Origin of the sequence: Pseudomonas fildesensis (assembly GCF_001050345.1) — a bacterium.
In the GTDB taxonomy this organism is placed as follows: Bacteria; Pseudomonadota; Gammaproteobacteria; order Pseudomonadales; family Pseudomonadaceae; genus Aquipseudomonas; species Aquipseudomonas fildesensis.
In genome coordinates, this window is the sequence record NZ_LFMW01000014.1 from 1 (window position 1) to 49,222 (window position 49,222).

Annotated in this window: 59 protein-coding genes and 2 pseudogenes; 40 read left to right on the plus strand and 21 right to left on the minus strand. The window is 57.0% G+C overall.

Annotated features, from left to right (window positions below):
- Positions 1-231 precede the first annotated feature (231 nt).
- Complete coding sequence (gene tal / locus ACR52_RS21045) at positions 232-1,158, minus strand: transaldolase (protein WP_048729033.1); 927 nt, start codon at positions 1,156-1,158, stop codon at positions 232-234.
- 265 nt (positions 1,159-1,423) lie between these two features.
- Positions 1,424-2,443, minus strand: coding sequence for a tRNA dihydrouridine(20/20a) synthase DusA (gene dusA, locus ACR52_RS21050; protein WP_048729035.1), 1,020 nt, complete (start codon positions 2,441-2,443; stop codon positions 1,424-1,426).
- A gap of 102 nt (positions 2,444-2,545) precedes the next feature.
- Between dusA and ACR52_RS21055 the strand changes: the two genes are divergently transcribed.
- Both ACR52_RS21055 and ACR52_RS21060 read left to right on the plus strand, forming a co-directional pair.
- Complete coding sequence (locus tag ACR52_RS21055; RefSeq protein ID WP_048729038.1) at positions 2,546-3,640, plus strand: tyrosine-type recombinase/integrase; 1,095 nt, start codon at positions 2,546-2,548, stop codon at positions 3,638-3,640.
- A gap of 138 nt (positions 3,641-3,778) precedes the next feature.
- Complete coding sequence (locus ACR52_RS21060; RefSeq protein WP_048729041.1) at positions 3,779-5,275, plus strand: hypothetical protein; 1,497 nt, start codon at positions 3,779-3,781, stop codon at positions 5,273-5,275.
- Here the strand turns inward: ACR52_RS21060 and ACR52_RS21065 are convergent.
- The 12 genes and pseudogenes from ACR52_RS21065 to ACR52_RS21115 all read right to left on the minus strand — a co-directional run bounded on the left by ACR52_RS21065 (position 5,258) and on the right by ACR52_RS21115 (position 11,321).
- Complete coding sequence (locus tag ACR52_RS21065) at positions 5,258-6,145, minus strand: DNA adenine methylase (protein ID WP_048729043.1); 888 nt, start codon at positions 6,143-6,145, stop codon at positions 5,258-5,260. The genes ACR52_RS21060 and ACR52_RS21065 overlap by 18 nt on opposite strands.
- Before the next feature lie 106 nt (positions 6,146-6,251).
- Positions 6,252-6,512 (minus strand): pyocin activator PrtN family protein, encoded by a 261-nt coding sequence (locus tag ACR52_RS21070; protein ID WP_048729045.1) that lies wholly within the window; start codon positions 6,510-6,512, stop codon positions 6,252-6,254.
- Complete coding sequence (locus tag ACR52_RS21075) at positions 6,509-6,889, minus strand: DNA cytosine methyltransferase (protein WP_048729047.1); 381 nt, start codon at positions 6,887-6,889, stop codon at positions 6,509-6,511. The genes ACR52_RS21070 and ACR52_RS21075 overlap by 4 nt, the downstream gene beginning before the upstream one ends.
- Positions 6,886-7,350, minus strand: coding sequence for a hypothetical protein (locus ACR52_RS31360; RefSeq protein WP_236692172.1), 465 nt, complete (start codon positions 7,348-7,350; stop codon positions 6,886-6,888). The genes ACR52_RS21075 and ACR52_RS31360 overlap by 4 nt, the downstream gene beginning before the upstream one ends.
- Positions 7,347-7,889, minus strand: a complete 543-nt coding sequence (locus ACR52_RS21085) for a phosphohydrolase (RefSeq protein ID WP_048729048.1) — start codon at positions 7,887-7,889, stop codon at positions 7,347-7,349. The genes ACR52_RS31360 and ACR52_RS21085 overlap by 4 nt, the downstream gene beginning before the upstream one ends.
- Positions 7,886-8,107 (minus strand): hypothetical protein, encoded by a 222-nt coding sequence (locus tag ACR52_RS21090; protein ID WP_048729050.1) that lies wholly within the window; start codon positions 8,105-8,107, stop codon positions 7,886-7,888. Before ACR52_RS21090 ends, ACR52_RS21085 begins: the two co-directional genes overlap by 4 nt.
- 164 nt (positions 8,108-8,271) lie before the next feature.
- Positions 8,272-8,688 (minus strand): annotated as a pseudogene (locus tag ACR52_RS21095) (hypothetical protein); the annotation flags it as partial.
- A 255-nt stretch (positions 8,689-8,943) separates the two neighbouring features.
- Positions 8,944-9,264: a pyocin activator PrtN family protein gene (locus ACR52_RS21100; RefSeq protein ID WP_048729052.1), complete on the minus strand. Its 321-nt coding sequence runs from the start codon at positions 9,262-9,264 to the stop codon at positions 8,944-8,946.
- A 158-nt stretch (positions 9,265-9,422) separates the two neighbouring features.
- The gene (locus ACR52_RS21105; RefSeq protein WP_048729054.1) at positions 9,423-9,707 is read right to left on the minus strand and encodes a phage antirepressor KilAC domain-containing protein; all 285 of its coding nucleotides are present in this window, start codon (positions 9,705-9,707) and stop codon (positions 9,423-9,425) included.
- 10 nt (positions 9,708-9,717) lie between these two features.
- The gene (locus ACR52_RS21110; protein WP_048729057.1) at positions 9,718-10,302 is read right to left on the minus strand and encodes a hypothetical protein; all 585 of its coding nucleotides are present in this window, start codon (positions 10,300-10,302) and stop codon (positions 9,718-9,720) included.
- Positions 10,299-10,475: a hypothetical protein gene (locus tag ACR52_RS30980; protein WP_173439314.1), complete on the minus strand. Its 177-nt coding sequence runs from the start codon at positions 10,473-10,475 to the stop codon at positions 10,299-10,301. The genes ACR52_RS21110 and ACR52_RS30980 overlap by 4 nt, the downstream gene beginning before the upstream one ends.
- A 120-nt stretch (positions 10,476-10,595) precedes the next feature.
- A complete protein-coding gene (locus ACR52_RS21115; protein ID WP_048729059.1) occupies positions 10,596-11,321 on the minus strand; it encodes a LexA family protein in 726 nt (241 codons plus the stop codon).
- Between the two features lie 79 nt (positions 11,322-11,400).
- Here ACR52_RS21115 and ACR52_RS29640 point away from each other — a divergent pair, with 79 nt between their 5' ends.
- The 8 genes from ACR52_RS29640 to ACR52_RS21155 all read left to right on the plus strand — a co-directional run bounded on the left by ACR52_RS29640 (position 11,401) and on the right by ACR52_RS21155 (position 18,929).
- The gene (locus ACR52_RS29640) at positions 11,401-11,658 is read left to right on the plus strand and encodes a hypothetical protein (protein WP_082143196.1); all 258 of its coding nucleotides are present in this window, start codon (positions 11,401-11,403) and stop codon (positions 11,656-11,658) included.
- Between the two features lie 329 nt (positions 11,659-11,987).
- Entirely contained in the window at positions 11,988-12,506 is a 519-nt protein-coding gene (locus tag ACR52_RS21125; protein WP_048729063.1) for a phage regulatory CII family protein, read from the plus strand.
- Positions 12,499-12,726, plus strand: coding sequence for a TraR/DksA family transcriptional regulator (locus ACR52_RS21130; RefSeq protein WP_048729065.1), 228 nt, complete (start codon positions 12,499-12,501; stop codon positions 12,724-12,726). The genes ACR52_RS21125 and ACR52_RS21130 overlap by 8 nt, the downstream gene beginning before the upstream one ends.
- The gene (locus tag ACR52_RS21135) at positions 12,716-14,935 is read left to right on the plus strand and encodes a VapE domain-containing protein (protein WP_048729068.1); all 2,220 of its coding nucleotides are present in this window, start codon (positions 12,716-12,718) and stop codon (positions 14,933-14,935) included. The genes ACR52_RS21130 and ACR52_RS21135 overlap by 11 nt, the downstream gene beginning before the upstream one ends.
- The gene (locus ACR52_RS21140; protein WP_048729070.1) at positions 14,928-15,293 is read left to right on the plus strand and encodes a PA0613 family protein; all 366 of its coding nucleotides are present in this window, start codon (positions 14,928-14,930) and stop codon (positions 15,291-15,293) included. The genes ACR52_RS21135 and ACR52_RS21140 overlap by 8 nt, the downstream gene beginning before the upstream one ends.
- 526 nt (positions 15,294-15,819) lie before the next feature.
- Positions 15,820-16,164, plus strand: coding sequence for a phage holin family protein (locus ACR52_RS21145; protein ID WP_048729072.1), 345 nt, complete (start codon positions 15,820-15,822; stop codon positions 16,162-16,164).
- Positions 16,165-16,331: 167 nt separating this feature from the next.
- Positions 16,332-16,937 carry a hypothetical protein gene (locus tag ACR52_RS21150; RefSeq protein ID WP_048729074.1) on the plus strand — a complete coding sequence of 202 codons (606 nt, stop codon included), beginning with the start codon at positions 16,332-16,334 and terminating at the stop codon, positions 16,935-16,937.
- A 3-nt stretch (positions 16,938-16,940) separates the two neighbouring features.
- Positions 16,941-18,929 (plus strand): phage terminase large subunit family protein, encoded by a 1,989-nt coding sequence (locus ACR52_RS21155; protein ID WP_048729076.1) that lies wholly within the window; start codon positions 16,941-16,943, stop codon positions 18,927-18,929.
- On the opposite strand, the gene ACR52_RS21160 is transcribed toward ACR52_RS21155, so the two are convergent.
- A complete protein-coding gene (locus ACR52_RS21160) occupies positions 18,926-19,366 on the minus strand; it encodes a hypothetical protein (protein ID WP_048729079.1) in 441 nt (146 codons plus the stop codon). The two genes, ACR52_RS21155 and ACR52_RS21160, sit on opposite strands and share 4 nt — an antisense overlap.
- Positions 19,367-19,464: 98 nt before the next feature.
- Between ACR52_RS21160 and ACR52_RS21165 the strand changes: the two genes are divergently transcribed.
- From ACR52_RS21165 to ACR52_RS21285, 27 genes and pseudogenes are all read left to right on the plus strand, one after another.
- A complete protein-coding gene (locus ACR52_RS21165) occupies positions 19,465-19,671 on the plus strand; it encodes a phage head-tail joining protein (protein ID WP_048729082.1) in 207 nt (68 codons plus the stop codon).
- Positions 19,671-21,152: a phage portal protein gene (locus tag ACR52_RS21170; RefSeq protein ID WP_048729084.1), complete on the plus strand. Its 1,482-nt coding sequence runs from the start codon at positions 19,671-19,673 to the stop codon at positions 21,150-21,152. Before ACR52_RS21165 ends, ACR52_RS21170 begins: the two co-directional genes overlap by 1 nt.
- Positions 21,149-22,279, plus strand: coding sequence for a head maturation protease, ClpP-related (locus ACR52_RS21175; RefSeq protein WP_048729087.1), 1,131 nt, complete (start codon positions 21,149-21,151; stop codon positions 22,277-22,279). The genes ACR52_RS21170 and ACR52_RS21175 overlap by 4 nt, the downstream gene beginning before the upstream one ends.
- Positions 22,276-22,614, plus strand: coding sequence for a head decoration protein (locus ACR52_RS21180; RefSeq protein WP_048729089.1), 339 nt, complete (start codon positions 22,276-22,278; stop codon positions 22,612-22,614). Before ACR52_RS21175 ends, ACR52_RS21180 begins: the two co-directional genes overlap by 4 nt.
- A 64-nt stretch (positions 22,615-22,678) precedes the next feature.
- Complete coding sequence (locus ACR52_RS21185) at positions 22,679-23,674, plus strand: major capsid protein (protein ID WP_048729090.1); 996 nt, start codon at positions 22,679-22,681, stop codon at positions 23,672-23,674.
- A 2-nt stretch (positions 23,675-23,676) separates the two neighbouring features.
- Positions 23,677-23,997, plus strand: a complete 321-nt coding sequence (locus ACR52_RS21190; RefSeq protein ID WP_048729092.1) for a head-tail joining protein — start codon at positions 23,677-23,679, stop codon at positions 23,995-23,997.
- A complete protein-coding gene (locus ACR52_RS21195; protein WP_048729094.1) occupies positions 23,994-24,650 on the plus strand; it encodes a hypothetical protein in 657 nt (218 codons plus the stop codon). Before ACR52_RS21190 ends, ACR52_RS21195 begins: the two co-directional genes overlap by 4 nt.
- Entirely contained in the window at positions 24,643-25,161 is a 519-nt protein-coding gene (locus ACR52_RS21200) for a hypothetical protein (protein ID WP_048729097.1), read from the plus strand. Before ACR52_RS21195 ends, ACR52_RS21200 begins: the two co-directional genes overlap by 8 nt.
- The gene (locus ACR52_RS21205; protein ID WP_048729100.1) at positions 25,158-25,733 is read left to right on the plus strand and encodes a phage baseplate assembly protein V; all 576 of its coding nucleotides are present in this window, start codon (positions 25,158-25,160) and stop codon (positions 25,731-25,733) included. Before ACR52_RS21200 ends, ACR52_RS21205 begins: the two co-directional genes overlap by 4 nt.
- Positions 25,734-25,779: 46 nt before the next feature.
- Positions 25,780-25,977 (plus strand): hypothetical protein, encoded by a 198-nt coding sequence (locus tag ACR52_RS21210; RefSeq protein WP_048729102.1) that lies wholly within the window; start codon positions 25,780-25,782, stop codon positions 25,975-25,977.
- A 5-nt stretch (positions 25,978-25,982) separates the two neighbouring features.
- Positions 25,983-26,309, plus strand: coding sequence for a GPW/gp25 family protein (locus tag ACR52_RS21215; protein WP_048729104.1), 327 nt, complete (start codon positions 25,983-25,985; stop codon positions 26,307-26,309).
- Entirely contained in the window at positions 26,306-27,187 is an 882-nt protein-coding gene (locus tag ACR52_RS21220; RefSeq protein ID WP_048729106.1) for a baseplate assembly protein, read from the plus strand. Before ACR52_RS21215 ends, ACR52_RS21220 begins: the two co-directional genes overlap by 4 nt.
- A gap of 1 nt (position 27,188) precedes the next feature.
- Entirely contained in the window at positions 27,189-27,794 is a 606-nt protein-coding gene (locus ACR52_RS21225; RefSeq protein WP_048729108.1) for a phage tail protein I, read from the plus strand.
- Complete coding sequence (locus ACR52_RS31075) at positions 27,791-29,800, plus strand: phage tail protein (RefSeq protein WP_082143197.1); 2,010 nt, start codon at positions 27,791-27,793, stop codon at positions 29,798-29,800. Before ACR52_RS21225 ends, ACR52_RS31075 begins: the two co-directional genes overlap by 4 nt.
- Before the next feature lie 92 nt (positions 29,801-29,892).
- Positions 29,893-30,144 carry a hypothetical protein gene (locus ACR52_RS21235; protein WP_152687660.1) on the plus strand — a complete coding sequence of 84 codons (252 nt, stop codon included), beginning with the start codon at positions 29,893-29,895 and terminating at the stop codon, positions 30,142-30,144.
- A 64-nt stretch (positions 30,145-30,208) separates the two neighbouring features.
- A complete protein-coding gene (locus ACR52_RS21240) occupies positions 30,209-31,381 on the plus strand; it encodes a phage tail sheath subtilisin-like domain-containing protein (RefSeq protein WP_048729112.1) in 1,173 nt (390 codons plus the stop codon).
- A 13-nt stretch (positions 31,382-31,394) separates the two neighbouring features.
- Positions 31,395-31,898 carry a phage major tail tube protein gene (locus ACR52_RS21245; RefSeq protein WP_048729113.1) on the plus strand — a complete coding sequence of 168 codons (504 nt, stop codon included), beginning with the start codon at positions 31,395-31,397 and terminating at the stop codon, positions 31,896-31,898.
- Between the two features lie 14 nt (positions 31,899-31,912).
- Positions 31,913-32,185, plus strand: a pseudogene (locus ACR52_RS31840) (phage tail assembly protein); the annotation flags it as partial.
- 12 nt (positions 32,186-32,197) lie between these two features.
- Entirely contained in the window at positions 32,198-32,515 is a 318-nt protein-coding gene (locus ACR52_RS31845) for a phage tail assembly protein (protein ID WP_236692173.1), read from the plus strand.
- 140 nt (positions 32,516-32,655) lie between these two features.
- Positions 32,656-35,187: a phage tail tape measure protein gene (locus tag ACR52_RS21255; protein WP_048729117.1), complete on the plus strand. Its 2,532-nt coding sequence runs from the start codon at positions 32,656-32,658 to the stop codon at positions 35,185-35,187.
- 9 nt (positions 35,188-35,196) lie between these two features.
- Positions 35,197-36,042 carry a phage tail protein gene (locus ACR52_RS21260; protein ID WP_048729119.1) on the plus strand — a complete coding sequence of 282 codons (846 nt, stop codon included), beginning with the start codon at positions 35,197-35,199 and terminating at the stop codon, positions 36,040-36,042.
- On the plus strand, positions 36,017-36,223 hold the full coding sequence (locus tag ACR52_RS21265; protein WP_048729121.1) for a tail protein X: 207 nt from the start codon (positions 36,017-36,019) through the stop codon (positions 36,221-36,223). Before ACR52_RS21260 ends, ACR52_RS21265 begins: the two co-directional genes overlap by 26 nt.
- A 73-nt stretch (positions 36,224-36,296) precedes the next feature.
- Positions 36,297-36,815 (plus strand): hypothetical protein, encoded by a 519-nt coding sequence (locus ACR52_RS30510; RefSeq protein WP_152687661.1) that lies wholly within the window; start codon positions 36,297-36,299, stop codon positions 36,813-36,815.
- 58 nt (positions 36,816-36,873) lie between these two features.
- Positions 36,874-37,917 carry a phage late control D family protein gene (locus ACR52_RS21270; RefSeq protein WP_048729123.1) on the plus strand — a complete coding sequence of 348 codons (1,044 nt, stop codon included), beginning with the start codon at positions 36,874-36,876 and terminating at the stop codon, positions 37,915-37,917.
- 62 nt (positions 37,918-37,979) lie between these two features.
- Positions 37,980-38,543, plus strand: a complete 564-nt coding sequence (locus ACR52_RS21275; protein WP_048729125.1) for a glycoside hydrolase family 19 protein — start codon at positions 37,980-37,982, stop codon at positions 38,541-38,543.
- On the plus strand, positions 38,525-39,067 hold the full coding sequence (locus ACR52_RS21280; RefSeq protein ID WP_048729127.1) for a lysis system i-spanin subunit Rz: 543 nt from the start codon (positions 38,525-38,527) through the stop codon (positions 39,065-39,067). The genes ACR52_RS21275 and ACR52_RS21280 overlap by 19 nt, the downstream gene beginning before the upstream one ends.
- Before the next feature lie 149 nt (positions 39,068-39,216).
- Positions 39,217-40,011: a DNA adenine methylase gene (locus ACR52_RS21285; RefSeq protein WP_048729129.1), complete on the plus strand. Its 795-nt coding sequence runs from the start codon at positions 39,217-39,219 to the stop codon at positions 40,009-40,011.
- A 320-nt stretch (positions 40,012-40,331) separates the two neighbouring features.
- On the opposite strand, the gene ACR52_RS30515 is transcribed toward ACR52_RS21285, so the two are convergent.
- The 3 genes from ACR52_RS30515 to ACR52_RS21300 form a co-directional block, all read right to left on the minus strand.
- Complete coding sequence (locus ACR52_RS30515; protein ID WP_048729131.1) at positions 40,332-41,000, minus strand: HNH endonuclease; 669 nt, start codon at positions 40,998-41,000, stop codon at positions 40,332-40,334.
- Positions 40,993-42,234, minus strand: a complete 1,242-nt coding sequence (locus ACR52_RS21295; protein WP_048729133.1) for an AAA family ATPase — start codon at positions 42,232-42,234, stop codon at positions 40,993-40,995. The genes ACR52_RS30515 and ACR52_RS21295 overlap by 8 nt, the downstream gene beginning before the upstream one ends.
- Positions 42,235-42,828: 594 nt before the next feature.
- Complete coding sequence (locus tag ACR52_RS21300; protein ID WP_048729136.1) at positions 42,829-43,041, minus strand: hypothetical protein; 213 nt, start codon at positions 43,039-43,041, stop codon at positions 42,829-42,831.
- Positions 43,042-43,616: 575 nt separating this feature from the next.
- On the opposite strand from ACR52_RS21300, the gene ACR52_RS21305 reads away from it, so the two are divergent.
- The 3 genes from ACR52_RS21305 to ACR52_RS31375 all read left to right on the plus strand — a co-directional run bounded on the left by ACR52_RS21305 (position 43,617) and on the right by ACR52_RS31375 (position 46,872).
- Complete coding sequence (locus ACR52_RS21305; RefSeq protein WP_082143199.1) at positions 43,617-45,371, plus strand: multicopper oxidase family protein; 1,755 nt, start codon at positions 43,617-43,619, stop codon at positions 45,369-45,371.
- A 762-nt stretch (positions 45,372-46,133) separates the two neighbouring features.
- Positions 46,134-46,505 (plus strand): DUF6124 family protein, encoded by a 372-nt coding sequence (locus ACR52_RS21315; protein ID WP_048729142.1) that lies wholly within the window; start codon positions 46,134-46,136, stop codon positions 46,503-46,505.
- Between the two features lie 145 nt (positions 46,506-46,650).
- On the plus strand, positions 46,651-46,872 hold the full coding sequence (locus ACR52_RS31375; RefSeq protein ID WP_082143200.1) for a hypothetical protein: 222 nt from the start codon (positions 46,651-46,653) through the stop codon (positions 46,870-46,872).
- A gap of 152 nt (positions 46,873-47,024) precedes the next feature.
- On the opposite strand, the gene ACR52_RS21320 is transcribed toward ACR52_RS31375, so the two are convergent.
- From ACR52_RS21320 to ACR52_RS21330, 3 genes are all read right to left on the minus strand, one after another.
- Positions 47,025-47,462 (minus strand): hypothetical protein, encoded by a 438-nt coding sequence (locus ACR52_RS21320; protein ID WP_048729145.1) that lies wholly within the window; start codon positions 47,460-47,462, stop codon positions 47,025-47,027.
- Positions 47,463-47,522: 60 nt separating this feature from the next.
- Entirely contained in the window at positions 47,523-48,485 is a 963-nt protein-coding gene (locus tag ACR52_RS21325; protein ID WP_152687662.1) for a hypothetical protein, read from the minus strand.
- A gap of 127 nt (positions 48,486-48,612) precedes the next feature.
- Positions 48,613-48,948, minus strand: a complete 336-nt coding sequence (locus tag ACR52_RS21330; protein WP_053221253.1) for a helix-turn-helix domain-containing protein — start codon at positions 48,946-48,948, stop codon at positions 48,613-48,615.
- Positions 48,949-49,222: the final 274 nt, after the last annotated feature.

Sequence of the window (49,222 nt, forward strand, 5' to 3'; positions counted from 1 at the left end):
GAATGCCGTAGCGCTCTTGAGCCTCTTTATAACTCAACTCGCCTTTTTCGACCTGATCGACGACTGACAATTTAAAGGTCAGCGAGTAATCACGCTGACTGCGCCTTTTTCCTGAATTCATTACGCCCTCCTGAGATTGGGTCAGAAGGTGTAAACCTTATTCAGGACAAGACACTGACACAAAAAAGGGCGGCACCCTCACAGGTACCGCCCTTTTTGCCACCGCCGCCCTTACAACTTGGCGGAAAGCAGCGCCTCCAACTTCTCCTGGTCCCGAGCAAACTGACGAATACCCTCCGCCAGCTTCTCAGTCGCCATCGCATCCTCGTTGGACTCCCAACGGAACTGCGCCTCCGTCAAATGCACGCGCGCTTCGCCGGCATGCCCTGGCGCCAACTTACGCTCCAGCTTACCGTCGTCCGCCGCCAACTTCTCCAGCAAATCCGGGCTGATGGTCAAACGATCACACCCGGCCAATTCTTCAATCTGGTTCAGGTTACGGAAGCTCGCACCCATCACTACAGTCTTGTAGCCATTGGCCTTGTAGTAGTTGTAGATGCGCGTCACCGACTGCACGCCAGGATCATCCGAACCGGTGTAGTCGTTACCGTTGGCCTTCTTGTACCAGTCGTAGATACGGCCCACGAACGGCGAAATCAGGAACACCCCGGCCTCAGCACACGCCACAGCCTGGGCGAACGAAAACAGCAGCGTCAGGTTGGTCTGGATGCCTTCTTTTTCCAGCTTCTCCGCTGCGCGGATGCCTTCCCAGGTGGAAGCGATCTTGATCAGCACACGGTCACGGCCAACGCCGGCTTTGTCGTACAGGTCGATCAGACGGTGCGCACGCTTGAGTACGGCGTCAGTGTCGAACGACAGACGCGCATCCACCTCGGTGGAAATACGGCCGGGAACCACTTTCAGAATCTCTTGACCGACCGCCACCGCAAAACGGTCACTGGCCAGGCCTACGTCGCCGTTGCAGTCCTTCACGCACTCATCCAGCAGCTTGGCATAGCCCGGAATCGACGCGGCCTTGAGCAGCAGGGAAGGGTTGGTGGTGGCGTCTTGCGGCTTGAGCTTGGCGAGGGTAGAAAAATCGCCGGTATCGGCTACGACGGTGGTGAACTGCTTGAGTTGTTCCAGCTTGGAAGTCATGGGCGTGCTCTGTCCTATGGGTCTGATGACATTACCCGAGCGCCGACAGGCGCTCAAGGGCGCAAATGCGTTCGATCGTTTGCGAGGGCAACAACCTGAAAACAGCCGTTTGAATGACTGTCCTTACTGGTAAATAGGAGGGCAAAAGGCGGGACAGGTTCAACCCAATGACCACCGCAAATCCCGAAGAGGCCAAACCGCCCGCAGGTCGATCGTTCCCACGCTCCGCGTGGGAATGCAGCCCCGGACGCTCCGCGTCCCGCTCTCAACGCCCCTCCAACAACTCCCCCGCCTGATCCAACAAAGCCAACGGGTCCGCAGCCTTATGAATATCCACCGACAACAACTGCCTGAACCTGCGAGCCCCCGGAAACCCCGTACCCAACCCCAACACATGCCGCGTTATATGATGCATCGACCCACCCTCAGCCAAATGCTCAGCAATATAAGGCCGCAACTGCGCCAACGCCTCCGCCCGGCTGATCACCGGCCGCGCACTGCCAAACAACTGCTGATCCACCTCCGCCAGTACATACGGATTGTGATAAGCCTCGCGCCCCAACATCACCCCATCAAACGTCTGCAAATGCTCATGGCACTGATCCAACGTCTTGATCCCGCCGTTGAGCACAATCTCCAACTCGGCAAAATCCTGCTTCAACTGCGCCGCCACGTCATACCGCAACGGCGGAATGTCGCGATTCTCCTTCGGCGACAACCCCTCCAGAATCGCAATCCGCGCATGCACCGTAAAACTGGTGCACCCGGCATCCTTCACCGTCCCGACGAAATCACACAACTGGGCATAACTGTCCCGCCCATTGATCCCGATACGGTGCTTCACCGTCACCGGAATCGACACCGCATCGCGCATCGCCTTCACACAATCCGCCACCAACGCCGGGTGAGCCATCAGGATCGCGCCGATCATATTGTTCTGCACCCGGTCGCTGGGGCAGCCGACGTTCAGGTTCACTTCGTCATAACCGGCGGCCTCAGCCATACGAGCACAGGCTGCCAGGTCGGCGGGCACGCTGCCGCCCAACTGGAGGGCCAGAGGGTGCTCGGCTTCGTTGTGACGCAGGAAGCGGTCGTGATCGCCGTGGAGGATCGCGCCGGTGGTGACCATCTCGGTGTAGAGCAGGGCGTGCTTGGAGAGCAGGCGCAGGAAGAACCGGCAGTGGCGGTCGGTCCAATCCATCATCGGGGCGACGCTGAAGCGTCGAGACGGCTCAGAATGGGAAGGGCTAGTGATTACAGGCGCTTTAGGTTTTTCAAAATTCATCAGTACTGGTCTTTTATACAGCGGTTTTTACCCATTTTTCCTTGTTTTTTGAAGTCGGTTGCTACAATGTAGCAATCGAATTCAGCAATGTAGCAACTGGAAATGGGCACGATCACATCACGCAAGCGCAAGGACAACTCGACGGCCTACACGGCGCAGATACGGATCAATCGGGACGGTAAGACAGTTTATCAGGAAAGCCAAACCTTCGACCGTAAGCAGGTCGCCCAGGCCTGGATCAAGCGTCGGGAAACGGAGCTGGCGGAACCGGGTGGTATCGAGCGCGCGAACCGTAAAGGTGTGACGATCAAGAAGATGATCGAGCAGTACCTGGACGAGTACGAAAAGATCCGTCCGCTGGGCAAGACCAAGAACGCCACGCTAAAGGCGATCAAGGACACCTGGTTGGGTGAGCTCGACGATTCGGCGTTGACTAGCCAGAAGCTGGTCGAATTCGCACAGTGGCGGATGGGTAAAGAGGGTGGTGGCGTTCAGGCGCAGACGGTCGGCAACGATCTGTCTCACTTGGGTGCGGTGCTGTCCGTAGCGCGACCGGCATGGGGCTACGAGGTCGATCCCCTGGCCATGCCGGATGCGCGCAAGGTGTTGCGCAAGCTGGGCATGGTGAGCAAAAGCAAGGAGCGCAACCGCCGGCCGGCCCTGGAGGAGCTGGACAAGTTGATGAAGCACTTTTTCGAAATGCAGGCGCGCCGCAAAGCCCAGATCGACATGCCGAAGATGATTGCCTTCGCGATTTTCTCAACGCGCCGGCAGGAGGAGATCACACGGATCCGCTGGGAGGATCTCGATGAGCCCCGCCAGGCTGTCCTGGTGCGTGACATGAAGAATCCCGGGCAGAAGATCGGTAATGACGTGTGGTGCCATTTGCCAGATGAAGCTTGGGCGATCCTGCACACCATGCCTAAGGGGGAGAGGGAGATCTTCCCCTACAACGCCAAGTCGGTGTCAGCGTCCTTCACGCGGGCCTGTCCGTTATTGGGCATAGAGGATCTGCATTTCCATGATCTTCGGCATGAAGGGGTGAGTCGGTTGTTTGAGATGGATTGGGATATCCCTAGGGTGTCGAGTGTGTCGGGGCATCGCGATTGGAACTCGTTACGTCGCTATACACATCTGAGAGGAAGGGGGGATCCCTATAAGAGTTGGCAGTGGAAAGATACCCTTCTCAAGAAGTGACGAAATATTTCAGGTTCTTTTTGGTCTGGTGGGTCGTTGCTTGCGGTGAGCAAAATTAGTATGTTCTCAGTTCTGTGATGTTAAAAAGACATCTGACCTGTCCTTTTAACCAAAATTTGCCTATTGCTGAGATTCAAAATGAGAGCTGAGTTCAAGGAAAAGAAAGCGGTTTCTATTGATCTATTGACATTGGATGAGAAAAATCCCCGTCTCGGTTTCGCCAAAGATCAAGATTCTGTTTTAGCTCGAATGATTGCGTACGGGCAGCCTTTCTTTGCGCTGGCCAAGGATATTGCTGAAAGTGGGCTGTCCATTGAGCATGTCGTGGTGCAAAAAGATGGAAATAAATACAGAGTCAGAGATGGGAATCGTCGAATTTCAGCGCTGAAGCTATTAAATCGACCACACCTCTGTCCTGATAAGGCCACAAGGGAGCGATTTACGAAGCTTGCGAAAACGGCGGAGGAGAATGGCAATCTGCTCGGCAAGGTCGATTGCATGGTTGGATCCAGTGAAGAAGCGATTAACGCTTATATCTGGCGAGCCCATACCGGTGAAAATGGTGGGGTGGGCAGGTCAGGGTGGGAGTCTCTGCAACAAGAGTTTTATCAGATTTCAATTGGTGAAAAGGGAGGCTACTGGAGGGCCGCAAAGCTCATGCTTTGGGCTGATGAAAACGATTTGGAAGTTCCAGATAAGTTCAGCATTACTACTTTGGGGCGGTTTTTTAACGCGGCGAAAAATATCAAGTTGCTTGGTTTTGAGTTTGATGAGGATGACAATATTTTTCCAACGGTGCCGTTGTTTACGGCCGTTGTGATCGTCAAAAAAATCATTGCTGATATAGAGTCTGGATGCGTTCACGTGAAGCGTGGCGACACTCCCGGAACCCTCTCGCTGATGTTGGCAGAAAATCGTGATCTGTATATCGCTGCGATTCGACACGAGATGAAGTTGGACACTGTTGGCGCGGTTGACCCTGTGCCGGGCGGCAATGGCGCGGGTGCAAGACCCGCGTCTTCGCCGACCGGCGGCCAGCCTGGTGAAAATGGTAGTGGTCCTGACGTAGGCGGCGGCAAGCCTGGATCAGGTCCTGCGCAAGCAGATGCATCTGGGGCTGGGGGAGTGGATGTTAAGGGTGGGAAGAACGGTACGACACCCGCAACTCACAGCTCTCTGCGGAAAAAATATGTGACTAGGGCTTTGCATCCTCTGGAAATGCCGACAAGCGAACAAAAAGTTAGAGATATCTATAAGGAGCTTCAGACTGTCGAGAAATGCCCAATAGCGGGAATGATGCTGGTGCGAGCGTTTGTTGAAAGTACCTTCAGGAAATTTGTAAGGGTCAACGAGTTGATGGAGGAGGGGCGTATCGATGTTGCTTCAATTAAGGATATGCTTAAATTTATTCGGAAAAAATTGGTAGAGGGCGGTGTTTTAGTTGAGGGTAAAGGCTCGGATTTATTTCTTAAGGTTGAGTTGATGGAACAGAATTCGATCGTCACTATTCCGACAATGCAAAAATTTATTCATTCTGAGATGTTTAATCCCAAGGATGCGGACGTCATAAAAACTTGGGATGAGTTCTATCACTTTTTGAAATTGCTATGGCAGTTGCTAGCTGCTAAGGCTTAATTGTTTTGTGCTCGGCTCCTTAATTGGACTTATCTGTTTTGATGTGAACGGTAAGGGGTCGATGTTTATATTCTTGTAGATTAGGAGCTCCTTTGCGACGGGGCGTTCCAGATGGCTTGAGTAGATGATGTTGAATGTTAATGTGTTGTGGTCTTCGTAGATTTCCTGGATTTCTTCGCAGTTGTCATACGTCACAATAATTGGTGTTTTTATTGAGTGTACTAATTGCGCTATGCGTACGTGGTCGTCGTGCGTATAGAAGCTGGAGTAAAGTTGGTCAGCCTTCTTGTAGTACGGTGGGTCAAGGTTTATAAGTGAGTTGTTGTCGTGTGGGACTTTACTCATAAATTTTATCGCGTCATCGGACGAAATGGTGATGTTTGATCTCATTTCGCTGATATCTATGATGCGCTTTGCTAGGTTTTCTTTTGTATATCGAGCGTCAATTTTGTAGTTTCCGTCCTGATTCTTCCCTCCAATCACTCCCCCTTTAATAATGCCTGAGCGATTGGTTCTGTTAAGGAAGAAAGTGGCAAAGCCTAATTCGAGCTCGGTGTGTTTTAGAGGGTTGAAGTAGATCTCTCGCTGCTTTTCTCTTTCGTCGATGGTTACTTCAGTGTCAAGCAGAAGCTTGATGAAGCTGCGGCTATCATTTGTAATGGAGTTCCAGAAGCTATAAATTGCAGGATCAATGTCATTAATGAATATGTTTTTTACGTACTTGTTGCTCAGCAAATAAATTGCAGCGCCCGCGCCGCCGGCGTATGCCTCAATGTAGGAGCCATCTTGAATATTGTTGTTCCTTAGCAGGTGCGCAAGCCAAGCTCCAAGCTTGGCCTTGCCACCGGGATAACGTAACGGTGTAAGCATCTGACTATTCTCTAAAAAATCGCTTATGGTATTGGATTTTTCGAGGGATTACAAATGTTGATTAGTAATCCCTCTGTGGCAACAAAAAATATAGCTCTTATTTAAATTAACGCATAAGTTGTTTTTGTTCTTTAGTTGCTTTGTCTCGTTGCTTGTCAATGTAATCGGCTAAATCCCTTAGGTGAATGCCAAGTGCAGCTTTTTGGCTGTTGGCTCCAAGCCTTACAATTGGAATGTCTATCTCTCCTGACATGCATTTCAGTTTGAATTTTTCAACGGTTAGATGCATGTAATCAGTGCAAACACGACTGAGTGGGATGACGGCCTGTCCATCGTATTGGGCCATCAGCAAAAAAAGTGTATTCATGCCGCCACCTCCATCAAGTCGTCTTCGGTTTGATCTGTATTTGCATTAACTAACGCCATCATTGGCCAGGGTGATACCGGGTTGCCGACCATCAGCACTTGAGTTTTGTTGCTGAACTTGCGGCCGTCGTGCCCGTAGTCGATGACGTAGTTATCCGGGAAACCTTGGGCGCGATACGGCTCGTCGGGCATGAGCATGCGCATGTTTATATCGGCGATGACGTAGGGGGTGCCCTTGATCGTGACGGTGGCCATCTCTTTACCCATGGTGGAGTCTCGACCGCCAGCGAAGAGATCCACGCAAATCTCGCCGACGAAGTCGAGGCCGAACTTGGTTTTCACTGCTTCTGCAATCGGATGTGAGTTAAAGGACGTCATGCATCACCTCCTGCTAATTCAGCTCTGTCCAGCTCCAGCTCAAGCTCGGCAATACGCTTCTGAGCGGCTTCAAGCAGTAGCCAGACCTCGGTCATGCCAGCAAATTCGGCGACGTGCCTAGGAGACATGGCTACCCATTCCTCAGGGCGAACGTTGGTTAGGTCGGCAGGCCAATACCTCCGGCCTGCTTTCGATTCTGGCGCGGTATGCGTGACTTCCGAAACGTGTGTATACCCCACGACAGGCTGCGCGAGCGGGCGTTTCTGAGCGTTTAGCGTTGCATCAGTGAGCGCTGCCCCGCGCAGCTTTTCGTGGGGTATAAGTGCCTCGGCGGTGGCGCTGAGAGGGGCAATAATGCCTGCTGCTGCGCAGCAGAGACTGTTTGTTTCTAGCGTGTCGACACCGTTGGCAGTGCGGAGCAAAGCGGTCGATGCTTGGGTGGTATGCAGGTCCATCTTCATGCCGCTTTCCTCCGGTGTTCGATAGCGAGTTGGTCCATCAAGCGCTGGTGAAGCGTGAGCCGTGCTTCGGTGGCGGACCATGGGCGAATCGTTTCGGCCATGGGTTCGATGCCGATCAAGCAATCCCAGACGGCCGGATCTGCGGGCATGAGGTCGCGCCGTTCGGTCGCCAGGGCAACAAGGTCGGCATGGTGGACGGATGCTGGTAGCGCGAGGTCGAGGTTGAAGCGAGTACAGATGCGCTCCCAGATCCAATGCTCGACGTCTTGGTAGGCGTGCATCCATTCCTTCAGCGGTCGTACCATGTCGCCGACATAGGCCTCGGTACCGTCGTGTAGGAGTGCCGCCAACTTGTCCTCTTCGGGCACCAGGTCGGCGACCATGCAGCAGTGCTGGGCCACGCTGTAGAACTCGCGGGTGTGGCCATTGAAACGGCACAAATTCGATAGCGAGTGGGAGATATCGCGTGGGTCGATCAGGTCGGCATTCGGCTCATACAGGTCAAAGCGTTTGCCGGTTGCGGTGAGAATCTGAGTCATGCGGCCTCCTTGACCAGATCGGCAAGTAAAAGCGCGTTCTTGTTGTCCTTGTGGAGTTTGCGCAGGTTGTCATTGCCAATTAGCACGGCCAACTGCCGGTCGAACTCTTTGCGAAAGCGAGTCAGCTTCTGCAGCTCGGTGGTGGCTTTGGTGCATTGCTGCTGTAACTTGCCGGCAGCTTGGGGGGTGAGTCGCAGCATCGAGATAGGACGACTCATGCTTCACCTCCGACTGTTGTTTTTATTTGGGCACCGCGATCCAGCGGGGAAGTTCGAAAAAATTGAGCTGCTTTGTGGGCTTCGTTGGGGCACATTTTCTCGATTGGCTCTCGCTCTATAACCCATCGCCCATGTGGTTCAGTGGTTGAACTGTTCACTTCGGCCGCAGCCATTTTTGGTGCTGCTGGATCTAGCAAAGCTGCCATGGCAAGTGCTTGTTCGCGGAGCGTTAGCGAGTCACGTTCGAGTTTTTTTCCCGTTCGGAAGGCGCTGAACGTCTCAGCCGCGATTCGCAGCTTTTCTGCGATATCCAATAGGGTTTGACGTGCTGGCTCGCCCAGTTTCGAAGAAGCCAAAGCTCGCTCGTAGTGGGAGTACAGTTGCTTGTGGTGATCACGTGCCTGATCAAGCAAGAGCTTTAGGTTTTGGATCGTCTCTGAGTTGTCGGACTGCTGAATGTCTTTCCCTTCGTCGATTCCTTCAAGGCGGCCATCGATCAGGCCGCCTCGATACCCAGCCCAATAGGTGAGGCCGATGAGCAGAATGAGGACAATCAGTGCGCAAATTTGAATTGCAGTCATGTGGTGTGCTCCTAGTTGATTCGCTTGGCTGGTGGTGACAGCCGTTCGTTGGTTGTTTATTCGTCGTCAGGATCGGGTGGATCGGCCAACCCGCACATCAGCTTCGCCTGGTCGGACATGTGACCTTCCTCCCGTAAGTCGTCGTAACGGCGATAGTCGGCGGCCAGGTAACAGCACTCGTCGCACAGTCGACTGGATGTTTCTTCCGTTGTTAGTGGAGTCCGGCAATTCCTGCATTGATAATGAAGTGACATGTCACACCTCTGGCTTATCGGTCGCCGCCCGAGGCATGCTTTCATCTGCCTTGTAGGCCCTCATATCGATCAGCGCGGCAACGTGTTTGATATGGGCATACCTCAAAGCCTTCACGCTTTCATCGATGGTCGTCACCGGCAGTTGAATCCGCCCACTGTTGATCGCTTCCGAAAACGTCTTCTCGTTGAGGTTTCTGAAGTAACGCTCGCGCAACTCCTCAAGGGGGATAAGCACGTCGCCAAAAATTCGGTGAAGCATCTCGACGGTGGACGAATCCGGGGCTTGCTGCAGTCGCAGCGTTGGTTGGCTTGAGCTACTCATTGGCTTGTTGGGCCTCCTTGCTCTTTGATCTTGAGGGATGGTTCCAGGCGTTCAGGCAGTGGCGTTTGGTCAGTTCCCGCAGATGTTCGGGCACTTCGAGAAGCGCGGCGTTGCGCTCCTCTCGTGTCCGCATGGCGATGATCTGGCGGGCGTATTCCCTAGGCCACGTCACGGTGGTCTGCCGGGATGGCAGGAAGGTCGAGGCCCAGTTGCTCGGCCAGCCAAGGGATACCTGCCTGCCGCACCCGGGTTGACTGGCTGTACTGCATCCCCCATTCGTGGTGATACCAGCTACCGTCCTTAACGCGCAGGTACTCGCGGTCGCGAACTGGAAATGCAGGCAGGCGGCTTTCGGTGATAAGCCCTTTTTCACGCATCAGCTTGATCAGCACGGTACGAGTGATACCAAAGCACTTGGCGGTTTTTTCGAGGTTACGCTCCATATCGGCCTCCTTATGCTGCGTGCGCGGCGGGTGTCGCCTGCGCAGCCAGGTGGTTGATGGACTCGCAGACCTTTTCGTACATGTCCACGTCGGTGCCGCTTACGGTGAAGCATTTGGTGCGTGGGCTCTTGACACCGATGCTCATCACCACGGTGACGCCAGTACGTGTCCGAGTGCGGTGCACCGCTAGGCGGATGGGCAACTCGAAACCCAGATCCAGATCGAGAAAGCCGCCAATGCAAACCAGACCGAAAACCTGCTCGCGCTGCTGCGCGCTGAAAACGCCATATTGACGTTCGGCGTGCAGTTGTGGGGGCAGTTCGGTGTTCGGATCGATTGGCCCGTTGGCGATCTCCTCGATGAAGTCGGCCAGCTTCAGGTGGGTCTTCTTGTCGTTGAGCAGGGTCAGCGTGTGGCGCTCCGTGCCCATACTAATGGTGAAGGTGCTGTCCACCCGGCTACGCTCAACCTTCAGCCGGAACGGCATCGCCATGCGTTGTGGTGTTGAGCGCAGGGTGTGGTTGAAGGTTTCGCTCAGGTTCACCTGGGCGCATAGCAAGGTCAGGGTGCGGTTGTCGATCTTGAACTTGCTCATGCTGCCCGGCCTCCGTCGTTTGGATCGAACGGAGTCGGCGCGGTACGGGTTTGCGGCTTGGATTTGCTAGGGATGAACGTGCAGCCGCAATTGCGCGCGATGCGGCGAACTTCGAGGATGCGGAATGGTTCATCGGCAGTCGGGTGGACGTGCAGGGTTGCAGTGGTGTGCATGGTGTTGCCTCGCTCTGTGGTGGAAGAGTGAGGCGAATATCAACCATTGGTTAAATCATGTCAACAACCATTGGGTGAATTTTGGTTGTCGTTCTGTTCTGTCTGTCCAAGTGGCAGTGCTTACTCCGGCGTGAAAGTGCCAATGACTTTCCCGCAAATTTGCATCTCTTCAGTCAGTTCCATGATTGGATATTGCGGGTTTATAGGCTTTAGGTAGTGCTTGCCAGCGTCCTGCACCAAGACTTTGAAGGTCGCCTCGTTGGTACTAGGTAATGTTGCTATGACCCGGTCACCGTTGTTTACAACGAGTTCCGGGTCGACAAAGATTACGGAGCCTGCCGGATAACTTCTGCCTGGGCCGTAGTTGGTCATGGAGTCACCAACTACGCGTAAGGCATAGCCGGATTTGCTGATATTTACCGGGCAAGGGAGCCACAGCTCCGCATCGAAGGACTCAACACTAGCGTCCATTTCGCACCATGAACCGGCTTGAACCCACGAGATAAGCGGTACCTTGCCCATTTTGGTTTCGGTGGTCCGCACATTGTCTACATTGCTGGCCATTATCTTAGGTAGTGCTTGATCGGGGAAAACAGGCATTACGCCGTGTTCAAGCCACTCTCTGCGTACACCCAACCAATCAGATATTGCGGTGAGGCTATCGACTTCTGGCATAGCTGCGCCATTGAGCCATTTGCTGACCGCTTGGGGCGTCTTAATGACGCCTTTGGATTTGAGTTGTTTGAGGACATCAGCACCTCGCCCATGCTGGCGGACGCTCTTAGCGTCTAGGGCGGCGTGGAGCCTTTCGGCAAACATGTGGCGCAGCGTTTCTTTATCAATCATGAGTTGATGATCACATAGAAGTTGCTAATCCGTCAGTTGACCTTTACTATCAACCAACAGTTGAATAGAGGGCCAAAACTTGAACCCGTCAGACTTTCCAAATGCCATTGCGTTTGCTTTCGAAGCCGTAGGCGGAATCGGAGCTGCCGCCAAGGTGTGCAACCGGAGCTATCAGGCACTGAATAAATGGCGCCTGGCAGCCAGCCTGCCGCGAACCGATTACACCGGCGAAACACAGTACGCCATGCTTTTGGCGAATGCTGCGGAGCAAAAGGGTAATGCTTTTGATGCGGCTTGGTTGCTTCATGCGTCGACCCCACAGAAAGCTGCTGCTTAGACAGAAAAAAGGCGACCCAAGGGCCGCCCAGTTCCTCCCGGCACACACCACCACAGTGCTGTCGGGTCGCGTTGAAGGTAAAGCGGGCACACCACATGCTAACCGCTGAACTTCACCGCGTTTCCAAGGCACGGATGCCTTGGGTTGCTGCTCTTTCCACCACAGATTGAGCAGCTGTTGCGCCAGAGGTGAACGACGGATCGTTCGCCTCAGCACGGTGCCGGTGTCGATCCTGAGATCTCGCCGGCGTTTGGGCCTCTTCAAGCCACACGACAAATGTATCACCACTGCATGTCGTGAGGCACTGGCAACTTTCAAGGATTAATGCCATGAGCCGAATCGCTCTGAGTTGTGTAGAACGGGCGCAGCGGGAGATCCTGCCGCTCGATTTAGCGCTTTACCATGCTGCTAGGGACTATCCCGGCGGCGCCGCAGCAATTGCCGCCACAACCGGCAGAAACGCCACCACGCTGCAGCACAAGCTATCTCCCACGCATCCAAGCCACTCCGTGAACATTCAGGAGTTCGGCGAGATCCTGGAGCTGACTAAGGACCGCCGCATTCTGGATGCGGTGCACGCCTTGGTAGGTGATACGACTTGGCAGGAGTTGGCCGAGGCATACACCAACGACATGCCTGAAACCTTGACCACCGGAATTGCCGAGTATTTTCGGCAGGTCGCTGATTTGGCTGAGACATGGGCCAAGAGCATCGGTGACGGCGTGGTGACGGACCACGAACTGGCCGCGATTCGCCTGCAGGTGTTTCGCGGCATTCAAGGGCTGCTAGGGATGTTCAACCGCGCTACCTACGTGAATCAGACCACGCGGGGTGCCGACCATGGCTGACATCGCAGATTTTGCTAATGACCTGGTGCAGGAGCGGCTTGATCAGGCGCTGGCTGCACGGAACGCCGCCAAGCCCGCCTTGGCGGCGCATTCATTTCTGTTCTGCGAGGGGTGCGACGACGCCATTCCGGAGCCACGTCGGTTGGCCTTGCCGGGCTGTACCCAGTGCGTGAGATGCCAGTCGATCGACGAAGCGCGGGAGGCCCGTCATGCTCGATGAGGTATTGAATCAATTCGCAGACTACGGCCTTGAGCCTGAGCAGCCGCTGATCTTCGGTAAGCTCACCCGCTGCAAGACCGCCCAGGACAAGGGCAAAGAAAAAAACGGCTGGTACGTCGTCCACGAGCATCGCACGGAGAAGAACGAAACACTGATCTTCGGCAGCTTCGGTGATTGGCGTTCGGGCGAGTCGCAAAAGATCAAGGTGAAGGCCGGGCGCATGAGCCCGGAAGAGCGTGAAGTCATGCGCGCTCGGCAGGAAGACGCCAAGCGTAAGGCTGCTGAGGTAGCGGCCAACGCGGCACGGCGAGCAGCCAACCGTGCTGCCGGATTGTTCAAGCGCATGCCGGAAAAGGGCAAGAGCGCCTACCTGGATCGAAAACAGATCGTTGGGTTCAAGGTTCGCTATGCGCCACGTACCGGCGCATTTTTGGTGCCTATGTGCAATGTGCGTGATCAAATCGTCGGTCTGCAGGTGATCTTCCCGACAAAGCAAGAAGACACCGGCCGCGACAAAGCCTATTGGCCCTACGGCATGTCGAAAGAGGGAGCTTTCCATTTGATCGGCCCGCACCCTGAGCCGGGTGAGCCAGTACTCGTGTGTGAGGGGTACGCCACAGGCGCCAGTCTGCACATGGCGACCTCGCTGACGGTCGCAATTGCCTTTGATGCGGGCAACTTGCTACCTGTCTCTAAGGCCATGCGGGAGCGTTTTCCCGGTTGCCCACTAATCCTCTGCCGGGACGATGACTGGAAGACGAAGCGTCCGAATGGCGAGCCATGGAACCCTGGTGAGGAAAAGGCCAACAACGCCGCGCTGATCGTCGGCGGCCAGGTGGTAGCGCCGGTCTTCTCAGCCGAGCGCGAAATCAAGTGGACCGACTTCAACGACCTGCACATTGCCGAAGGATTAGAGGCTGTCCGCCGCCAGGTGTTGGCGGTCGTCAAACCTCCCGCAGCTGGTGGTTGGAAGGATCAACTGGCCCGCACCGAAAACGGCTCTTTGATCGCGCACATGCAAAACGTCGAGCTGATCCTGGGCAATGACGAACGCTGGGCGGGTGTGATCGGTTACAGCGTGTTCAGCTCCAAGATCGTCAAGCTGCGGTCCGCTCCCTTTGGTGGTGGTGCCGGCGATTGGGCCGACATCGATGACATGCGGGTGATGAAATGGCTCGCGCAGCAATACAACCTTCGGGTCAAAGCGTCCCATGTGATCGAGGCGGTCAGTGTGGTGGCCCATGACCATTCTTTTCACCCGGTACGTGAGTATCTGGAGAAGCTTGAATGGGACCGCGTCCCTCGGCTGGAAACCTGGCTGACTGACGTGCTCGGGGTACATGCAAACGAATACTCAGCCAAAGTCGGTAAGCGCTGGCCGATCTCGGCGGTGGCTCGGGTGATGCGCCCTGGTTGCAAGGCCGACTCGGTGATGATCCTTGAAGGCGGGCAGGGTGAAGGTAAGTCCACGGCCATGGGCATTCTCGGTGGTGAGTGGTTCATGGACACGCCCTTCGCCCTCGGCGATAAGGACAGTTTCCAAGCGATTCGTGGCAAGTGGATTGTCGAGCTGGGGGAACTGGACAGCTTTAACAAAGCTGAAAGCACCAAGGCCAAGCAGTTTTTCTCTGCGTCCACTGACACCTACCGCGAAAGCTACGGTCGCAGAACGAACGATGTGCCACGCCAGTGTGTTTTCGTGGGCACTACCAACCAAGAGGAATACCTCAAGGACGCCACTGGCAACCGCCGTTACTGGCCAGTGTTCTGCAACAAGGTCGACCTGGAAGCGTTGCGCGAGATTCGCGACCAGCTGTGGGCTGAAGCGGTGTTTTGCTTCGAGGCCGGCGATATCTGGTGGGTGACGAAGGACGAGTCCTGGATGTTCGCTGAGGCGCAGGACGAACGCTTTGTTGTGGACGAGTGGGAAGGCCCGATCCTGACCTGGATGGAGGAGTCGCAGATCGGCGAAACCGCCACCGGCAACGAGATTTTGACCCAGGCCCTCAAGTTGGATGTCGGCCATTGGGGCAAGCCGGAGCAGATGCGCGTCGGCGCGATCATGCATCGCTTGGGATGGCGTAAGAAGCGCATGCCGGCGTTGGCAAAGAGCGGCATCCGGCAGTGGGCCTATCAGAAGCCCGCAACGTGGGGGTATGCGGCAGCATTGCAGGCGCCACCGGTAGAGGAGCCTTGCTTCGGTGATTAAACGTATTGATGAGATGCTCAAGCTCTGGGCGCAGGATCTGCATTCTCCAATGAACCCCGACTTTGTCGGATCTGGTGGCGGCAACATGATTGCGATGTTGATGGAGTGCAAGGGCGAGTTGATACGCGGAACTCGCGGCAGCCGAGTGCTGCTGGATGAATCTGCGGATATCGAGCTGATCGTGAACAAGCATCTGCCGGCGCAGCTGTCGGTGGTGGTGTGGGAGCACTATTGCAATCACGAAAGCTTCCTCTCGCAGAAGTACACCCACTGCGGTTGCAGTCGCGATACCTATTACCAACGTCTGCACGAAGCGCACCTGCACATTGCTGGCATGTTGATGGGGAAGGCTGCGTGACCCCAGGTCTCACTCCGCGTGCCACTGTCCTACTGTCCGGCCTTGTCCGACTGCCATTTAGAGCAGTCGGACAAGTGCAGGCCGCGCCGTTACTGGGCTGTCCTACTGTCCAACCTTTGCCCGCCCCATGCACACGTAAGCATAGCGAGCACGTAGTCGCGCCCATGGCGCGCATGCGTGTTTTTAGTTTTCTCTCTATACACAAGAGAAAGTTAAATAAGGTAGGACAGTAGGGCAAAGCCCCGAATTTAGGCGCCTGTAGCTGTCCTACTTCGACTCTGCATAGTGGGACAGGTAGGACAGGGCACTAGAAGCGATAGCCGATTGAATGCGTTGTACCCCTGTTGTACCTGCGTCACACCCACGTTGCACCCGTATTGCGCCATGGCATTAAAACTCGCTTGCTGCCACCGGAATCCACCTGTAAAAAGTACCCATCTTCGATAGGTGCGACCGCAGAAAGCGGCAGGCACCACACACCAAACCCGGCCATTGCGCCGGGTTTTTGCGTTTATGGAGTAGGGCGATGACGAACGAGCAACAAGCGCTGGCAGAGATGCCAATCTGGTTAGTGATCGTCCTGGCCTTGGTCGGTGGCGTGTCGGGGGAGATGTGGCGCGCCGACAAGGACGGGGCTCGGGGCTGGGCGTTGTTACGCCGGCTCGCGCTTCGATCCGGTGCCTGCATTGTCTGCGGGGTGTCGGCGATGATGCTGATGATCGGCGCGGGCATGACGATCTGGACGGCCGGTAGCTTGGGTTGCCTGACCGCGATGGCCGGCGCTGATGTCGCCATCGGTCTTTACGAACGCTGGGCCGCCAAGCGGCTGGGCGTTACCGAAGTGCCACCTGCCAATGGTGAACAGGGGTGACGAATCGCGGCGGGGCGCCGAAAACCGCCGGGGACCCTGGGGTTATTCGGGGGGTACGGGGTCGGAAACCCGCGGGAAAGCTTTAGCGGATGGTCTGCCAGCTTACTGAAATTCAATCCATTGAAATTGAAAGGTTTCCATTGAAAAGCCGTTGAAAAGGAGGGCTTATGACGGATCCACTGTTCCTGTCTAAAAGCGCTTTCGCGGTTCGCATCGGCAGGACGCCGAGTTACATCACCTGGCTCAAAGGCAACAACCGCCTGGTGCTGTCGCCGGACGGCAAGAAGGTGGACGTGCTGGCAACCGAAGCACTGATCCTCGAAACCGCCGACCCCAGCAAGTCCGCCGTCGCGGCTCGCCACCAGCAGGATCGGCTCCAGCGTGACGTTTACAGCCAACTGTCCCCCCTGGTCGAGCCGACTAACACGGCTGCGCCGCCGCAGCCTGCTGGCGCGAAGAGCGGGCAACCGGACTTCCAGAAGGCCCGCGCACACCGCGAGTACTACCTGGCCCAGTTGGCTGAGGCCGAGTTCCACAAGGTGCAGGGCTCGCTGGTGGACATGAAGGCGGTCACCTCCGGGGCTTACAACGCCGGACGCATGCTGCGCGACCAACTGCTCAGCATGCCCCCGCAACTGGCCCCCGAACTGGCGGCCATGACCGACCCTTGGGAAATTGAACAGCACCTGACGAAGGCGCTGCGGCTGGCCCTGGAAGAGGCCGAGCGCATGTCCTCGGCCGACCTTGAACGCGATCTGATTACTACGAGTTAACCCATGCAGACGGAAAAACCTGACGGCGCTGAGGTGTACCGTGAGGCGTATTTCCGTGGGCTGCGTCCAGACCCTAGCCTATGGGTGGACGAGTGGGCCGACGAGTACATGCGTATCCCACGTGACACTGGCGCCGCCGAGCCAGGAAAATATCGCACCTTGCGAACGCCTTACGCTCGCGAGCCGATGCGTTGCCTGTCACCAGCGCACCCGTGCAAGCGCGTGGTCACCATGGTCGCCTCGCAGCTGATGAAAACCCAGATCGCCTTGAACTGGATCGGCGCGCTGATCCACATGGTGCCGTCGAACATTCTCACGCTGCTGCCCAGCCTGGGCCTGGCAAAGCGTGTGTCGTCGCGGATCGGCAAGACGATCAAGGCCACCCCGGTGCTGCGTGAACGTGTGGCGGCGAGTCGCTCGCGGGACTCGCGCAACACCATGGACACCAAGGAGTTTGAAGGCGGCTCGCTGTACGTCACCACCGCCGGTTCTGCTGCCAACTTGGCCGAGCTGTCGGCGCGCTACGTGTACGGCGATGAGATCGACCGCTGGGAGGTCGATGTAGGCGAAGAGGGCGACCCCATCGAGCTGGCGGAAACGCGGGGCAGTACCTTCGGCCGCAACGCCAAGTTCTACTTCTCCAGCTCGCCGACGATCAAGGGCGCCTCGCGCATCGACGATCTGTTCGAGGGCAGCGACCAGCGTTACTACTACGTGCCGTGTCCGACCTGCGGGCACATGCAGATCCTGGAGTGGGAACGGCTGCATTACCCCCAGGACTTCAACGTGGTGCACTACGAGTGCGCCGGGCCTGACTGTGACGTGCTGATCGAGGAACACCACAAGGGCGACATGCTCGCCCGTGGCGAGTGGCGCGCCCATGCCAAGGGCGACGGCGAGACGGTCGGCTTCCACCTCAACGCGCTGTATTCGCCCTTGGGTTGGACGGGCTGGAAGTCGCTGGCAAAGCAATTCGAGAAGGCGAAAAAGGCTCAGGCCAAGGGAGACCTTGAACCCATGCAGGTGTTCTACAACACCCGTTTGGCGAAGGTCTGGGACAGCGCGCAAGAGCAGACCAAGGCCTCTGTGCTGATCGAGCGGGCACGTCGGGAAGGGTTCTCCCTCGGTGCCATGCCCGCCGCTGTGATGATGATCACAGGCTCTGTGGACGTGCAGGCTGACCGCCTGGAGTTCATGGCAATGGGCTGGGGCGTCGGCATGGAGCGTTGGGTCATCGATCACCGGGTGATTGCGGGCGACCCATCGGACGAACGAACCTGGGCGGTTCTGGATGAGCTGTTGAAGGAACGCTACCGGCACCCTTGCGGCGTCGGCCTGGGCATTCTCGCAGTCGCGGTCGACTCGGGTGGTCATCACACGGACGAGGTCTACCAGTTCTGCCGTGTGCGGCGCTGGCGCAACATCTTTGCGATCAAGGGCGCGAGCAAACCCGGCAAACCAGTGATCGCTCAGCGGCCGTCCATGGTTGACGTGACCTGGAAGGGCCAGACCGAACGTGGCGGCGCTGAGCTGTGGTTTGTCGGCACCGACACGGCAAAGGACTGGATCTACAACCGCTACCCGTTCGAGTCCGGGCCAGGCGCGCTGCACTTTGCCAACGACCTGCCGGACGAGTTCTTCGCCCAGTGCGTGGCCGAGCGCAAGGTCGCCAAGTACGTGCGAGGCCACAAGCGTATCGAGTGGATCAAGGGCAAGGCTGAGCGCAACGAAGCGCTCGACCTGATGGTGTACTGCCTGGCGATGGCGCATTACCTCGGCATCAACCGTTACCAGGAGCACGACTGGGAGCGGGTGCGACAGTCGCTGGCGCAGTCGGGTCTGTTCGATGAAAAGACTGTTGTTGCCGAGCGTGTGAAAGCTGGTGAGCCGGCCCGGATAGCATCTCCGCCGTCGCAATCGGTAGAGGTAATCGTCCCGCGTCCGGCAGTGCAACGTCGCAGTTCGACAAGCGGTTACTTGAAAAGGCGTTAGGTTGAAGGCAAGCCAACGAGAGGGCTTATCAGGCGCGCGCCGAGTCCAAGCGCTTCAGTCACTAGTCCTCGGAAGAGTTCTTTGCCTTCTTCCTTACCTGCGGTCGAAAGCCTTTCACCAATTGAAGGTCCAGCATCAAGACTCGAAGGTGTTGCTTTCAATACTTCCAATCCTTTTGCGGTTAGGACAGCGTCTTCGATAGCTCCACTTGACTCTCGGTAGGTTAGATAACCAGCGTCTGATAGCCAACGTACCGTTGCATAGAACATGTTGATTTCCTGGCGCCGCACGGGATCTTGTGCATGAGGGTTATCGAAGATGTGTTCAGCAATGAAGTGTCGAGATTGCAGATGTATCCGAATGGGAAAGCTGGCGTACAAAGCCCCAAAGATCTTTCCAGTCAGTTCATCGAAACGTTCGATATTTGAGGCAGCCATGCCTTGAACTCCTTGTCATTCAGCCAGGTGTGGAAATGCGGTCAAGTCCGATTTTGGTTGCGTTTATAGCATATGGCTACCACCTCTAGAGAGCCCTAATGTCGTTTACCCCAAAGCACCTCGAAGCCATCGAGCGCGCCATCGCACGCGGTGAAAAGACCGTGCGCTACAGCGACCGCACGGTGGAGTACCGCTCGATTGACGAACTGCTCAAGGCCCGCGACGAGATCCGCACGTCGCTGACCAACGCCGCCGGGCCGCGCTCTCGCGTGGTTCGGCTTACCCACGGAGGCAAAGGACTCTAATGGCCCGACATTATCCGACGCTGACCCGTAACGGATTCTTGCTGCCGTCGAACATCAAGGCCAGTTACGAAGGCGCCGCGGAGGGCCGTCGTTCGGCCAGTTGGGAAGCCACCGACAACGGCATCAACAGCATCAACACCCCGGCGCTTCGCAACCTGCGGGCTCGTTCGCGGGCGGCGGTGCGCAATGACCCCTATGCGTTCAACGTCATCGACAAGCGCGTCAGCAACCTGATCGGCACTGGCATTACGCCGAGGCCGACTACGGACGATGCGGAGCTGCGCAAGTTGAAGCAGCAACTGTGGGACGACTGGGTGGATGAGGCGGACGCCGATGAGCTGACCGACTTCTACGGCATGCAGGCCTTGGTGGCGCGCACCGTTGAAACCGCTGGCGAGTGCTTTGTGCGGTTGCGGCCGCGCAGCCCAAGCGAAGGTTTGGCGGTGCCACTGCAGTTGCAGGCGCTGGCCCCTGAGTTTGTCCCGCACGACAAGTTTGAGACGGCGAAAAATGGCAACGTGATCCGCGCCGGTATCGAGTTCAACCCGGCCGGCAAACGTGTGGCGTACTGGATGTACCTGTCCCATCCACGCGACTCGTCGTCGTTGAACGCTGGCTACAACCAGTTGGTGCGTGTGCCGGCGGCTCAGGTGCTGCATATCTTCGAACCGATGGAGCCAGGGCAACTGCGCGGCGTACCGCGATTGGCTCCGGTGTTGAAGCGCCTGCGCAGCCTGGACAACTACGATGATGCGGTGCTGTTCCGCCAGGAAGTGGCAAACCTGTTCGCGGGCTTCATCAAGCGTCCGGCGCCGGACAGTGGGCAACAGCCACGCGATCCCGTTACGGGGCAGTTGTTGGTCACCGACCGCGACGGCTTCACGCCGATGGTTGCCCTGGAGCCCGGCACTATGCAGGAGCTGGGGCCCGGTGAAGAGGTGGAATTCTCCAAACCACCAGACGCCGGTAACAACTACCCGGACTTTATGCGGCAGCAGCTAATGGCTGCGGCGGCAGGTTCGGGCACGCCTTACGAGATCCTCACCGGTGACATGCGGGAGGTTAACGACCGGGCGCTGCGAGTGGTGCTCAACGAGTTCCGGCGGCGCCTAGAGCAATTGCAGTTCGGCGTTTATGTGCATCAGCTGTGTCGCCCGGTGCGGGCTGCATGGATGGACATGGCGGTGCTGTCCGGCGCCCTGGTGCTGCCGGACTACGCGCAACGTCGGCGTGAATACCTGCGCACACGTTGGGTGCCGCAAGGCTGGGCCTACATCCAGCCGGTGCAGGACGTTCAGGCGCGGCGAATGGAAGTTCAGGCGGGGTTCGGTTCGCGCAGTGAGATGTGTCTGCGCAACGGCTACGACGCCGAAACCATCGACGCTGAAAACGCTGCCGACCTCGCCAGGTCCACGGACCTCGGCCTCAACTACACCACGCTTGATGCCATCGAGCTGAACGATGACAAGGAACAACCATGAGCAAAAAAGCCAAGCCCCGCGTTTATGACAAGGCGGGCAAGCAGGTCAAGGTCGCCGACAAGAGCTGGTATACCTTCCAGGCCAGCGGCGAAGCCGAGCAGCGCAATATCGAGATCTTCGTGTATGGCGAGATCGGTGCGTGGGGCGTCACCGCCAATCAGTTCGTGCAGGATCTGCGCGCCATGGATGACGGCATGTCGCCGGTGATCGTTGCGTTCAACAGCATCGGCGGTGACCTGTTCGACGGCCTGGCGATCCACAACGCGCTGTCTCGCTTGGGCGAGCGCTGCACCGGGCGCATTGATGCGCTGGCGGCAAGCGCGGCCAGTGTTGCGGTGTGTGGCGCTCACCGGGTGGTGATCGCTGCCAACGCCATGTTGATGATCCACAACCCCTACACCTTCACCGGTGGCGATGCCGAAGACTTCCGCCGTGTCGCGGATGTGCTGGACCAGACTCTGGAAGCGATCATCGCGGCCTACAAAGCCAAGGCGCCGAACATCGACGAAGCCGAGCTGCGGCGGATGGTCAACGCTGAAACCTGGCTCACGGCCAATGAGGCGGTGGCGCTGGGCTTGGCCGATGAAGTGGGCGACGGCCTCAAGGTCAGTGCCTGTCTCGGCCAGGGCAGCGTGTTGCAACGTTTCCAACATGCCCCGGCCGAGCTGCTCGCCCAGTTGGATGAGGAGCCGGAAGCCGAGCCGCCGGAACCAGATCCGGCACCGGTGCTGGACGCTGCGAAACTGGCGCTGATGGTCACGCAAGGCTGTGCAGCAGCAGGCATCAGCAACCTGGTGGAACCGCTGCTGGCTGCCACCAAGCTTGAAAGCGAAGCGGTGATCCAGGCGGCACTGATCAAGGCAAAAGCTTTGCACGGTCTTTGTGTCGCCGCCCGACTGCCAGAGCTGACTGGCGAATTTATTACGGCCGGCTTGGACGAAGCTGCAGTTCGCGCGCGTCTCTTCGACAAACTGGTCGGCAGTGGCGGCGGCTTCGAAATCAACAACAGCCTGCCGCTGGACGATGACCCTGTACCCAAGGTCAAGGCCAAGCAGGTTGATACCCACTCGATCTGGACCACCCGTCAGGCGGCGCAGAACGGAACCTCGAAAGGAGCAAGAGCATGAAAATCGAATCGATGCACGCAGGTGAGTTCCTGCTGTCCGAGGGCGCAGGCAACATTTCCCGCGAGGCGATCAACGTCGCCGCCGGTGCAGCCCTGGAGCCGGGTCAGATCCTTGGTCTGGTCACCCTCACCAGTGAGTTCGCCCCGTACCAGCCGACCGCTGAGGATGGTACTGAAAACGCCATCGCGATCCTTTACGGGCCACTGGGCGAGTCGGATGTTGTGCGTCGTGGTCGTGCCATCGTGCGGCTGGCCGAGGTCAGCGAAGCGCATTTGACTGGCCTCGACCTCGCCGCCGAAAAAGCCCTGGCAACTCATTTCGTGATCGTCCGCTAAGACGCTCACCCCCGTTTATCCATCCCGCCGAGTGCGGGATTTTTCGTTTCTGGAGAGTACCCCCATGGCCGAGATCGCCATTTTTGAAGACGATGCGTTCAGCGTCTCCTCGTTGACCGCTGCAATCAATGACCAGGAATACCTGCCGGGCCGCATCAGCAGCCTTGGTCTGTTCCGCGAAGAGGGCATCAGCACTCTGACCGTGCAGATCGAGAAGGACGGCGACACCCTGGCCCTTGTGCCGGCGGGTGAGCGCGGTACGTCGGGCCTGGTGGTCGGCGGGACCAAGCGAACGCTAATCCCTTTCAACACCGTGCACCTGCCGGAACGCTTCACCATCAAGGCCGATGAGATCCAGGGCATCCGCGCATTTGGCACGCGCAGCGAGTTACAGGCGGTGCAGGATGTGGTCAACAAGCGCCTGGCGAAAGCTCGCCGTCAGTTGGATGCGACTCACGAATTCCAGCGCATGGGCGCCCTGAACGGGCAGATCCTGGACGCGGACGGCAAGACCTCGCTGCTCGACATCTACAAGGTGTTTGGCGTCACTCGCAAGAAGCTACCCATGGGCTTGGGCAATCCAGAAACCGAGCTGCGTGTCCGCGCCGGTGAAGCGCTCGACATGCAAGAGGAAGCGCTGGGCAGCATCACCAGCACCGGCTCCCGCGCCTTCTGCGGCAAGAACTTCTGGAACAAGCTGATCGTGCACCGCTCGGTTAAAGAGACGTATCTCAACACCATGCAAGCCGCGTCCCTGCGTGGCGATGCGCGTGAAAGCTTCGAGTTCGGCGGGATCGTCTGGGAGCGCTATCGCGGCAAGGTAGCGGGTGTTTCGTTCGTCCACGACGACAAGGCGCTGTTGATCCCCGAAGGCGTCCCGGACTTGTACATCTCGTCGTTCGCACCGGCCGACTACATGGAAACAGTCAACACGCAGGGCATTCCGTACTACAGCAAGATCGAGCCACTGCCGTTCAACAAGGGCGTGGCCGGTGAAGCTCAGTCCAACCCGTTGCACCTGTGCACGCGGCCCCTGGCGCAGATCCTGCTGGAACTCTGACCGTGGCCTTTCGCGAGCTGATCGACGACATCGACGATGTGGTGTTCGAAACCCTGGGCGACAGCGCCTTGATCGAAGGCCGCGCAGATCCGGTGTTGGGCATGTTCGCGGCGCCGTGGAAGCAACCGCAGTTCGGCAAGGTCCACACCGGATTAAGGGAGCCTCGCTTTGAGATCCGCGTGAAGGATTCTGACGGGCTGAGCAAGGGGCTGCGAGTCACCATCGACCTACCGTCACCGGACGGCGGTGGCGACTACGACCTGCTGCAACTGGAGCCCGGCGGCGACGGCCTGGTGGCCCTGATCTTGAGGAAGCGTCCATGAGCGTCGGTAGCTATGTGCAGCAAAACCGCGACAGCGGGATGATTAACATCCTGCCATCGGCGGTGCATTCCCAGGCCTTACGCGAGTTTGGCCAACTGGTACCCAAGGCAGCGGCAGCGGCTCAGCGTCGTGCAATCAACAAGACGCTGGGCTGGCTGCGCACCCACATTGCCCGTGCCGTGGGCAGGCAGGAACGCATCGCCATCGGCGCCGTCCGGCAGCGCCTGCGGGCTTACCCGGTCAGCGGCGGGGCGATGCGCGGCAAGTTGTGGTTCGGGGTCAACGCTATCGAGGCCAGCCGGATCGGGAAGGCCCGGCAAACTCGCGCCGGTGTATCGGTGGCAGGGCGGCGTTACCAAGGCGCGTTCTTCAAACAGGTGTATGGCAGTAGTCCCGACATCTGGATCCGCACGTCGAGCAAGCACTTCAACGCCACGGACTATCCCGGCAGTACGCAGGGCCGGCGCAGCTCCGGCTTCGTGGCGGAAAGCGACAACCGCTTCCCGCTGGCGAAAGCCAAGGTCTCGCTGGACCAGGTGCGACCGCACTTTGATAGCTGGGTCAAACGCGCTGACGAACGCTTGCTGGAGATCCTCAAGCAAGAACTCAACTTTGAACTGCAGAAGTACCTCAAGGGGACCGCCCGTGTCTGATCAACCCTTCAGCCTCGACCGTTTGTATGAGGCCATCGAGCAACACCTGCAGGAGCAGTTGCCGGGAATTCAGGGCGTGTCGTTCTGGCCGGATCTATCGGCAGAGACCAGCATCCCAACGCCCGTGGTGCTGCTGGAGATGGCCGAGATGGAGCCGGCGCAGGATATCGGTACGGGTGAAACCGCGCTGACCTGCAAGTTCGAGGCGCGGATCATCGTCGATTCGATTAGCGTGGATCCGCAGCGTCAGGCGGTGCAGTTGGCCTCTCAACTCGCCGTGCTTCTCCGTGCGCAGAGCTGGGGCCTGGAGGTCGACTGCGCTCAGTTTGTAAGGTCCACCCAGGACTGGACCAAACCCGAGCTGGACGGGTACTTCGTCTGGCTGGTGGAGTGGTATCAGACGGTTTACCTGGGCGCTGAGGAATGGCCGTGGCCGGATGAACCGCCGGGGACCTTGGTCATCGACCTGGGGCCGGGCGTTGGGCAGATCGAACCGGGGGATCTGCAATGAGTTATGCCACGGCGCAGCATGATCGGATGATCGCTTCCACGGTGATGCCCTGCGTTGTCGTGGCGGTGGACCTGTCGACCGCCACGGTGCGTGTGCAGTCGGGCGACTGGACCAGCGCTTGGGTGCGTTGGCACAGCCAAGCCGCTGGCAAGGCACGCCACTGGAGGGTGCCGAGCCTGGGCGAGCAGGGCGCGTTGATCAGTCCCAGCGGGGAGCCGGCTATGGGCACGTTCATCGCTGGCCTGTACGGCAATGCCGGTGCCCAGCCGGACAACCGTGATCACGTCGAGGTTTGGCGTTTCGATGACGGCGGCTCGTTGGTCTACGACTGGGCGGCACACAGCTACACCATCGACCTGCCGGCGGGCAACGTCACGATCAAGGTTGGCGACTCGGTGTTGGAGATGACGCCGAGCAGTACGCGGTTGGTATCGGGCGAGATCAATCTGGTGGGCACGGTCACCATCGACGGTGCGACCCAGATCAACAGCACGTTGAACACGACCGGCGACATCAACAGTGCCGGCAAAGTCATCGATGCCGGTGGCAACACGCCGAACCACAAACACTGACCCATACCCGCCCTGTGCGGGTTTTTCGTTTTAGGAGCATCCGTTCATGAGCAAGACCAAACCCGAAAGCCTGGAGCCCATCGGACCTGGCCGTATGTTCCGCGACACGCTCTTCACCTCGCGCACCCTGGTATTCCCCGATGGCAGCACGGCGCCGGTGAGCAAGGGGCGCGTAACGGCCAGCAGCGATGAGCAGTTCGCGCTCCTCAAGGCCCACCCGGATCTGGAACTGGTGCAGGAGTAATCCCGATGATCGGAATGGATCGCCGCACCGGCAAACCGCTGTCCGGGCTCGACCATCTCCGGCAGTCCATCGAGGACATTCTCGCCACGCCCGTGGGTAGTCGGCGGATGCGACCTGAGTACGGCAGCCAGATCCGGCGCTTCGTCGACCTGCCGGTCAACGGTGGTTGGAAAAGCGCCGTTCAGGCTGAGGTGGCCCGCTCGCTGGGTCGCTGGGAGCCGCGGCTAAAGCTGGAACAGGTGCAGGTCGTCGCCATCGTCGGTGGCCGCATCGACTTCAAGCTGACCGGCGAATATCAGGGCGAAAGCCTGCTGTTGGAGGTGTCGGCATGAGCACGGTGGATTTATCGGCGTTGCCGGCGCCGCAGGTGCTGGAGACCCTGGACTACGAAGCGCTGTACGACGAAGGGCTCGCGGCGTTTCGCGGGTTCATGGGCGACAACTGGTCGGCGGCGCTGGAGAGCGACCCGGTGGTCAAGCTGGTGGAGTTGGGCGCCTACGGCAAGATGCAGAACCGGGCGCGGGTCAATGATGCGGCCAAGGCCTTGCTGCTGGCCTACGCGGAAAAGGAAGATCTCGATCAGCTCGCGGGCAACGTCAAGCTGCAGCGCTTGGTCATTCAACCGGCCAACCTGTTGGCGGTGCCGCCGGTCGAAGAGGTTCGGGAATCGGACGATGCCCTGCGCGAGCGGATACAGCTGGTCTACGAAGGGCTGACCACGGCTGGCCCGCGCAACAGCTACATCTTCCACGCACGCAACGCCTCGGCGTTGGTGGCTGATGCCACGGCGGAAAGCCCGTCACCGGCTGTAGTGGTGGTGACCGTACTCAGCCTGATCGGCAGCGGCAAGGCTGAACAGCCTCTGCTTGATCAGGTGTACGTGAAGCTCAGCGACGACGACATCCGCCCGGTGGGCGACCGTCTCATAGTGCAGAGCGCCGAGATCCTGGAATACCGGATCGACGCCGTGCTGCACATGATCGGCGCCGGTCCGGAAAACGACGCGATCCTGACCGAAGCCATTAAACGCTTGGCTGCCTGGATCAACCCACGTAAACGCCTGGCGTTGGAAGTCGCCCGCTCCGGCGTCGACGCTCAGCTACACATCAGCGGTGTCGGACGGGTAGAGCTGAAAAACTGGGTTGACTTGAAACCGACCAAGTATCAGGCGGCGTATTGCACTGGGTTCAGCGTGGTTCTAGGAGGATGACATGAGCAGCTTGTTACCCCTGAACAGCACGCAGCTGGAACGTGCCATTGAAGCCGCGTTCGCCGAAAAGACAGAGATCCCGTTGCGCACCTTGTACAACCCGGACACCTGCCCGGTGCAGTTGCTACCTTGGTTGGCGTGGACTTGGTCGGTCGACCGCTGGGACAACAGGTGGTCGGAAGCTATCAAGCGTTCGGCCATCCGCTCGGCGTTCTACGTGCATGCGCACAAGGGCACCATCGGCGCCCTGCGGCGGGTGGTCGAGCCACTGGGCTACTTGATCGACGTCATCGAGTGGTTTCAGACCACGCCCAAAGGCGTCCCCGGCACCTTCGCTTTGAAGGTCGGGGTGCTAGACACCGGCATCACCGAAGAGATGTACCTGGAGCTGGAACGCCTGATCGACGACGCCAAGCCTGTCAGTCGCCCCTTGACCGGCCTGGCGATCAGCCTGGAAACCCAAGGCGCCATAAACATCGGTGTTGCCCTCTACGAAGGCGACGTAATCGACGTGTACCCACCCATGCAGCGTGACATTGAAGTCACTGGCTACATCAGCATGGCCGGTCGCGAACACAGCATAGACACTCTGGACGTTTACCCATGATTGATCGCAACTCGCAATTTATGGCGATCCTCACCAACGTGGGGGCCGCGAAGCTGGCTAACGCCAATGCCTTGGGCATTCCCTGGAACCTCACGGCGCTGGGCGTCGGGGATGCAAACGGAACCGACCCGGTCCCCAGTGCGACCCAGACTAAACTGATCAACGAGCAGCGCCGAGCGCCATTGAATCAGTTGCTCGTTGATCCGGTGAATGCGGCGGTAATCATCGCCGAGCAGGTGATCCCGGCAGACATCGGCGGCTGGTGGATCCGCGAGATCGGCTTGTACGACTCTGACGGCGATCTGGTCGCGGTTTCCAACTGCGCGCCGAGCTTCAAGCCAGCGCTGGATCAAGGTTCGGGCCGCACACAGATCGTACGGATGAACTTCATCGTTTCCAGCATCGCAAACATCGTGCTGAAGATTGACCCTTCGGTGGTGCTGGCAACGCGTGAGTATGTTGACCTAGCCCTCACCGAGGCGTTGAACAAGCTGGACTACAAACACTCGGTGCTTGTGGCTACCACGACCAATATCGTGCTGAGCGGCATCCAGACCATCGATGGGGAGCTGCTGGCAGCCGGCGCGCGGGTGCTGGTAAAAAGTCAGACCCAGGGCAAGGACAACGGCATCTATGTTGTACCAGCGTCCGGGGTATGGAAGCGCGCCCTGGATGCGGATACCAGCATTGAGGTGACACCGGGGCTGTTTGTCAGCGTGGAAAGGGGCACGGTAAACAGCGATAGCGTTTGGCAACTGGTGACGGATGCGCCGATTGTCCTGGGAACCACCGCGCTTTCCTTTGAGATGGTCGCAGGGCGCACGGGTATCAGCGCTGGGGCTTATGCACGGGTGACAGTGGACAAGTACGGTCGTGTTATCGGCGGTACGAATCCGACAACGCTTGACGGCTATGGAATTATTGACGGTTTCGCAAAGAGCCTTTCGGCAGCTGATTACGCCGAAGTTACCAAGACAGCGCTTTATTCGCTGGGTGGTGGATCTACAGGCGGTCGGCCACCTGGATTTTCAGGTTCGGGCGCGCTCAATCAGGTTATGGGTGACTACGGTTTCACCCTGGCCTGGAGCCTTGGCAGTAATGAAATGGCCTTTCGGCGCAAAGACCCGACGGGCGTTCTTGCCTGGTGCAGCTTATGGAATTCGTCGAACTTTGACCCGACGCTAAAGGCCAACCTGAAAAGTCCGGTCTTTACCGATACGCCGACCGCTCCCACGGCGTCACCGGGCACCACCAACACCCAGCTGTCGACCTGTGCATTTACGTGGACCGCCATCAACGCCTATGCCACTACGGTTTCCAGCGCTCTCGCAGGAAAGCAGGCCGCAAGCCCTGTTCTTTCGAGTCTTGCGGACAATGCTGGCTGGGGGATCGGTAATCAATTTGTATCCGATGTGGTTGACCTCAACGGTTATAAGACTGGCGGGAAGTTCGTCACCCCCAATGGCGTTTCCAACTTGCCATCAGGGTGGGGGCAGAGTCGGTGCGTAGTTGATGTTAGTGGTGGTGCCTCTTACTCGCTACAGCTGATCGCATCAGCAACTGAGCGTCGATTTGCTGCTCGTACCTCTGGCGGTGATACCTATTCGGTCTGGTGTGAGTTCTGGCACAACGCGAACTTGAGCGAGGCGACAGCTGCCGATATGGCGGCGGGCGTTTCTGGTTCGACATGGGTGAGCCCGCGACGTTTGGCGGCTTCGGCCCTCGGTATCGGTCAGGCCTGGCAGGACGTAACCGCCAGTCGAGCATGGGCTACGACTTATACCAACAACACCGGAAAACCAATTCAGGTAAATGTCGTCGCTCGTGATCCGGTAGCGGGGAACTTCTCTATATCGCTGTACGTTGGTGGCGTAAAAATCGCAGAGACCTACCTTAGTGCTAGCTCTCAGAATTGGGTGTCAGGAATCGTCCCTCCTGGTGCGACGTACAGGGCTGAGCGGCAGGACACTAACGATACGATTACCACTTGGGCGGAGTTGCGCTGATGAAATATTGCCGGCACAAAAAAACGGGGGAGGTGTTCGCTTTCGCGGCAGACGGTTCGGACGATGAGTGTATCGGTAAGGAACTTGTGCCCATGAGCGCTGCTGAAGTGTTCGATCACCTTAATCCGGCTTTGCTGCCCCCGACCATTGAGCAAATCGAGGCTTTGCGTCTGCGGGCGTACGCCGACCCTCTGATCGGGTCGGATCGTTATTTCTCAGAGGCAAGCCGCGAGGCGCTGTTGGGAAATACCGAGGCGTCGGAGGCGGCCAAGCAGCGTGGCCTGGATCGTTTCGCAGAGATTCAACGCGCCTTCCCGTGGCCGTATGTGAAAGACGCCGCCTAAGGCGCTGTCAGTTTTCTAATTGAAGCCCCCGCCTTGGGGGCTTTCTCGTTTCTGGAGTTCAAACATGAGTGCAAGTGGATTCTTTCACGGCGTCACCGTGACCAACGTCGACACCGGCACGCGGCCTATCGCGGTGCCCTCGTCATCGATCATCGGCCTCTGCGACACCTTCACCCCTGGTCCCGCTGTCAGTGCCTTACCCAATCAACTGATGCTAATCACCCGCGAAAGCGAAGCCATCGCTGCCTGGGGTGAAAATGCGGCAATCACCAAAGCGGTAAAGGCGATTTACGTTCGCTCCAAGGCGGTAATCGTCGCCTGCGGCGTGGAAAAACTGGCGGACGCCGCCGCGCAGACCTCGGCCATCATCGGCGGCGTCCTGGCGAACGGCACCCGTACCGGCATGCAGGCGCTGCTCGACGGCAAGAGCCGTTTCAACGCGCAGCCTCGATTGCTGGCTGCACCCAAGCACACCGCAACCTTGCCCGTCGCCACGGCGTTGGTGGCCTTAAGCGAAAAGCTGCGGGCCATGGCAATTATCGACGGCCCCAACACCACCGACGAAGCCGCGATGGAATACCGCGAAAACTTCGGCAGTAAGCGCGTGTTCTTCGTCGATCCAGGCGTGCAGTACTGGGACACCGCACTCAGTGCCACCGTCAATGCCCCGGGTTCCGCCTGGGTCGCCGGGCTTTTCGCCTGGACCGATTCGGAGTACGGCTTCTGGGCCTCGCCGTCGAACAAAGAGTTCGTTGGCATCACCGGCACCGGTCGCCCCATCGAGTTTCTGGACGGCGACGAAACCTGCCGGGCCAACCTGCTCAACAATGCGCAGATCACCACGATCATCCGCGATGACGGTTACCGCCTGTGGGGCAACCGCACCTGTTCCAGCGATCCGAAGTGGGCGTTCGTCACCCGAGTGCGGACCATGGACATCGTGATGGACGCGATCCTCTACGGCCACAAATGGGCGGTCGACCGCTCGATCACCAGGACCTATGTCAGTGACGTGACCGAAGGCCTCGCGGCGTTTATGCGCGACCTGAAAAACCAGGGTGCGGTGATCAACTTCGAGGTGTTCGCAGACCCCGCACTGAACACGGCCAGCCAGCTGGAGCAGGGCAAGGTGTACTGGAACATCCGTTTCACCGACGTGCCGCCGGCAGAAAACCCCAACTTCCGGGTCGAGGTCACCAACCAGTGGCTGACCGAAGTCCTCGACACCAACGCATAAAGGAGAGCCGCAGATGGTTCCGCAAACGCTCTACAACATGAACGCCCATATCGACGGCGTCGCCTTTAACGGGGAGATGACCAGTGTGACGCTCCCCAAACTCACCTTGAAAACCGAAGAGCATCGCGCTGGTGGCATGGATGCCCCGGTGGAGATGGACCAGGGCATGGAAAAGCTGGAAGCCAGTTTCGCCGGCAAAGGTGCGCGCCCTGAGGCCATGAAATTTTACGGCCTGGCCGACCAGACAGCATTCAACGCGGTGTTTCGTGGTTCCTTCAAAGGACAGAAAGGCGCGACCACGGCGGTGGTTGCCACCTTGCGCGGCATGCTCAAAGAGATTGATCCGGGCGACTGGAAAGCCGGGGAGGCGGGCGAGTTCAAGTACGCCGTCGCGGTTAGCTATTACAAACTCGAAGTAGGTGGTCGCCTGATGTTCGAGATTGATCCAATCAACTGCGTCCGGGTTATCAACGGTGTCGATCAACTCGCCAGCGTCCGTCGCGACCTAGGTATGTAAGGGAAATTGCTCTCATGAAAAAACTGAAAAAGCTGCCTTCCTGGCTCACCGTCGAGGCGGATACTGCGACGATCACGTTGACGCGCCCAAGCGATGTTAACGGCGTAAAGGTCGACCAACTGACCCTGCGCGCTCCGACCTTGCGTGAAGTCCGTGCCTCTGACGCGATTGGTGGTGGCGACGTCGTATTGTGCGAGGTGACGTTGTTCGCATCCCTGGCGGATGCGGGCACAGCAGACATCGACGGGCTCAAGCTGACGGACTACGCACGTGTGCAGTCCGGCTACTCGCGGCTGCTGATGGATGCCGGCTTTCCCGAAGACCGGGACGACACGCCGACCTGGTTGGTCGTCGGCCCTGATGGCGCAGTGGTCACGCTGTCCAAGGCTTATGACGTCAACGACATCAAGCTCGACCGCCTGGTGTTGCGCGCTCCCACCGTGCGCGACGTGCGTGCCGCAACCTCTGCTTCCAATGGTGACGACGATCAGCGCGACACAATCCTGCTTGCCAGCCTCTCTGAATCCAACACCAAGGATCTGGAGGGGCTCAAGCTGACGGACTACCAGCGGCTGCAAGCCGCCTACTTTCGCCTGGTGCAGGATGACGGGGTTTAGCGCCTCCCTGCAGCGACAGGTCGCGAAACGCTTGGCGACGCATTATTCATTTGCCGCCAATGAAATCGAGACCATGCCCTTTTCCACGATGATCTGGTGGCTCACGGACTGAGCCCCGCATCCCTGCCTGGAGTGTTCTCATGGCAAACAACCTGGCGCTCGGCCTGGTCATCGGCGGCGTCGTCAGCTCCACAGTCGGCGCCGCCTTCAAGGACGTTGAAGGCCGCATCAAGAAACTCGGCGAAACCGGCACCAAGGCCCGGGTGCTGCAAAGCACCATCGGCGACACGATCCGCCTGCGTGACGAATGGAAAAAAGCCCACGACACGGGCTCAGCTTCGGCCGATGGCCTACTGCGAAAGCTTGAGGGCAATCTCAAGACCCTGAAAGAGCAAGGCATTGAAGTCGGCAAACTGCGCAAGGAATACCAGGCCCTCGGCCAGGTAGCGCGTGGCGCCGAACTCAAGGCGCTGGGCCACACGCAGATCCAGCAGGGCAAAGAGGGCATGAAGAACTCCCTCGGCAAAGCAGCGGCACTCACGGCGTCGTTGGCGATCCCGACCAAGGTTTCCGGCGATTACCAGGCTCAAATCCGCCAGATGTCGTTGTGGGCTCACACTGCCGGTACCGGCGATGAGGCCGAGCTGGCAGCGAGCATCAGCAAGGTCGCGGCAGAGAAGGGAATGAGCCAGCAACTGTTGGCCCAGTCGGTCGGCGCCTTGATCGAAAAGGGTGTGGATTGGGACGTGGCCGCCGGTTACGCCGGGCAGATCGCCGACCTGATCGACGGCCAGGGCATGGAGCCCGAAACCATCGCCACCCTGATCAACTCCTTCAAGGAGGCCGGGGTCAAGCAGGGTGACATGGCCGCCATGCTGGGGCAGGTGGCGGCGGCCGGTGACATCGGCGCGTTCGGCCCCAAGGAGATGGCCAAGTACCTGCCGGCCATGCTCGGCAACATCAAGCGCCTGGGCATGGAAGGCCCCGAGGCGGTGCGTTTTCTCGGTGCCAGCCTGCAATCACAGTTCTCGCAAACCCAGGACGCGGCGGCTGCGGCTACCAACATGAACAACCTGCTCAACGCAGTGATCAGCAACACCAGCCAGGAACGGTTTGCCAAGGAAGGCTATGACCTGGCCGGCTCGATCAACGCGGCCACCAAAAGCGGCAAGTCGGCGAACCCGGTCGATGCGTTCATCATGCTCAGCGAGCAGTTGATCAGGAAGCAGGATCCCGCCAAGGCCAAGAAAATCGAGGCGCTGAAGGCCAAGATCAAAGGCTCGGTCGATGGCAGTGCAGAGGAAGCGCAGGCCATGATCGCGCTGACCGAGGCGGCGGGGTTGGCGAACATCGTCAGTGATCAGAGCGCCAGTGCGGGTTTGCTCGCGCAGATCAAATATGGCGACAAGATCAAGGCTGATATGGCGACCATCGAGAAGACGGATGGTAAGGCCAAGATCGAGGCTGATGCTGCAAAGGAGCGGGAGACGTCCAACCGGAAGTGGGCCACCGCGACTGCCGGCATTGAATCGTCGATGACAAGTATAGGAGATGCGTTGCGGCCGCTGACTGACTTGGCGGCAGACGGGTTAGCGAAACTGGCGTATGGGCTTGGCGAGCTAGCAGTGAAGTTTCCTCCGGTCATCAGTGGCGCGACGGTGCTGGCTGCGGGCATTGTAGCCTTGGGCACTGCAGCGAGTGCGTACAAGATGGGTAAAGGGATGCTCAATGTCGCCCGCGGCTCGTTGATGGGCAATCCCAATATTCCGCAGAAAGTGATCGTGACCAATATGCCCGTGGGTGGGCTGGATGGTGGTGGGCTTGATGGGCAAGGAAAAAAAGGCCGACGGGGCAAAGGCCGCAGGGGGCGAGGTGGCCGTGGAGCAATTGCTAGTGTCGCATCTGCCGCGCCGGTCGAAGCAGTTGCCAGCAGGTTTGCACCTAAGGCCATGATGGGTAAGGGGCTGGGGTTCGCCAAGGTCGGTGCACCCATGGCGCTGATCGAGGCGGGGTTGATCGCTGCTGACACCTATCAAAATGCAGAGACCCGCGACGAAAAAGCCGAAGGCTATGGCAACGCTGCTGGCACGTTGGCCGGGACATTGGCTGGTGCAGCAGCTGGGGCCGCGATTGGTTCGGTGGTGCCGGTCATCGGTACGGTTGTTGGCGGATTGATCGGCGGGTTCCTCGGTAGTTGGGGCGGCGGTGAACTGGGCAGCGTAGTTGGCAAGGCCGCATTCGGTGGACCGGACGCACCGGCCGAGCGCTTGGTGCTGCCGGTTCAGCCTTCGCCGTTGCGGTTGCCGCCACCTGGTGCGGCTCCAATGCCGCGCTTGGCACAGATGGCGCCGCCATTGTCGGCAGGTCCATTGATGCTCAGGGCGCCCGCTGCACCTGGGCCGGCCTTGGGCGACGTGTCGCGCTCGTTGGCGTCTGCTCCAACGGCGGCATTCGCACCTGCAGTGCTCAGCGCTGGAGTTGCCGCGAAGCCGGAACCCCCTCGGATTGATCAGCAGTGGCAATTCTCCCCGACCGTGGGTGTCACGGTTCAGGGGGACGTCAAGGATCCACGGCAGTTGGCGCAGGAAATGATGCCGCACATGCGTCAGCTGTTTGAAGAATTCAGCCGGGAGCAGGCACGACGCAACCTGTTCGACGCGCCACATGTTTAAGGGGGAGCGATGACTTATATGGAGCAGTTGCAGTCCGGCTTTAAATCTTTGGTCAAGGCCGGGGAGGCTGGCCGGCACAGCATTGACGACATGATCGGCCCGGTGAATGGTGCGATCAGCGAGATCTCCGGCGCCGCCGAGGAGATCGCCAGCCTGCCGGGCGTGCCACCTGAGGTTGGCGCAAAGCTGCAGCGTGTCATGCGTGGAATCGGTGCGGCTCAATCCAAGGTTGGGACGGTGCTGGCAACCTACAACAAAGCCACTCGCACGCTGTCAGGCATTGATGAACGTATGGGTACGCTCAAGGAACAAGCCTACCGGGCCGGGACGGCAATCAACCAAGTTGCCGGGAAGGTCGATCCCAGGCTGGCGAACATCCTGCCCACCAGCGCCCTGGCGCCCAATGCCACGCCGATGGCGGAAGCGGTCAAACCGTTTCCGCACCTGCTGATTTTGCAGCCGCTGCAAACCAACGCGCAGCCGTTCTACTTCAACCTGGACACGGCAGCGTTCGACGAACTTCGCCGGCAGACAGAGTTTCGCTGGGCCTCGCAAGAGCGCCTCAGTCGTCGACCGGCGCAGCAAGCCGTGGGCCTGGGCGAGGAAAAGCTAAGCCTCAAGGGCGCGATTTTTCCCGCGTTCAAAGGGGGGCTCAAGCAACTGGACGTTTTGCGCTCCATCGGTGCCCAGTTGCTGCCGTTAAACCTGACCACCGGCTACGGCTTTGTTCTGGGCACCTGGTGCTTACGCAGCCTGGAGGAAGAGCAGGGCGCGCTGCTGGCTGGCGGGATCCCGCGTAAGCAAACCTTTAGTTTGGAGTTCACGCGTTATGGCGATGATATGCAGAACGTCTGACGGCGACCTGCTCGACACCCTGTGTTATCAGCATTACGGGCACCTCAATGGCACGGTCGAGGCGGTGGTTGCGGCCAATCGGTTGCTGGCGGATGAACCGCAGCCTTTGCGTACCGGGCTGCTGATCACCTTTCCCGACATTGAGCAGGCCACGGTCGAGCAGGTGCAGTTGTGGGATTGATTGGTTTTTCTGGATACCCATTTGGCAAACGATTAGATTCACCTTTTCTCACTCAAGGGAGATTGTGCGTCGCATGGACTATTTTTCAGATTTTCTAAGTGTTAAGTGGTGGGTTAGTGCTTGCCTCAATGTTGTCATAGGTGTTGTCTTACTGGCCGTGTTTAAGTTAGTACCTCGACTTGGTATGCAATGGATGCAAAGCGGTAGGGTGAAACGTTTGAAAAAAATCAGACGCATACGCTTTAACTCGGTTGCTGTTAATCATGAAATCATGACTTCAGGGGTCTACTTCGTCTTGTTTTTGATTTCGGTTGTTTTGACAGTCTGTCTCATTGCATTTACTGGTTATGCTGGTGAGGTGAAAATGACATACGTGCCGTTTGTGGTGTCACTGTACGCAGCTCCAGTTTTTGTTTTTGAAGTGCTCTGGTTGGAGCAAAACTTCTTTGTGAGGATGCTGATTCGCTTTAATCCATATTCTCATAAAGGTAAAAAACGTATCGACAGGTCTACTCCGCGTTCAGTTCGTAGAGATAAGGAGAGGGCTTTACGTCGTAGTGAGCTTGGCTCATTGAAATATCGGCAGGCATAATTTTCACATACGCCACGGCCCCTTTATTGGGGCTTTGTTGTTTCTGGAGAGCAGAATTTTGAAACCCATCTTTCGGATCGTCGCCGACGGCTCTGACGTAACAGCGCTGATCAACGACCGCCTGCTGTTGCTGCGCACACTCGACAAGCCCGGCATGGAATCCGACGAGTTCGAGTTGCGCATCGATGACCGTGACGGCGCCGTGGCGCTTCCCAAGAAAGGCGCTGCTATCGAGATATACCTCGGCTACGACAGCAAAGTACTGGCGCGCTTGGGCCGCTATACGGTCGACGACATCGAGGTGTCAGGCCCGCCCGACACCCTGGTCATTCGCGGTAAGGCCAGCGACATGCGCGGTAGCGGCAAGACCACCCGCAGTGGCAGTTGGGAAAATGTACCTCTGTCCAAGATCGTCAGCGACATCGCTGCACGCAATGGCTGGAAGCCTGAATGCCCGGTCACCACGGTCGTGCCTCGGGCCGACCAGTTGAATGAGTCGGACTACAACTTCATCACCCGACTCGCCAAAGGCTACGACTGCACGGCCAAGGTCGCCGACAGCAAGCTTCTGGTGCTGCCTCGCCAAAGTGGGCAGACCGCCAGCGGCAAGAGCCTGCCGGCGATCACACTCCTGCGCAGCGACGTCAGCCGCTGGCAATTCCGCTTCCCCGACCGCACCACCCAAAAGGCCGTCAAAGCCAAGTACCAGGACAAGAAAACCGGCGAGCTGGTCAACCTGACCCTGGACAACGACGACGCGCCGGTAGGTTTGCCGCCGGTTCACACCGACCGCCACATCCACCCGAACAAATCCGCCGCTGAGCAAGCCGTGAAGGCCCGGCTCGCCGCGTTCAATCGCTCGACAGCCGAGGTGCGGCTGGAGATGGTGGGGCGGACGGACCTGTTTGCTGAGCGGCAGATCAACGCGCAGGGCTTCAAGGATGGATTGGACGGGGAGTTCCTGGTCGACTCGGTGGAGCAGGTGTTCACCCAGTCCGGCTGGAGTACAACGGTCGAGTGCAATGCAGGGAAGAAGGGTAAGGCCAAGGCGGCCGGCAAGAAAAAGAAGAAGTCCAAGGAGGTCAAAGTCCTGGAGCTGTAACTGGCCGTACCTGCTTCACACCCGCCGCCATCGAGCGGTCTTTTTTTGCCTGGGAAAAAGCGATGTCCATTACCGAGCAACAACTCCAACGCATCATGCCCAACGCCCGCCGCCAAGCGGGCGTTTTTGTTTCCGCGTTAAACACGGCCATGAGCAACCGCAAGATCGATACGCCGAAGCGCCAGGCGGCGTTCCTTGCCCAGATCGGCCATGAGTCGGGCCAACTGCAGTACGTGCGTGAACTGGGGGGCGATCAGTACCTCAGCAAGTACGACACCGGCACACTGGCCGCCAAGCTGGGCAACACTCCCGTCGCCGATGGTGACGGTCAACGTTATCGCGGCCGTGGGCTGATCCAGATCACCGGTCACGACAACTACCTGCGCTGTAGCTTGGCGCTGTTCGGCGATGAGCGATTGCTGCGCACGCCAGAGCTGCTTGAACTGCCGCAGTGGGCCGCCGAATCGGCTGCATGGTTCTGGTCGATAAACGGATTGAACGCGCTCGCGGATCAAGAGCAGTTCAACACGATCACCCGCCGAATCAACGGTGGCCTCAACGGCCTGGAGGATCGGCTGCAACTTTGGGCCAGGGCGAGGGCAGTGTTATGCGTCTCTTCGACCTGATCCCCACGCAATACCGGATTGCGGCGGTCGGCCTGTTGCTGGTGATGTTGGCTGCCGGCTCCGCTGCATTGGCTTGGACCGTTCAAGGTTGGCGTTACGGCCAGCAGTTGGAGCGCCAGGCCCGGCTACATGCGGACACCCTTAACGAGTTATCACAAGCGTCTGCCGCCCTGCAGCGTACCGAGCAAGGCAAGCGCTTTGCCCTAGTGCAGCGCCTGCAGAACAAAGACCAAACCCACCACAAGGAATTGACCGATGAGCAAACGAAACAGGCTCGTCTGCGTGATCGCCTGGCTACTGCTGATCTGCAGCTGTCAGTCGTACTCGCCGCCACCGACGCCACCAGCGGCTGTTCAGTGCTATCCACCACCGCCACCGGCCGCGTGGTTCATGGCACCACAAGAGCCCAACTTGACCCAGCGCATGCTCAACGAATTATCGGAATCACCGATGCCGGCGACCAAGGAATGATCGCCCTGCGGGCCTGTCAGGCCTACGCAAAAGAAGTCTCTACACCGAAGTAAAAGGAGCGGCCGGGCAGGATGCGTCAACATCCAACCCGGCCACCTTCCCTGCAGATAGTCCCTGCAAGTCCAGCCAAGGCTCCTGCTTCGTGCACAAAGCGGAGCGAGCCTAGCACTGTTTATCCATACAGCAAAGGTCTTGCTTTTATATGTCCACACCCATCATCCCTTGGATGGGCGGCAAACGCCGCCTGGCCGACCGCCTTATCCCGCTTTTCCCACCACATGAATGCTACGTCGAAGTGTTTGCCGGCGGTGCCGCGCTTTACTTCATGCGGCCCCAGGCCGCGCCGGTTGAAGTCCTCAACGACATCAATGGCGACCTGGTGACGCTGTACCGCGTGGTGCAGAACCACTTGGAAGAATTCGTGCGCCAGTTCAAATGGGCGCTCAGCTCGCGCCAGGTATTCGAGTGGCAGAAAATGACCCGTCCTGAAACCCTCACCGACATCCAGCGCGCCGCTCGGTTCTTCTACCTGCAGCACCATGCCTTTGCCGGCAAGGTGACGGGGCAGACGTTTGGTACCGCGACCACTGGTCCGGCTATCAACTTGTTGCGGATCGAGGAGAACCTATCTGCGGCGTGGCAGCGGTTGTCCGGCACCTACGTTGAAAACCTGCCCTGGTTGGACTGCGCCGAACGCTACGACCGTGCCCACACCTTCCACTACATGGATCCGCCTTACTGGCAGACGGCGGGATATGGCGTGGATTTTCCGTTTGAGAATTACGAGCGCATGGCTGATTTCATGCGGCGTTGCAAAGGGAAGGTGATGGTTAGCATCAACGATCATCCGGACATCCGGCAGGTGTTTGATGGTTTTCACTTCGAGACCTTGGACATCCGATACACCGCAGCCAACCAACGACATAGGAAGGCTGAGGTGAGCGGGGAGTTGGTTGTCATGAATTGGGAGCCTGCGGCATTGGGGGTGCTATTTTAATTACCAGGGCCATCCGCCGTGATATAGCGTAAGGATAGGGGTAAAGGCAGTTTCTTAAGGAAGGAAGTAAATTTGCTCTTCCTTGAATTATCGAAATTAGTTGTAGTGAGGCCAATCTGCAAGATAAGGTCTATGTCAGAAAGGAGTTTTCTATTAGTACTGGGCTTGAGAGGTTGAAGGGGAGCTCTGATTAGTATTGGTAATAAAATCAAGACTTCATCCTACGCAACGCAAGCCCCGCTGTATGGGGCTTGGTCTTGGTTGGCTGGCTTGTAATATACTACTTCGACTATTTGCAGCTATGTGAATAGGTGCTGGATTTATAGGTGGGGCTGAATGAGGTCGCGAGTTTTATCCAGTAATTTTTCATCTTGTAGGAGATGCCATTTCCAAATGGCCGAAAATGGGAACGAGCTTTCGAGCATGACGGCCAGTCTATCTTTGGCGAACTGTATCTCACTACTTGTGGATTTAATGTTGACTATTATTTGACGTAATATGAGCAGGTCGCAGAAGTGGTCAAATATTTTATCAATTAGGTTGCTTCTCGTAATTCCTCGTAATCCGGTAGCCGCTTCGTTGTAGCATCTTTCAAGTAGAGCAGCAGTGTTGTGAGTGGCTTCGTTTTTATAAGATTCGACGACATTGACACGTATGTTGTGGTCTGGGTGTCCCGGCATGCTGAATTGTAGGGACTTAAAAATTTCCGTATTGCTGTCGCAGCAGTCTAGAATATTTTTATGCTTAGAGCCTTTTATGCTATTGCATCTGCTGCAAGAATAATAAAGGTTGTTCCAGTCGAATTTTTTTTCATCGTCCCCTTCGTGTGGAACTAAATGTTCGATTTCAGGGTCGGAAAGATTTATTTGTTCACATAAATAGCATTTGCCTTGGAATATTTGAGAAAGAGTTTTAACTATTTCAGCGGTGTTGTAGCCTGAGCTTTTTGTGCAGCTTGGGGGCGTGGTAGGTCGACTAACTTTAAACATCTTTCTGGTCCTCATCCAAAATGCTATTAACCCCCATCAGATAAAAAGCCTTGGAGCGATTATCAAGGGAATTTTCGGATGCGCTAACTTTTTTGATGTATTGGCGTAATTTTTCAGTATTGCCGTTTTTGGATTGAGTGATTGCGGCTATTTCACTGATTATTTCGTCCAGTATTTTTGAAGTGGTTCTGGTTCCCAATAATCCCTCCATAACTGCCGAATATGAATAGAGGGATAGGTCTTTATCTGTAGTGACGTTGGTCCCCATGTCGTACACAACTGAATTGCTGATGGAGGTTAAAATAAATGGAGAGTGTGTTGTGATAATGAATTGAATGTTTGGAAAGGAGTTTTCTAAGAATGGTAATATGAGTCGTTGGAGAGAGACATGTAGGTGTACTTCTAATTCATCAATCAGAACTGTGCCGCTAAGAGTGTTTGGGGGGATCTCTAAATAAGCGGCGCGCATTAAAAGCTCGCTGTAAATATCAAGTATCGAGGCGTATCCTGATGATAAGGATTGCAGGTCTGTATCGAGTTTGTTTTTTCGTCTAATGGTGAATTTTAGCGTGTCAGGATTATAGTTCAGAGTTGTCGTTTCATCTTCCATGAGAAACTTTAAGTTTTGTTCTAAATCGCTAAACCACCTCTCAATAAGCTGAGCTACAGAAGAATCACGTTCATGGGCTATGGCGTATGCGCTTCGCGTTTTTAAGTTTACTAAATGTTTTTCGAGAGAGCCTCCTACTCTGTTATGTTTCATTTCCGATCTATAAATGGTTTTTTCGTTTTCTAAGCCGCGAGCTGCATCGGACGTAGTAATACCAGCTTGGCGATGAGCAGAAAATAGTAGATTTACCGCTGAAAGATCCTCAGTTTTTGAGCGGAGTTCCCGAAAGTCTGGAGTGCAAATGTTTAGCTTTGAATCGTGATAACGTAAGTTTATTTTTAAAGCGCGCAACTCTGAAGTTAGATTGTAAAAATTGTCAGTTTTAACTTTTATATTTTTAAGTAGTTGTTCGATAACTGGGATTCTTTTGATTTTGTATTCGTATGTGTCTTGTTCGCTCATCAATATGTGGTTTTTTATTGTTTGATGTAAGTTTGTTAGGAAGTGAGTTTTACCTGAGCCATTCGGCCCGGTAATTATTAGGTTTTTGTTTTTAGTGTTGATGTCAATTTTAATGTTCTTATTTTCAATTGTTCCGTAAATTCTTTCGATATACTTTTTCACGGACTACTCCATTTTATGACTGGTAGTGTTTTTGCGTTTTTTTGCCGATCTGATAATTACCTTAGCGCCCTTTCAGAAAATCGGCCGTTTGGAGCTAACCGGTCTTGGGTGAGCAGGTTCGTTGAGAAAATGGTTGGTACTTCCTTTCTGAATATACCGATATGGCAAACCGCCTGGGCAATTGGTAGATCGCGTCCACCTCGGCGCTTTTTTCTGCCACCACCGCCATTGTCGAGATTAAAAGATCTCAGATCTAAAAAAATTATAGCTCTCATAATGAGGGTTGCCTGAAGCGACCGTAAACTGTGAGCATAGCAACTGGCTGGACTGGTTGGAAATCGCTGCAAGGGCGGGGCTTCGGCGCCTGATGATCAATTTGCTGGGGTGATTTCAAATTGCGACGTTCGATCATCGCCGGACGGCAGAGGAGATTGGGTCCCGAGACCTCGTATGGGGCAAACCATACGCCGATCTATGCCATCCAATGCCTATTATGCTTTTACACAACCTGCCGTGGACGAAAGTTACAGCCAGTAACCAAGGGCCTGCCTCCAAAATCCCCCCGATGCCCCTACACAATCGGGGTGTGCTTTGTCAGAGACGATCGGTTCGTAGCTTCGCCAGGCCCTGCTTGATGTGCCCAGCGTTTTCGCCGATCACGAATAGCGCACCACGTACGTTATTACCAACCTCATCCAAGCCTTGCTTTTCGCTTTGGAGAGCCAATTCCATCAGAGCTGCTTCTAACGCGAGCTGATTCTCGTACATTCGTTCAAGCAAATCCGGAAGTGAGTATTCCCCTGACATGTGTGCTATCTCATAGAAAAGGGCTAAGCATAGCAGGGGCCTACCAAATTGATGCTTGCTTAGAAATTGCTACGAGATCGGCCGCTCAATGCCCGGTAGGCATAGCTAGCGGTGGTTTTGAAGAAGGCTATGTCCAATCCATCATCGGGGCGACGGAGAAGCGGCGGGAGAGTGGAGCGGTTTGTAGGGACATGGGGAATCTGAGTCAACGAGGCGAATGGCGCGCAGTTTATCAGGGATGTAACGGCGGCGTCGGAGCGGCGAGTTCCGCGCCCTTCACCCCTTGGCGCAAGGTGCCGTCACATTTTTGGAAGATGTCATTTTGCTATTGTTTTTATAACTTAACGATCTTTCAACTTTGCTTACCCTTGTTCTTGCTGAGCTAGTCTGTCGTTCAGGATTGGCAGGATATGACATGGATAGTCACAAGGGCAGTATCCCCGCGTGTCGCAGGCGTTTATTCCGGCCAGGTAAACGCCTCTCCTCTCATACCGTTGTTCAATTCCTGTGTTGTTCAATTCCTGTCGTGACGCAAAGTAGGCGCGCACCCGGGCGTTCTCAATGACGAGGTGAATATGAATGGACTTCTAGCGATCAAGGCGCTTGCCGCATCGGCGTGCGTGGTACTCCTGTCATCCCTGCTTCCGCACGGCAGCACGTTGGCGCAAACCACACCAGCCGCCACCAAGGGCGCAGCCATCGCGCCGATACCCGGAGGGTGTCCAAGGTTTACACAAGGTGCGCGCGTGTTCACGCCGCCCGCGCTTTACAGTGAAAATGGCACGCTGGCGGTGAGTTTTTCTTATCAGCAAAGTGTCGATGACAAGGGTCGTACGCTCTATTGCTTCATGACGCCTGACGGCATGCAGAACCCCACGTTACATGTGCTGCCCGGCGACAAACTCACAGTAGTGGTGACCAACAATACGCCCGAAGGCATTAACCCCATGGCGCTTAATCCGCCCAACTGCGGTGCCAAGTTCATGAACAGCACCTCGGTCAACCTGCACTACCACGGCACCAATACCGCGCCGACATGTGGCGGGGATGAGGTGATCAAAACCATCATCAACTCCGGTGAAACCTTCACCTACACCCTGGATTTCCCCACTGACGAGCCGCCAGGGATGTACTGGTATCACCCGCATGTGCACGGGATTTCCGAACCGGTGGTGATGGGCGGGGCGACCGGCGCATTGATTGTGGACGGGATCGAACGGTTTTTTCCGGGGGTAGAGGGGCTACCGCAACAGATCCTGGTGCTGCGTGATCAGCTCCAGCTCAACAACCTGACTGAAGGGCCCGGTAACTGCGGGGTCGGCGTGCCGTTCCGTGACGTCACCGTGAACAATGTGCCGGTCAACTCCTACACGGATAAGAACAACGTATTTTTTGTTCCGGCCACACTGCCAGTCACGCCGGGCCAGGCGCAGTTTTGGCGGGTCGCCAATATATCTGCGGATTCGATACTCGACCTGAGCCTCGTCTACGACAACGTCCCGCAGTCCCTCAACCTGATCGCCATCGACGGCGTTCCCATCAATTCTCAAGACGGCACGGGTGGCACGGGCCAGAGCATTGCGGTCAACCATTTCCGCCTGCCGCCGGCGTCGCGCGTAGAGTTTGTGGCGAATATGCCCGAGGCCAGCGTGCAACAGGCCACGCTGATGACCGCCAACATCAATACCGGCGCGGATGGCGACTGCAACCCGACTCGCCCGTTAATCACGCTTAACCCGGCGGCGAACGCGGACGCAAAACTTGCCAGCCTGCCTGCGCGGCCGATTGCCGAAGCGGCGGGGCGGCGCTTTGCCGGCTTGGCGCAAGCGTCCATCGTTGCACAGCGCAATTTGTACTTTTCCGAGAACGGCAACCAAACCGAGTTCTACATGACGGTCGACGGCCAGGTGCCGCACGTATTCAACCCGGACCAGCCACCGAGCATTACCACCACGCAGGGAGCGGTGGAGCAGTGGTCTGTCGAGAACCGCAGCACCGAAAACCATGTGTTTCACATCCACCAGATTCATTTTTATGTGCAGGGGCAGAATAATTTCGGCACCGAGCCGCAGGCGCCGGGGATTGTGGGGCAGTACCTGGACACCATCGAAGTGCCAGCTTGGTCCGGTAATACGCAGGACCCGTACCCGAGCGTGTCACTGTTGATGGATTTTCGCGGCGAAGTGGTCGGGGATTTTGTCTTTCACTGCCACCTGCTGGGGCATGAGGACCTGGGGATGATGAGCATTATTCGGGTTAATCCTGCGTCGGGGAAAGTGGCGCAGGTGGGTGTGCCGGTGGCGGGTGGGGGGCATCATAAGGGGCATTGAGGGATGAAAGGGGGGAGACGCGAAAAACGTGATCCCCCTTTTTTTGTGAGTTTGGGGAGTTTGAAATTCGGAGTGTTTATCGTGGTCTGACCCCGATATCTCAGAACTTCTCTCGGCGGTTGCGAGGCATCTGGCAAACGAACTTACTCTCATCAATAGCATGTTATCTGGGAGTATGATCAAGAAGCCGGAATTTGCACATGAGATCCGGATGCATGCTAGGCCCAAGACGCCCAATATCCCTAAGCAGTCGGCTAGTCTGGAGTTTCTAGAAGAGCTCAAGCTCCATACAGATAACTATGTTGTCGCTGGACACGCTTCGAAATGGACTGTGTATCGGTCTTTGCTTGCTGATATATCTGCCGCGCACCTGTGGTCCGGATCGCTTCTTCATCACCTATTTCATCTCAAAACCGCAGCAGAAGCAGGGCATTTGGTAAGTAGTGAGATAGACAGGGTTACCGAGTCGCCGCAAGTCTATGCGGCAAGGTCGCAACTGGTTCAATATCACATCCAGAACGTCCATTTGGCGATAACATATTTGGAAAAAAAATAGTAACGGTAAGTCGTACTGCTGTTTGTTTACTCGCGATATCGGGGTCAGACCAAGATATCTCCTCGGAGATTTCCCACACTTTTCTTAGCTTGCCCGTCAGACCACCCATCGCTAACCTTCCCCAGTCGCTGCAAACCCAGCGGCCGGAGGTGGAAGTCCGTATAGCTAAGGCGTTTTAACTCCCGACAATATTTGGAGCTTCGCCCATGCACAAAAAAACACGCAATCCCTACGTCGATCACAATACTGCTCCCCTCGACACCAAACTCCACGCAGCCGCTCAACGAGCAATCGATCATTACCTGTTCCCCACGAACAAAAACGACGGCGCACCCGCCGAACGCCCCAGCAACAACCTATTCCTAGTCAGCCCAAACATCGACACCGAAACCCTCCTGGCCAACGCCTCCGAAAACCTCGCTTCCGCCGCTGAAATGGCCACAACACTGGCCTTCAACCTCGACGAATCCCAGCGCGCCATTGCCTTGGGCATTCAGCAGCTAATCGAGTTGAGCGCTCTGCTCGTTGATCGAGCACAGGAGCAAGTCGCGCCGGCTACCAGCACTGCTACTGCCTGACAACCAACCCTGCCGCCTTGCACAAAGGCGGCAATCTGAACCAAGCCTGTCACCCAGCAAACTTTCATGATTCCCGAAGCGTTTGAGGTCTACGATCCTCGTTAAGAGAGGACTCCCGCGCCTCCAGCCCACAGGGAACTGAACAATGATCTCGAACGTCGTCAAAGTTGTGATGATTGCTGGTGCGTTGCTGTTGAGCGCTTGTTCGTCTGGTTCGTCAGGCGTGAGCAGCGACCCTTGTTTTTCGGGGGGATGCCAGGCGTTTGGTGACCACAGCCCCAGCAAAGCCGCCAAGATGAATTTTGGAGGCAGTGGGCTGGGGAGTAGTTATGGTGAGTATGGTTCGGGGTTGTTGCGGGACGATTAATTGCTTGATGTTGTCTCGCAGTGCAAGGTCGGTTTTAAATACTGCCGGACGGCAATAATGCGAGATAGGTTTTGCAGTAAAGAGGACACCAGTTGCGTGACTGCAATTGCCTACGCAGCTGGCGTATTCACTACAGATCTAACTCAACCTCCTTAGTAGATTCGAACCCAATTCACATTCTTGGGATTTGGAGAGGGGACAGGGCCGTTGATCCCGGAGTGATGGCCGAAGATCTTCGTGTTGGCCCACACCTTGTTGGCGTTGGCACAGAGGCGAACGGCGGCGGCGAAGCCGGCGATATCTTCGCCGCAGGTCGAGATATAGACCGCACTCGGTACTTGTCCCGCCTGCATATTGCCCTGCACTGTTGCCAGGAAAGCAGGTGCTTCGATGGAAAGCGACGGGCCCTCATCCCCGATATGTTCATTGGTGCCGTGTGCAATGACGACGATGACCGCGCCACCTGCAATGTTCAGGTTCGTGCCGCGCACCGCTGCCCAGTGATGGCGTGCAGTGACGGCGGGCCAGTCAGTATCGAGTTGGGTAGCCAGGATGTCTGCATCAGTGCTCATTTCAAAAATAATAGTCATGATCAATTCCTTATCAATCGAAACTTGAAAGTCGGGAAAACGACGGTGCCTTTCGGCTGTTCATGGCCTGGCTGCCAGTGCGGTGTGGAACTGGCGCTTGATACGCGACACGATCGCATCACCTTCTTGTTTTTCCGTGTCTGGTAACCCACCAAGCTCCGATCCGACCCCGTTTAACGCAGGTCCCGCAAGTGGGTTAAGTTCCTGGAGCAATTTGTTGATGGAACCGAGGCGTTTGTTCAGCACGTCGCTGATTTCCGTGAACTTGGCCAGTGAGGTGAGGTAGTCGCTGGCTTTGGTGTCCAGGTCGTTGAAGTCGTTGCCAAGTTTGCGCAGTTGATTACGAAAGACCTGCTTTTGTTCTTCATACGCTTGCAGGTCGTTCAGCTCACTCATGCCTTTGCCTTCCTTGATCGAAAAACGCACATCGAAAAGGAACAGGGTCTGGATAATCGATTCATTACTGAAGAAGTCTTTGCTTTGGTAAGAGTTCTCCATCACGATGATGAATAGAGTCATGCCAGGCACCAGCATTTTTTTATCGTACTTGATGCTTATGCCGGTTTCAGTTTTTGAGCCGGCACTGGTCAAAAGTCCCTGAATGACATCGAACGCTGCGTTGGCGATTAGCAGTTCCAAGTTCGTCATCGCCTTAATGGCAATATTGACTTCTGCAGGTGGCTTGTCTTTTTTAGGGTCAACGGGCAACTTCTTACCGAAGATGGTATCCCGGCACGAATCGATCATCACGTTAACCGATGCCAGCGACCACTCGCTCACAGTGGTCAGGTGTTGGTAACTGCTCGAAATCATCGAAGCGTCGTCTTTATACTTGCTGTAATGCTCCTTGACATGTTTATCCAGGATTTGCGTTTGCTCTGCCTGGATTTTGTTGAGGTCGGCACGCATGCCATCAACATATTTCTGAAATTCAGCATTCTTTTCTTGCTGCTCTTTGATCGTATTTGACTGTCCCATGTCTAGCTCCAAGTGTTGGATGATGTCGGCCTTTCCAATGCGCAACTGCTACTTCCATTTCCCTCTGCGCATTTAAAAAGGTGACACCCAAAACATGAGCTTCTACGGTCTTTGACTCAATGCATTCACATTGAGCGGCGTGCAAAGGTGGGTGCATGTACTTGCGCGGCGCTCAAGTTGAGGGCGAGTCGATGGCCGCCAGGAAACTTTCCAGGTGCACCACGGCCGCATCGGGGAGTGTGGATAAAGGTCTTCGGGGCTGTGGGGCGCCGGTAGGCTGGGCGTTGCGATGAGTATCCATGGTGCCGCGCCCCAGCAGCAGCCAGTCGGTGGAAACATCCAGGAGTTCACACAGCGCGATAATGTTTTCGACCGTTATCCTGCCGTTCTTTCGCCAGCGGCATACGGCACTTTCCGTGACGTCAAGCGCGACGGCAACGGCGTAGAGTTTTGATAGTTTTCGCTGTTCCATTGCTTCGCAGATCCGCACTCCGAGCGTCGATTGCATAAAGGTCATCCATTGAACGGGAAACTGGATACCTGACTGTATGCATTGGAGTGCTTGGCGCTACTCACGACTGGCGGGGTGGTGTGGCAGTCACGGGTATGTTGACTGACCCACCGCTATCGGGAGCAAGCCCCCTCCCACAGGGGCAATCCTGTTCAGTTAAGAAATAGAAAGCGCAAAAAGTAACCTGTGGCGAGGGAGCTTGCTCCCGTTGGACTGCGTAGCAGTCCCCTCTTTGGGGCCGCTGCGCAGCCCAACGCGGAGCAAGCCCGCT

Excerpts from the sequence above, each read along its gene's own strand:
- ACR52_RS21055 (WP_048729038.1), top strand. The coding sequence starts at position 2,546 with ATGGGCACGATCACATCACGCAAGCGCAAGGACAACTCGACGGCCTAC.
- ACR52_RS21170 (WP_048729084.1), top strand. The coding sequence starts at position 19,671 with ATGGCCCGACATTATCCGACGCTGACCCGTAACGGATTCTTGCTGCCG.
- ACR52_RS21285 (WP_048729129.1), top strand. The coding sequence starts at position 39,217 with ATGTCCACACCCATCATCCCTTGGATGGGCGGCAAACGCCGCCTGGCC.
- ACR52_RS21185 (WP_048729090.1), top strand. The coding sequence starts at position 22,679 with ATGGCCGAGATCGCCATTTTTGAAGACGATGCGTTCAGCGTCTCCTCG.
- ACR52_RS31360 (WP_236692172.1), bottom strand. The coding sequence starts at position 7,350 with ATGAAGATGGACCTGCATACCACCCAAGCATCGACCGCTTTGCTCCGC.
- ACR52_RS21275 (WP_048729125.1), top strand. The coding sequence starts at position 37,980 with ATGTCCATTACCGAGCAACAACTCCAACGCATCATGCCCAACGCCCGC.
- ACR52_RS21090 (WP_048729050.1), bottom strand. The coding sequence starts at position 8,107 with ATGAGTCGTCCTATCTCGATGCTGCGACTCACCCCCCAAGCTGCCGGC.
- ACR52_RS21105 (WP_048729054.1), bottom strand. The coding sequence starts at position 9,707 with ATGGAGCGTAACCTCGAAAAAACCGCCAAGTGCTTTGGTATCACTCGT.
- ACR52_RS21320 (WP_048729145.1), bottom strand. The coding sequence starts at position 47,462 with ATGACTATTATTTTTGAAATGAGCACTGATGCAGACATCCTGGCTACC.
- ACR52_RS21155 (WP_048729076.1), top strand. The coding sequence starts at position 16,941 with ATGCAGACGGAAAAACCTGACGGCGCTGAGGTGTACCGTGAGGCGTAT.
- ACR52_RS21260 (WP_048729119.1), top strand. The coding sequence starts at position 35,197 with ATGACTTATATGGAGCAGTTGCAGTCCGGCTTTAAATCTTTGGTCAAG.
- ACR52_RS30510 (WP_152687661.1), top strand. The coding sequence starts at position 36,297 with ATGGACTATTTTTCAGATTTTCTAAGTGTTAAGTGGTGGGTTAGTGCT.
- ACR52_RS21060 (WP_048729041.1), top strand. The coding sequence starts at position 3,779 with ATGAGAGCTGAGTTCAAGGAAAAGAAAGCGGTTTCTATTGATCTATTG.
- ACR52_RS21150 (WP_048729074.1), top strand. The coding sequence starts at position 16,332 with ATGACGGATCCACTGTTCCTGTCTAAAAGCGCTTTCGCGGTTCGCATC.
- ACR52_RS21280 (WP_048729127.1), top strand. The coding sequence starts at position 38,525 with ATGCGTCTCTTCGACCTGATCCCCACGCAATACCGGATTGCGGCGGTC.
- ACR52_RS21195 (WP_048729094.1), top strand. The coding sequence starts at position 23,994 with ATGAGCGTCGGTAGCTATGTGCAGCAAAACCGCGACAGCGGGATGATT.
- ACR52_RS21245 (WP_048729113.1), top strand. The coding sequence starts at position 31,395 with ATGGTTCCGCAAACGCTCTACAACATGAACGCCCATATCGACGGCGTC.
- ACR52_RS21070 (WP_048729045.1), bottom strand. The coding sequence starts at position 6,512 with ATGAATACACTTTTTTTGCTGATGGCCCAATACGATGGACAGGCCGTC.
- ACR52_RS21210 (WP_048729102.1), top strand. The coding sequence starts at position 25,780 with ATGAGCAAGACCAAACCCGAAAGCCTGGAGCCCATCGGACCTGGCCGT.
- ACR52_RS21255 (WP_048729117.1), top strand. The coding sequence starts at position 32,656 with ATGGCAAACAACCTGGCGCTCGGCCTGGTCATCGGCGGCGTCGTCAGC.
- ACR52_RS21315 (WP_048729142.1), top strand. The coding sequence starts at position 46,134 with ATGCACAAAAAAACACGCAATCCCTACGTCGATCACAATACTGCTCCC.
- ACR52_RS21065 (WP_048729043.1), bottom strand. The coding sequence starts at position 6,145 with ATGCTTACACCGTTACGTTATCCCGGTGGCAAGGCCAAGCTTGGAGCT.
- ACR52_RS21160 (WP_048729079.1), bottom strand. The coding sequence starts at position 19,366 with ATGGCTGCCTCAAATATCGAACGTTTCGATGAACTGACTGGAAAGATC.
- ACR52_RS31075 (WP_082143197.1), top strand. The coding sequence starts at position 27,791 with ATGATTGATCGCAACTCGCAATTTATGGCGATCCTCACCAACGTGGGG.
- ACR52_RS21075 (WP_048729047.1), bottom strand. The coding sequence starts at position 6,889 with ATGACGTCCTTTAACTCACATCCGATTGCAGAAGCAGTGAAAACCAAG.
- ACR52_RS21145 (WP_048729072.1), top strand. The coding sequence starts at position 15,820 with ATGACGAACGAGCAACAAGCGCTGGCAGAGATGCCAATCTGGTTAGTG.
- ACR52_RS21135 (WP_048729068.1), top strand. The coding sequence starts at position 12,716 with ATGCTCGATGAGGTATTGAATCAATTCGCAGACTACGGCCTTGAGCCT.
- ACR52_RS21165 (WP_048729082.1), top strand. The coding sequence starts at position 19,465 with ATGTCGTTTACCCCAAAGCACCTCGAAGCCATCGAGCGCGCCATCGCA.
- ACR52_RS21085 (WP_048729048.1), bottom strand. The coding sequence starts at position 7,889 with ATGACTCAGATTCTCACCGCAACCGGCAAACGCTTTGACCTGTATGAG.
- ACR52_RS21220 (WP_048729106.1), top strand. The coding sequence starts at position 26,306 with ATGAGCACGGTGGATTTATCGGCGTTGCCGGCGCCGCAGGTGCTGGAG.
- ACR52_RS21235 (WP_152687660.1), top strand. The coding sequence starts at position 29,893 with ATGAGCGCTGCTGAAGTGTTCGATCACCTTAATCCGGCTTTGCTGCCC.
- ACR52_RS21215 (WP_048729104.1), top strand. The coding sequence starts at position 25,983 with ATGATCGGAATGGATCGCCGCACCGGCAAACCGCTGTCCGGGCTCGAC.
- ACR52_RS30515 (WP_048729131.1), bottom strand. The coding sequence starts at position 41,000 with ATGTTTAAAGTTAGTCGACCTACCACGCCCCCAAGCTGCACAAAAAGC.
- ACR52_RS31375 (WP_082143200.1), top strand. The coding sequence starts at position 46,651 with ATGATCTCGAACGTCGTCAAAGTTGTGATGATTGCTGGTGCGTTGCTG.
- dusA (WP_048729035.1), bottom strand. The coding sequence starts at position 2,443 with ATGAATTTTGAAAAACCTAAAGCGCCTGTAATCACTAGCCCTTCCCAT.
- ACR52_RS21300 (WP_048729136.1), bottom strand. The coding sequence starts at position 43,041 with ATGTCAGGGGAATACTCACTTCCGGATTTGCTTGAACGAATGTACGAG.
- ACR52_RS21175 (WP_048729087.1), top strand. The coding sequence starts at position 21,149 with ATGAGCAAAAAAGCCAAGCCCCGCGTTTATGACAAGGCGGGCAAGCAG.
- ACR52_RS21240 (WP_048729112.1), top strand. The coding sequence starts at position 30,209 with ATGAGTGCAAGTGGATTCTTTCACGGCGTCACCGTGACCAACGTCGAC.
- ACR52_RS21265 (WP_048729121.1), top strand. The coding sequence starts at position 36,017 with ATGGCGATGATATGCAGAACGTCTGACGGCGACCTGCTCGACACCCTG.
- ACR52_RS21330 (WP_053221253.1), bottom strand. The coding sequence starts at position 48,948 with ATGCAATCGACGCTCGGAGTGCGGATCTGCGAAGCAATGGAACAGCGA.
- ACR52_RS31845 (WP_236692173.1), top strand. The coding sequence starts at position 32,198 with ATGGATGCCGGCTTTCCCGAAGACCGGGACGACACGCCGACCTGGTTG.
- ACR52_RS30980 (WP_173439314.1), bottom strand. The coding sequence starts at position 10,475 with ATGCACACCACTGCAACCCTGCACGTCCACCCGACTGCCGATGAACCA.
- ACR52_RS21130 (WP_048729065.1), top strand. The coding sequence starts at position 12,499 with ATGGCTGACATCGCAGATTTTGCTAATGACCTGGTGCAGGAGCGGCTT.
- ACR52_RS21115 (WP_048729059.1), bottom strand. The coding sequence starts at position 11,321 with ATGATTGATAAAGAAACGCTGCGCCACATGTTTGCCGAAAGGCTCCAC.
- ACR52_RS21110 (WP_048729057.1), bottom strand. The coding sequence starts at position 10,302 with ATGAGCAAGTTCAAGATCGACAACCGCACCCTGACCTTGCTATGCGCC.
- tal (WP_048729033.1), bottom strand. The coding sequence starts at position 1,158 with ATGACTTCCAAGCTGGAACAACTCAAGCAGTTCACCACCGTCGTAGCC.
- ACR52_RS21125 (WP_048729063.1), top strand. The coding sequence starts at position 11,988 with ATGAGCCGAATCGCTCTGAGTTGTGTAGAACGGGCGCAGCGGGAGATC.
- ACR52_RS21100 (WP_048729052.1), bottom strand. The coding sequence starts at position 9,264 with ATGAGTAGCTCAAGCCAACCAACGCTGCGACTGCAGCAAGCCCCGGAT.
- ACR52_RS21225 (WP_048729108.1), top strand. The coding sequence starts at position 27,189 with ATGAGCAGCTTGTTACCCCTGAACAGCACGCAGCTGGAACGTGCCATT.
- ACR52_RS21205 (WP_048729100.1), top strand. The coding sequence starts at position 25,158 with ATGAGTTATGCCACGGCGCAGCATGATCGGATGATCGCTTCCACGGTG.
- ACR52_RS21180 (WP_048729089.1), top strand. The coding sequence starts at position 22,276 with ATGAAAATCGAATCGATGCACGCAGGTGAGTTCCTGCTGTCCGAGGGC.
- ACR52_RS21305 (WP_082143199.1), top strand. The coding sequence starts at position 43,617 with ATGAATGGACTTCTAGCGATCAAGGCGCTTGCCGCATCGGCGTGCGTG.